Here is a 44,394-nt window from a genome sequence, read left to right on the forward strand (position 1 = left end):
TATGCGAAAACGTCGTATTTTACCGAAGTCATTGTTCCAGATAAAGTGATTCGAGGTATAATGTTTATAATAGAATGCGGGTTCGGTGTTTTTAAAAAATCCGTATGCTTTTAACTGAACCGTGTCTTTAAAAATAGGAAATCGAGTCTGAATTTCTCCTTTGATATCGAGTGATCCCGCTTCCGGGCCGGTAATTCCCAATTTCCCATCGGCATTGTAAGTCAGTATTTTACCTTTTCTTTTCGATACTTGTGCACCTACCCACAACAGGTTTTCGGTATAGTTATGACTGGCGAGAGAAGAATGGAATGAAGCTCCGTTAAGATCGAGTACTGGTATCGAAGGTTGTGCGATATAGTCGGGAGAAACCGGATCTGACATTAATTTAAAATGTCTTACTTCATAAGTCAAATAAGCAGCAAGACCCATTTTTGCATATTTATTGAATCCCTCCAGCAACGAAACACCCAGTGTATTCCGTAACGACCAATAGGAAGTAGAGTCGTTGGTGCCGTTTTTGCTGATATAGGTATTTTTAAAATATTTCTGGTCTTCCTCGGCATTATTATTTACAAATCGACGCATATTATCGTTATATTCGATCGTATGTATAAAGCTCGTAACGGGGACGAATACCTCTGTTTCTGTGGTATCTTTTACTTCGGTTCTGTAAAATCCCAGTTTATATCGTTGTGTTGCGTAATAGTTTTTCCCTTTTACCCGGTTGTATGCGTCGTTTAAATTTATTTGCACACTATGAGAGTCGAGATTTCCTAAAGTGGTTATGTAATCGTCGGGATGGGTTATTTGTCGATCGTCGATCACTCCTCCGTTTTCTTGAATTACAAAATTATAGGTGTTGAATAAAACTTGCAAATCGTAACGGTCGGTAATATAACTTCCGAACAGTTGCCAGTCGAAATCTTTTGTCGCATTATGTTCATAATGCCCTCTCGAGAGTAAATAATCTATTCTGCCGCCCAGCTCGAGTTTTTTATTTATATTTCCAGAAAATATGGCACTCAGGTCTTCTTGTTTACTTTGCTTAGATCCGCCCGAAAAATACGATAGTTGTGTGATAGGAATACGGGAATTATAAAAAGTCATATTCGAGGGAGTCTTTATCCGGTGATGGAAAGGCTCTTTAAATATGAATTGAGGCATATCCGGCCGGTCGAAAAATATTTTTGATAAACCGGGACTGCCGAGATTGCCTAAATAACCGTATGCGACCGAATAGGCGGGAGGCCAGTCGGTATCGTAGAAATTAAGTGTGAGGGTATCCATAGGTACACGATAACGATCTCCGAGCGGTTGTGTAATGCGCCAGGCATAAGGATCGGGCCCCTGTTCTTTCTTTTTGGCTGCAACACCAAGAATACAGAGGAGACCTATGAGTATAAGAATCCCGTTTCTTTTCATACGGCTGCAAAGATAAAACTAAAAAATAAATATCTCATAATCCTGTTTTCTTTATTTCTATAAAACAACTTAGCCTAAAATAAAAGGCGTTAAAGAGTGGGAAATATTCGATGAATCCCCATAATGTCTTAACATATTTTATCGTGTGTAAATAATCAAAATACTTCGTGACATTGTTATACTCGTGGAATTTATAAATTATACTTTACTTAAAAAACATTATTATGGAAGTAACGACATTTAATTTTTGGGGAAAAACAAAATATTGGTGGGTAATGATGATCATAGGGATTCTTCTTGTTCCCTGCGGTATATGGTTACTCTTTCAACCGGTGGTCGGTTATGCGGTCATTTCTATGTTATTCGGTTGGGGACTTATTCTTACCGGTGTTGTACAATTGACAGTTGCGGGAAATGTAACAAAACGTTCTCATGGGTGGGGCTGGTGGCTGGCCGGAGGAATACTTGATATTTTTATCGGTTTTCTTCTGATTGGAAATCTTGCGCTCAGCGAGGTGACGTTACCTTATTTCTTCGCTTTTGTATTCCTTTTTAAAGGGATCAGCAATATTGTATCGTCATTTACCATGACCTCTAATTACAAGTTTTGGTGGGTGTATCTGCTCAACGGTATTTTATTACTCGTGATCTCGTTTTTATTCTTTCTTTCGCCATTCGGAGCTACCTATACGATATTATTTTTATGTGCCTTTGTATTTATATATTGGGGGATATCGCTTATCGTGTTTGCATACGATCTGAAGCCCTCTAAAGATATGCCCTCGAATACCGACGAACAGAAACCGATTAGTCAATTGTAATTTGGTATATTTCTTATTTTCTTTAAATTAAATGAAGGCATCTTTTTTATGGGATGCCTTTATTGCTTTATAGTTAAAAACTCTTGCAAAACAATGTCATATACACAGATTTGTGGTATATTTGTATAAATATGGCAGATGATGTGCAGCGAACCGTACGTATTGATACGTCTTATTTTTTAAATGAGATACGGTACGCTAAAAAAATAAAACAGAGTGCCGGTATTTTAAACTCTCAATTGAGTTTGAAGTCTAAGTAATAAAATAAATAAATATATCGGGAGGACACGATTATGAGAAAAGCAAGATTATCCTCTTTATTGGTTTTTATCGGACTGGGTACGGTTGCTTTGGGGCAACGTTATATCGAAGAAGACGATTTGTATTACCAGCCGGGTGAAAAAAATCCGATTGTAGAGCAAAAGAAAAAAGAGAAGGCAGAAGAGGCCAGAACTCAGCGTACGATTATCATAGAACCTGCTCGGTCGAATACTGCCGATCGGGACATCGATGAATATAACCGGCGTTATACGGGAGGTAATGATTCTTTGTATAACGATCAGAGAGAAGATGAAGCGGTTGTAGACACCCGAGAGCAAGCGAATAATAATGACGACGGTTATTATCTGAACGGATTCAATGGTTCGCAATCGGATTATGAATATGCCGAAAGAATAAGACGTTTTCACGATCCCAAATTCACAATTCATTTAAGTGACCCGGCTTATACCGACATTTATTTTATGAATCCGGGTGACTGGAATATATATATCGATAACAATTCGTATGCCTACGTAACACCTACCTGGACTAATCCCTGGTATTGGAATTATACTTGGGCTCCTTATTCATATACCAGCCTCTCCTGGCGGTGGGGCAATTGGGGGTTCGGCTTCGGTTGGAATACACCCTGGTATGATCCGTGGTATGGTCCCGGTTGGGGCTGGGGCGGTGGTTGGTATCCCAGTTATGGTTGGGGTGGCAGTTGCTGGTATCCCAATTACGGTTGGGGAGGTCATTGGCATCACGGATGGGAATCTCCATATCGCTATTCCTCGATGGGTCGATATGCCGGAGGCCGGAGTAATTCTTATACCGGTCGTACAGGCAACGGGTATTATAATAACGGCCGGTCTTCTGTAAACCGGGGTCGTACCAGTGCTGTAAATCCGGGCCGTACTGGAGTTTCGAACGGAAGAACTGATTATAATTCGGGACGCACAGGTGTTACCACAGGACGAGATTCGTACATTCCCAATCGCGGACGTACCAGTGTTGCTACTCCTGGCCGTGGAAACAATAACAATTCGTATAACAGCGGTACCAGTCGTCCTTCTACCAATTACAATTCCGGCTCTTCAACCAACCGGGGACGTTCTTCATATACTCCTTCCGATAATCGGGGACGTAGTTCGAATAACAGTTCGTATAATAGTGGCCGTAGCAGTTATTCTCCGGCTCCGGCAACCGGCGGTGGCGGTCGTAGTTCGGGTGGCGGCGGAAGAAGTTCCGGCGGCGGCCGTGGTAGATAATTTGTGATAAATTGTATATAATAACGATTGGTAAAACCGGATAATTGAATTAAAATGAAAAAAATATTGATTATAGTCGCCGCTTTATGCGGTACCATAGGTTTACATGCGCAGGGAGAGACCGATGCGTTGAAATTTTCTCAAACAGATCTGAACGGTTCAGCTCGGTTTATGAGTATGGCCGGGGCTTTCGGGGCTTTGGGCGGTGATATTTCGTCATTAACCCAAAATCCGGCCGGTATCGGTGTTTACCGTAGTTCCGAAATCGTTACGACGTTCGGTTTTGCTAATCTGTCGAATAGTGTTTCAGCTTCGGGAGGTACGGTAAAAGATAATCAATTCAGAGGACTTTTTAATAATATCGGTGCCATAGGTACCATTAATACCGGTAATTCAACCGGGCTGGTCAGCTATAATGTCGGTTTTTCGTTCAACCGCCAAAAATCATTTAACCGGGAATATCGGGCCCATTATAACGATTTGAATACTTCCATTACAAATTATGTGGCTAATCGTACCAACGGGATTTCATTGTTCGATCTGACTTATATTCCCGATGGCCCCAACCAGCAAGATCCTTATAACTATCTTCCCTGGCTACCTGTTTTAGGATATGAAGGAAATTTTATCAGTCCCGTAGAAAATCTGGATGGTAATACTAATTATTTCGGTTTGTTCGATCGGGGTCACACTACCGGTTACGGAGATCTTTTTGTGAAAGAAAAAGGGAGACTCGATGAATATTCGATTAATTTAGGTGCGAATGTTTCAGATAGATTTTATCTGGGAATGGCTGTCGGTATTTATGATCTCAGCTACGATTTGCGCACGGGTTATTCCGAGTCGCTTACAAATCCCGTATATAATGACAATAGCGGAAATAATGTGGTACAACAAAACGGGAATATCGGGCTGCGTAATGTTCTCACGACTACGGGGTCGGGAGTGAATTTTAAGATGGGGGCGATTTTTCGTCCTACCAATTTCCTGCGCTTGGGATTTGCTTTCCATACGCCGACTTTCTTTTCGATGAGGGATGAATATTACGCTTCTACCGAGAATACCGCTGTTTTATATAAGGATGGTGACGGAGTGCTTAATCCTATATACCGTAATACCCCGGATGATAAAATATATTATACGAGTTATAAACTGAAAACGCCTTGGCGACTCATTGCCAGTGCCGCGTTTGTTATCGGTAAAAAGGGGATTCTTAGTGCCGATTACGAATATGCGGGATACAATAAAATGAGTTTTTCTAATGATGACGACTATTACAATTCCCAGGATATGTATTCTCAAACGAATGATTATATCAAGCAGGATCTTAAAGCCGGTCATACCTTGCGTATAGGTGGTGAATATCGGGTGACCCCTCAACTGAGTCTGAGAGCCGGATTTTCTCGTCAGTGGACACCCATAAAAACTGAAGTCCTCGATCAGAATATCGAGATTGTGACGGCCGGAACGGCTACACAGTATACCCTCGACAGAGGTACCAATTATTATACCTGTGGTGCGGGTTATCGTTTCGGACAGGTTTTTGTCGATCTGGCATACGTACATAAATACAGGAGTGAAGACGTATTGGCTTTTTCTCCCACTTTTGTCGATAATTTGCAATATCGTCCCGAAGTCGCGAAGCTTTCCGGACATACCAATAGTTTGGTCGTTACTTTGGGATATAAGTTCTGACCTGACATTTTTATAAAAACATATAGCCGGCATTTTCTCTCCAGAGAAAATGCCGGCTATATGTTTATTCCGTAAAATTATAACGTAAACATCTTATCTAAGTTTTGAAGATAGAATATTAAAAAATTGTATCTTTGAAAGAGTATTTCTTATAAATATTAAACGGCTTGAAAATAGATACCGATAATAAAGAATTTCAGGATGCGTTAACTTTGGTAAAGTTTACGTCTCAGTCGGTATTCCTCACCGGAAAGGCAGGTACGGGAAAATCTACGTTTCTGAAATATATTTGTGAAAACACCAAGAAAAAACATATCGTGTTGGCACCTACGGGAGTTGCCGCGATTAATGCCGGCGGCAGTACGATACATTCTTTCTTTAAAATGCCGTTTCGTCCTATTTTACCCGATGATCCCGATTTAAGTCTTACCGACAGCCGTATTTTTAATTTTTTGAAATACCGAAAATCGCATCGGAAACTGATTCGGGAAATAGAATTGGTTATTATCGATGAAATTTCTATGGTAAGGGCCGATATGATCGATTTTATCGACCGTATACTTCGGGTATATTCGGGGAATATGCGTCTTCCGTTCGGAGGAAAACAAATGCTTTTTGTAGGAGATGTATATCAATTGGAACCTGTCGTTACCTCCGATGCCAAAGATATTTTGTCGCGGTTTTATCCCAACGCGTTTTTTTTCTCGGCACGGGTGTTCCGGGAGATCGAACTGGTACCTATCGAACTGAAAAAAGTTTATCGTCAGACCGACAAAGTTTTTGTCGGCTTACTCGACCGGATCAGAAATAATACGGCAGGTACGCAAGATTTGCAATTGCTCAACAGCCGGTATGTTCCTTCTTATCAACCGGCCGGTGACGAGTTTTCAGTTACTTTGGCAACTCGCAGAGACAGTGTCGATTACATCAACGAAAAACATTTGTCCGATCTTCCCGGCGAAGAATTTGTCTTTCGGGGTGAAATAAGAGGTGATTTTCCCGATTCGAGTTTGCCGACGCAAAAAGATCTTGTATTAAAAGAAAAAGCTCAGGTAATTTTTATAAAGAATGATTACGATCGCCGTTGGGTAAACGGTACGATCGGCATGATTTCTTCGATCGGCGAAGAGGGCATATACGTATTGCTCGAGAATGGAGAAGAACATTTGGTCGAGAGAGATTTGTGGAGGAATATACGATATACTTATAACGAAGAAAAAAAATGTATCGAGGAGGAGGAACTGGGGTCTTTTGTGCAATATCCCATGCGGCTTGCCTGGGCGATTACCGTTCATAAAAGCCAGGGATTGACTTTTAATCGGGTCGTTATCGATTTTTCCGGTGGTGCTTTTGCGGGAGGCCAGACGTATGTCGCTTTAAGCCGGTGTACTTCATTGGAAGGCATAATCCTGAAAAACCGCATTTCCCGCAATGATATTTTTATTCGGCCCGAAATAGTATCTTTCAGTAAACAATTCAATAATCGGCAACTGATCGATCAGTCGTTGAAACTGGCGCAGGCCGACCGTTTGTATCGTGACGCCTCCAAGAAATTCGATGAAGGGGATTTCGATTCGTTTCTCTCTCTGTTTTTCGAAGCGATACATCACCGGTATGATATCGAGAAACCCGAGATAAGACGGTTGATCCGGTACAAATTGAGTATAATAAACCGGTTGAAAGAAAAAAATAAGGAACTTGCCGGTCGCCTCAACGACCAGTCGCAAGCAATGAAAAAATACGCTTATGAATATTACCTGTTGGGTAACGAGTGCGTGACTAAGGCTCATGACCACAGAGCGGCTCTTGCCAATTACGATAAAGCGTTGTCTATCGATCCGTTTTTGTTAGATGCCTGGGTAAGGAAAGGCATAACGCTTAGCGACGACGGCGACCAGCATGAGGCTATGCGTTGTCTCAATCAGGCGGTAAAGCTTAGTCCGAGATATTTTAAGGCGTTATATAACCGCGGGCGGGTAAGGTACAAGCTGGGCGATTACGAAGGGGCTATTTCCGATTTTCTTAAGGCTTCGGCCGAAAAGCCCACGCATGCTACGGTGCACGATCGCCTGGGTGATGCCTATTCTAAATCCGGAGAGATAGAAGAGGCGGCACGTCAGTGGGCGATTGCCGAATATATCAGAGAACAGAAAAATAAATAATCCGATAAATCGATGAAGTTATGAATGCACATCTAAAAAAAGGTCTGAAAATTACCGGTATTACCATCGGTGCGATTGTAGTGTTGTTATTGATTTTACCTTTTGCTTTTAAAGGTAAAATACTCGAAGTGGTGAAAACCGAAGCCAATAAGATGCTCGATGCGAAACTCGAGTTCGGAGACCTCGATCTGAGTTTCTTTTCTCATTTTCCGAAAGCGACGGTAGAACTCGAGAATTTTTCGTTAGTCGGCAAGGGTGAATTCGAAGGGGATACGCTTGTTTCTGCCAAAGAAATTGATATTGCTGTAAATATTATGAGTCTGTTCGGAAATAAGGGATATGAAATTAATCATATTATCCTCGATAATCCGGCGATAAAGGCTATTGTTTTGGAGGATGGGAAAGCAAACTGGGATATAATGAAATCCGATACTGCGCAAGTCGCCGAAACCGATACCGCCTCTACCTCATCGTCATTTGCTTTGCAGCTCAAAAAATTAAGGATTAAAAATGGACGGCTTGCCTATATCGACCGGGCCGGTAAAATGCAATTTTATACCGACGCTCTCGACCTTCAACTCAAAGGGGATATGTCCGAGAAAATGACCGATATCGATTGTCGTATGCTCACGCGTAATATGAAATTTATGATGGCCGGAGTTCCTTATCTCAAAGATGCCGAACTCGAGGTGAATATGAAGGTGAACGCCGATTTTGAAAATAATAAATATACGTTCGATAAAAATACGATCCGGCTCAATGCGATCGAAATGAACATCGACGGCTGGTTGGCTATGCTCGGCGATAACATCGATATGGATATAAAGCTCGGAGCGCCGAAGATCGCCTTCAAAGATATACTTTCTCTTATCCCCGGCATTTATCAGCATAACTTCGATGCTTTAAAAGCGTCCGGCAATATCGGGTTCAACGCATGGGCTAAAGGGATAATGGCCGGTGATACGTTGCCTGCGTTCGATCTGGGGCTTACCGTCGATAATGGTGTGGTAAGCTACGAAGGCATGCCTAAATCAGTAGATAATATAAAGATCAAGACCGAAGTAAAAAATCCCGGAGGCATAGCCGATAAAACGACGGTAAACGTCGAAAATCTGAGTTTCAGTATGGCGGGAAATCCGTTTAAACTTACCTTATTTGCTTCTACGCCGGTTTCAGATCTTAATTTCAAAGCGACTGCCGACGGGACGATAAATCTCGGTCATGTAAAAGATATTTACCCGTTGGGAGATTCTGTTTCGTTAAGCGGAGTAGTAACCGCTAAACTCGATTTTTCAGGCCGCATGTCCGATATCGAAAAAGAACGCTATGAAAATATCAAAGGAGAAGGAACGGTAGCGATTACCGGCATGGATCTTACGATGAAGGATATGCCGCAGGTTAGCGTAACGAAAGCCGTAGCGACGGTATCTCCCAAAGTCATGTCGCTCGACGAACTCGATGTGAAAGTAGGAAAGAATGATGTAAGGGCAAAGGGTTCTTTGTCGAACTATATCCCTTATTTTCTGAAAAACGAAACCTTAAAGGGTTCGCTTACGCTGAATTCCGATTATCTGAATTTAAACGATTTTATGACCTCTTCTTCCTCCGGGTCGGAAAGTACGGCCGTAACCGACACTTCCGCTTTGGGAGTAATCGAAGTGCCCGAAAATCTCGATCTTTCGATGAAAGCAAATATGAAACAGGTACTTTTCGATAAAATCGATATCCGTAATATTTCCGGAAATCTTATAGTAAAAGACGGTGCGGTGCGTATGTCTCCTCTTAATTTCGATGCTTTCGGCGGTAAAGTCGCGGCCAACGGTTCTTATAGTACGGCGAAAAATAAAAAACGCCCCGAAGTGAATTTCGACTTGAACATTACGAAAGCGTCGTTCGAGGAAACATTCAAACAGCTCGACATGATACGGCAGATCGTTCCTGTTTTCGCGAAAACGGGTGGCAGTTATTCCGTTAAATTCGATCTTAAAACTCCTCTCGATGAAACGATGAGCCCTGTTTTGAACGAATTATGGGCCAATGGCGTATTGTCGGCGAATGATATACACATTCAGAATCTCGAAACATTCGATAAACTCGCGACTTTACTGAAAAACGATAAATTGCGCAATATCGAAGCAAAAGATATCGAAATACCTTTTACCATTGAAAATGGTTTGGTAAAAACCAAACCTTTCGATATAAAAATGGGAAATATCTCGATGAATCTTTCCGGAACCACCGGTCTCGACCAGTCTATCGATTATACGGCGAAAATAAGTTTGCCCGAAAATACGGCGAATGGATATTTAAGTAATATAACGGCTAAGATCGGGGGTACTTTTACAAAACCGTCGATCTCACTCGATACCAAGAGTCTGGTTTCTTCAGCCGTAGAAAAAGCCATAGGAGATAAATTAACCTCCATTACCGGTAAAGACAATACCGAACGTATCGCCGAGTTACGCCGTAAAGCCGATGAAGCGGCTAAAAAAATTGTTGAGACGGCCCAAACCGAGAGTCAGAAGCTGGTAGATAAGGCATCCAAGCCATTGGAGAAAATCGCGGCAAAAGCGGCTGCGAAAAAATTGGTAGAAGAGGCTCAAAAGCAAGCCGATAAACTGAGAGCGGAAGCCGAGGAGCAGATTAAGAAACTCGAAAAAACAGAATAGGGTTTACCGATATTTTCAGGCAGGGGATGGAAAAAGCTTTCCATCCCCTGCCTGTTTTTTTGCAGATACCGGTATGCGTGTCGTCTGTCGTTTATATTCCATTAAGAAGTCCCGGTTTCGATTTGTATATGTAATGATCTTTTTTTAAATTTGAAAATATTCTTCGATTCACACATTATCTATAGCTAAAAAGCCAAGTATTACACACACACCCTTAAATCATCCGTTTATGAAAAAATCTGTTTTATCCGCCGCTTTTCTTTTTATGATTGCGTTATCTTCTGCACAGGTACGCGATTATAATCCTCAAGTACAACCTACCGAAAGGTTACAATATTTCAAACCTGTAGAAAATCATCTTTTTCCCGGTGATTGCATGCCGTATAACCACAACGGTACTTTTTATCTTTACTGGCTCCTCGACGAAGGGCATCATTCGGGATTGGGTGGCCTGGGCGGGCATCAATGGGCTTTGAGTACCAGCGAAGATCTCGTACACTGGAAACACTATCCCGTGGCTTTGGGAATCGACGAGGAGTGGGAGAAATCCATCTGTACCGGTTCGGTAATAGTAGAAGACGGTAAATTCTATGCATTCTATTCGACTCGGGTGGTCGGGGACGGAAGAGTACAGGAACAATTGAGTTACGCAATCAGTGAAGATGGCGGGAAAACCTATATAAAACAACAGCCCAATCCCTTTTATACGGCTCCGGCAGAATGTGTGAGCCGGGATTTTCGGGATCCGAAAGTTTTTAAAGATAAAGATGGAAAATTTCATTTGTTCGTTTCGGGTTATCGTAAATCTCCCGAAATCAGCGGATTCGGAGGCTATCTGGTTCATTTGGTATCGGACGATCTGAAAAACTGGACCGAAACGGTTCCCGTACTCGACGGTCAGGTCGCTGTTCCCGAGTGTAGCGATTATTTCGAATGGAACGGCTGGTATTATCTCATTTACAGTACCGGAAGCGATACGTATTATGTCATGTCCCGTAAGCCGTATGGTCCCTGGCAATATCCTCCTTCGCAACCTTTTGTAGAGTCGTGGGCCAATGTATATAAAACCGCTTTGGCGAATGACGGCCGGCGTATAGCGGTTGCTTTTATTCCCGGAAAATGGAATAATAAAGACAATGAAGGTGGGGTTTTCGGAGGAAATATCTTGTTCCGGGAAGTGGGGCAGAAGAAAGACGGTACCTTATATACCCGTTTCTTGCCCGAGGTGCTTCCCCGTATGATCGAAGTGAAGAATCCCGTTGTCAGAATGTCCGATAAAAACGGTATTGTCGAAAGTGCGGGAATGGTAAAACTGGATGCTGCCAACGGAACCCAGGCGGCGTTTATGGAAAATCTTCCCGAAAATTACCGCCTGACGATGGATGTCGTTCCTCGGGGAAACTACGATGAAATCGGTTTATTCCTGAGGGCTTCTGTACGAAATAACAATAGAGGATATAAATTCGAACTGAATGCGAATAAAAGGCTGGTTTTATTACAAAATACGCTTATATATGGGGTCGATGGGCTCGATAAACCCGTGAAACTCGATATCATAGTAAAAGGGGACATCATAGACGCTAATATCGATGGCCGTAGATGCATCGTCAACCGGTTACCCGAACAAAAAGGCCGCGATCTTTATTTTTTTACTAAAAACGGGAATTCGGTTTTTAAGAATATTCGCCTGTATAAAATAGAAGAGTGATATTTATATTTTCCTCTTGTGAATATGATATTTCAAGTAACTCTCTTTATACGGTATAGTTATATCGATGCGTTTTTACAGTATGTTTTTTTCTGAAAAATAGATTTCGAAAAGTATCGTATTTCAGAATAATTATTTTTACATTTGCATCGTCAAAAAGGAAAGATGCCGGAGTGGTCGATCGGGACGGTCTCGAAAACCGTTGTACGGGTAACTGTACCGAGGGTTCGAATCCCTCTCTTTCCGCTAATCCCCTGCAAACCATTGGTTTGCAGGGGATTTTATTTTACGGAATTTATCATTTTCCCCTGTTTCCTGAAGCATCGCCTTGTCCTCCTGGACTTATTCTATCCTCCTGATGCCTTGCTTAGTCTTCTTTAACCCTGCCTGTCCTACTTAACGGAGTGAAGGATTTCCCCCGGGTAACGTGAAAAGGGATTTGAGCCGATATAGATGTTATCAGGGGAGCCTTCATAGACAGGAAGACAAAATTCACACTCAGAATTCCCATTTTCAATACTTTACATCCGCATGATTATCTATGTATGTGTGGTTCGTTTGGCTTACAGATGTCTCCGGTTTCAATTGGCTTTCTGAGAAATCGGGTATTCAACTTTATCGCAGGTGAACCTATAATTTAGGGTAAAGTCCATAGTAGCGCCGCCGAAATTGTCTAAGTGTTTGGTGAGTCTTTCAAAAGGCCTTTCTGTCTGTTGCACCGGTTTCCAGACGTTATTTGTTTTATCGAACTCGAATTCCTGTAACAATGTAAAGTCGTTTTCATCCATTTGATCTCCCGTTTTATAGGTCTGATTTTTTACATAGAATTGAGTTTCGATACGAATGCGTGCGTCACTTGGTACCATTAAAAGTGAAATTGATTTATGAATGGGATAAAGGGCTCCAGTATTTTTGGTATTTAAAATTTGGGGTGATTCTATTAATTGTCTATCTTTTTTTTCTCCGTTATTTAAAATGGTTGATACAATGACTTTTTTTAATATCATTGCTGAATAATTCGATATTTTCCTTTTAGATTGTGGTGCGGGCATATATGCTTCAAAAACATCTATAATTACATTATTAATTGGTTTTTCAGGTAAAACTTTTTGAGTAGTTACATTATATTCAAGTGTGTTACTGAGCCGTACGGTACTGTTGTCGAGCAGGTGCGAGAGCATGTAAGAGATGGGTACGCCTATATTGTGTGAGGAAACGACGGCGCCTTCGGTGACGAAATTGCGGAGTTTTTCATAATTTCCGAATACGGTTTCCGAACCGGCGACAGGGTCGCCGCCGATCTGTATCATTGTACATTTAGCTTCGTTAAAGGTTTGTTTCTGGTCTATGGACGTCTCTGCATTTTGTCCCGCAAATGCGGCCCTCACGGCCAGCTCGAGAGCGCGGCGGCTGACGTTCGACTCGTAAAGTATTATATAGGATTCTCCGTAAGAGACCGAACTCACGTAACAGATGGGGTTTCCCGGAGCGGTATCATCTTTCAGGTCTTCGGTGGTGATCTCCTCGGTGAAGACTCCCTTATATCCGGGTTCGGCGGGTTCGTATGTGATAGAGAAATAGATTCGGTCGAGTTTTACCGCTACGTAGTTTTTATTTTTATCCCAGTTTCCGAACTTTTGTCGGAGGGCCGGAGTCCATAATTTCAGGTTTAAACCGAGTTTCAGGGCCATTTCTTCGGGTGAAGTAACCGGCTCTATCGTAAACTCGGTGCGGGCAGGAGAAGAACTTACGTGTTTTTCTATTAATTCTTCTATGGCCAGATCAGTCCGTACACTGCTCATTTGGGTATCTACATACCAATTGTCCATATCCTCCTTATTTTCGGTAAGAGATAGGTAAATGCATCCTTTTTTCCGCTTGCTGTATATGGGAATGCCGTTGGGAATGCCGTCGATTAACGATTTGCCCTGTATGAGGGCGCCGGGCCAGAGAATGTCCCGGGGGTCGAGGGTGACAAACTCCATGAGGTTATCGATAATACTATGATGTTCAGTGGTTATTACAGAATACCCTAGGTATTCGTCTCCACTTAGATCATCTTTAACCCACTCAATCTTATCCGACTTTTTTTCGTCGAGTAATATAACCGTATTTTTTTCGGGTAAAGTCTCTATATGCCCGGCATCTTGTATCAATTTGCCGACTTCGTCTATCATTTCGGTCGGTGGGTTGTTAAACTCTACGTTTTTATCGTCTTTATCGTGACATCCGCAGAGTATTGCCAGGCAGAGAATGGCAGTTGTTATTAATGGGATTTGTTTTTTCATTTTCATTAATTTTTTTCAGGAATGGGGTAGGTAATACCATCACAGTAGAATCGGTAGTTGAGGGTAAAGTCCATAGTAGCGCCTCCGAAATTGTCGATGTGTTTGGAGAGTCTTTCAAAAGGCCGTTCCGTCTGTTGCACCGGTTTCCAGACGTTATTTGTTTTATCGAATTCAAATTCCTGCATCAGCGTAAATTCATCTTCATCTTCCTGCGTACCCGGTCGATAGGTTTTATTTTTTGCATAGAATTGAGCCTTGATGCGGATACGGGATTGTTTGTCAACTTTTTGGAATAAAATTGTACGATATATTGAAAAATCAGCTCCAGTATTGATTGTACTTAATGTGGCTGGTTTAGGAAACAGGTACTTGAAATTATTAATATTTCCGATACTATCGATTTCAGATATATTTACTGCTTTTAAAGTGATGACAGAATAATTCGATATTTTTCTTTTCGATTGAGGAGCAGGCATATAGGCATTAAATATATCGATCATCACATCATTTTTTTGTTTTTGTGGTAAAAAATTTGGGGTAGTAACATTGTATTCAAGGGTGTTGCTGAGTCGTACGGTACTGTTGTCGAGCAGGTGCGAGAGCATGTAAGAGATGGGAACCCCGATATTGTGTGAGGAAACGATGGCGCCTTCGGTGACGAAATTGTGGAGTTTTTCATAATTTCCGAATACGGTCTCGAGGCCGGCGTCAGGGTCGCCGCCGATCTGTACCATTTTGCATTTGGCCTCGTTAAAAGTTTGGGTGCGATCGATACCTCCTACTACTTTATTCCCCGTGAAGGCGGCTTGTACTGCTAATTCAAGGGATTGACGGCTCACATTTGATTCGTAAAGCATAATGTAGGATTCTCCGTAAGAGACCGAGCTCACGTAGCAGATGGGGTTTCCCGGAGCGGTATCATCTTTCAGGTCTTCGGTGGTGATTTTCTCGGTGAAGACTCCCTTATATCCGGGTTCGGCAGGTTCGTATGCGATGGAGAAATATATTCGGTCGAGTTTTACCGCTACGTAGTTTTTATTTTTGTCCCAGTTTCCGAACTTTTGTCGGATGATCGGAGTCCATAATTTCAGGTTTAAACCGAGTTTCAGGGTCATTTCTTCGGGTGAAGTAACCGGCTCTATCGTAAACTCGGTGCGGGCAGGAGAAGGACTTACGTGTTTTTCTATTAATTCTTCTATGGCCAGATCGGTCCGTACACTGCTCATTTGGGTATCTACATACCAATTGTCCATATCCTCCTTATTTTCGGTAAGAGATAGGTAAATGCATCCTTTTTTCCGCTTGCTGTATATGGGAATGCCGTCGGGAATGCCGTCGGTCAACGATTTGCCCTGTATCAGGGCGCCGGGCCAGAAGAAATCCGAAGGAGTAAATGTGACATATTCCTCGAGATTATTGGTTGTGTTGTGGCGTGTTGTGGTTTTATAAGAATACCCTTTATATAGATTTCCGTTTATATCATCTTTAATCCATTCTGCTTTATCCGACTTTTCATCGTCTAGTAATATAACCGTATTTTTTTCGGGTAAAGTCTCTATATGCCCGGCATCTTGTATCAATTTGCCGACTTCGTCTATCATTTCGGTCGGTGGGTTGTTAAACTCTACGTTTTTATCGTCTTTATCGTGACATCCGCAGAGTATTGCCAGGCAGAGAATGGCAGATGTTATTAATGGGATTTGTTTTTTCATTTTCATTAATTTTTTTCAGGAATGGGGTAGGTAATACCATCACAGTAGAATCGATAGTTGAGGGTAAAGTCCATAGTAGCGCCGCCGAAATTTTCGATGTATTTCGTAAGTTTCTCGAAGGCATTAGAGTTTTGTTGCACGGGTCTCCATACGTTTTTATTTTTATCGAATTCAAATTCCTGTATCAGCGTAAATTCATCCTCCTTCTCTTGCGTACTCGGTCGATAGGTTTTATTTATCGCGTAGAATTGAACCTCAATGCGGATACGTGCATCTTTAGGAACATTTTTAGTTATAAAAGTTTTATGTATAGGAATATTAGCACCGGTGTTTTTAGTATTACATGTAATGGGGGATTCAATAAAATCATCTACGACATTTGTACCGCCACTATTTTTTATGATAGTTATATTTACTGCTCTTAAAATCATGGCAGAATAATTAGAAATTTCCCGTTTCGATTGCGGCGGCGACATAATCGCTTCATGAATATCGATAACGACGTCATTGTTTGGTTCTTCCGGTAAGAAGGTTTGGGTAGTGACATCGTACTCGAGGGCATTGCTGAGCCGCACGGTACTGTTATCGAGCAGGTGCGAGAGTTTGTAAGAGATGGGAACCCCGATATTGTGGGCGGAAACGATGGCGCCTTCGGTGACGAATTTATGCAGTTTTTCGTAATCGCCGAAAACGGTCTCGAGGCCGGCGACAGGGTCGCCGCCAAGCTGTACCATTTTGCATTTGGCCTCGTTAAAGGTTTGTTTCCGGTCTATGGACGTTTCTGCATTTTGTCCCGCAAATGCGGCCCTCACGGCCAGCTCGAGAGTGCGGCGGCTGTCGTTCGACTCGTAAAGTATTATATAGGATTCTCCGTAAGAGACCGAACTCACGTAGCAGATGGGGTTTCCCGGAGCGGTATCATCTTTCAGGTCTTCGGTGGCGATCTCTTCGGTGAATACTCCCTTATATCCGGGTTCGGCGGGTTCGTATGCGATGGAGAAATATATTCGGTCGAGTTTTACCGCTACGTAGTTTTTATTTTTGTCCCAGTTTCCGAACTTTTGTCGGATGATTGGAGTCCATAATTTCAGGTTTAAACCGAGTTTCAGGGTCATTTCTTCGGGTGAAGTAACCGGCTCTATCGTAAACTCGGTGCGGGCAGGAGAAGAACTTACGTGTTTTTCTATTAATTCTTCTATGGCCAGATCGGTCCGTACACTGCTCATTTGGGTATCTACATACCATTTATCCATATCTTCTTTGCTTTCCATCAATGACAGACTTAAACGGCCGGGTTTCCGCTTGCTGTATATGGGTATGCCGGCGGGAATGCCGTCGGTCAACGATTTGCCCTGTATGAGGGCGCCGGGCCAGAGAATATCCCAGGGGTCGAGGGTGACGAACTCCATGGGGTTATCTACAATGCTGTGGTGTGTTGTGGTTTTATAGGAATACCCCATATATTTTGATCCTGATGCCTCGTCACGGTACTGTACCAGTTTATCCGACTTTACTTCACTTACCAGCATCGTGGTATTTTTTTCGGGCAAAGCGGCGATACGTCCTGCCTTTTCGATCAGTTCGTCGACAGCGGTCTGCTGCGGGTTCGTGTCCGGATTATTTTTATCGGTATTATCCTTGTCGTTGCAGGCAGAGAATACAGTTATGCAGAGAACAATGCTGATGAGTAAATGTAGTTTAGTTTTCATTTTCATTAATTTTTTTCAGGAATGGGGTAGGTAATACCATCACAGTAGAATCGGTAGTTGAGGGCAAAGTCCATAGTAGCGCCACCGAAATTGTCTAAGTGTTTGGTGAGTTTTTCGAAGGGGTGCGGGGTTTGTTGCACCGGTTTCCACACATTTTTGTTCTTATCGAACTCGAATTCTTGCGTTAGCGTAAATTCCCACTCTTCCATTTCCTTATCCAGTTTATAGGTCTGGTTTTTCACGTAGAACAGAGTTTCTATACTAATACGGGAATCTTTAGGAACGCCTGTAAATGTAAAATTTCTAAATATGGGAATATTTGCGCCGTTATTTTTAGTATTTTGATGAATAGGGGACACAATCATAGTTTTTTTTCTTTCAACATTATCCTCACTTCTTGTACATATATTTACCTCTTTTAAGATCATTTTGGAGTAATTAGAAATTTCCCGTTTCGATTGCGGTGCAGGCATAACTGCGTCATAAATATCGATAGTAACATCATTGCTTGGTATTTCCGGTAAGTAAGTCTGGTTAGTGACTTCGTACTCGAGGGTATTGCTGAGCCACACGGTACTGTTATCGATCAGATGCGAGATTTTGTAAGAGATGGGAACCCCGATATTGTGGGCGGAAACGACGGCGCCTTCGGCGACGAACTTGTTGAGTTTTTCGTAATCGCCGAAAACGGTCTCGAGGCCGGCGACAGCGCCGCCGCCGAGTTGCACCATTTTGCATCCGGCCTCGTTAAAGGTTAGTTTCGGGTCTGAGGATCCGGTTATAATTTGGCCGGCAACTGCGGCTTTCACCGCCATCTCGAGAGTATTCCTGCTGACGCTCGACTCGTAAAGTGTTATATAGGATTCTCCGTAAGAGACCGAACTCACGTAGCAGATGGGGTTTCCCGGAGCGGTATCATCTTTCAGGTCTTCGGTGGTGATTTCCTCGGTGAAGACTCCCTTATACCCGGGTTCAGCGGGTTCGTATGCGATAGAAAAATAGATTCGGTCGAGTTTTACCGCTACGTAGTTTTTATTTTTATCCCAGTTTCCGAACTTTTGTCGGAGGACCGGAGTCCATAATTTCAGGTTTAAACCGAGTTTCAGGGCCATTTCTTCGGGTGAAGTAACCGGCTCTATCGTAAACTCGGTGCGGGCAGGAGAAGGACTTACGTGTTTTTCTATTAATTCTTCTATGGCCAGATCAGTCCGTACACTGCTCATTTGGGTATCTACATACCATTTATCCATATCTTCTTTGTTTTCCATCAATGACAGACTTAAACGGCCGGGTTTGCGCTTGCTGTATATGGGTATGCCGGCGGGAATGCCGTCAGTCAACGATTTTCCCTGTATGAGGGCGCCGGGCCAGAGGATATCCCAGGGATCGAGGGTGACGAACTCCATGGGATTATCTACGATGCTGTGGCGCGTGGTGGTTTTATAAGAATACCCTTTATATGTTAATCCTGAGATATCATCCTGATATTTTTCCAGTTTATCCGACTTTTTTTCGTCGAGTAATATAACCGTATTTTTTTCGGGCAAAGCGGCGATACGTCCTGCCTTTTCGATCAGTTCGCCGACAGCGGTCTGTTGCGGGTTCGTATCCGGATTATTTTTATCGGTATTATCCTTGTCATTGCAGGCTGAGAATACCGTTAAACACATTAATATTCCTAAGAATGAGTATAATTTATATTTCACATTCATGATTCGTTTCAGATATAGGGTAAATAACTTTGTCAAAGGAGAATCGGTAATATAAGGTAAAATCTATGGTCGCCCCGGCGAAATTATCTTTGTGTATCGATATTTTTTCTAAGGGATACGGAAGATTGTTTATCGGTCGCCAAGCGTTTTTATTCCTGTCGTATTCGAAATCCTGTTTCAGACGAATATCGGCTTTCTCGGTGCATTTTGCGGGGTACAGGCACTTTACCTCGACATAGAATTCGATTTCGATGCGGATGAGGGCATCGGGAGGTACTTTCGAGAAAACGACCGACCGCTCGATCGGGAAAAAGGCACCCGTATCGTTTATTCGTAACGTAAGGGGATATTTTATGATCTGTTTCTTGATTTTATAATTCCCGTTTCGGTCTAATTCCGACACGGTAACCGAAAGTAACGTAATCGATCCGTCGTCAATCGGGTGGTTATTTACTTTTCGCAAGGGCACCATATAAGCGTTGAGAACATTCACGATAACATGCTGTCCTTTTTCATCGGGCATATAATAGGGGCTGATATTGTAATTGTTGATAATACGTTTATATACTGCGCTATAATCGACCCATTGGCGAATTTGGGCAGCCGCCCCGGTAGGGGCGGCTGCTCTGTTGTTTCCGGGATTTTCTCTTTGATAGTAATTCATATTTTTTTAATCGGTATTTGTTAGATGTCTCTGGTTTCATTAATTTTTTTCAGGGATGGGATAGATAATGCCATCGCAATAGAAGCGGTAGTTGAGGGTAAAATCCATAGTAGCGCCGCCGAAATTTTCAATGTGTTTGGTGAGTTTCTCGAAAGGGTTCGGGTTTTGTTGCACGGGTCTCCATACGTTTTTATTTTTATCGAACTCGAAATCCTGTATCAGCGTAAACTCGTCTTCTTCCTTTTGCGTACCGGGTTTATAAGTTTGATTTATAGCGTAGAATTGGGCTTCGATACGAATTCTTGAATCATGAGGTACACTTAAATAGTTTAAAGTTTTAAATATAGGAATACTAGCGCCATTATTTTTAGTATTTTGGATATTTGGTTTCTTTACTAAATAATCGTATATTTTAGTTCCATCACTATCTAATTGATATACATTTACTGCTCTTAAAATCATAGCCGAGTAATTAGAAATCTCCCGTTTCGATTGTGGTGGCGGCATAATTACGTCATAAATATCGATAGTGACATTATTTTTGGGCACAGCCGGTAAGAAGGTTTGGGTAGTGACATCGTATTCGAGCGTATTGCTGAGCCGCACGGTACTGTTGTCGAGCAAGTGCGAGAGTTTGTAAGAGATGGGTACGCCTATATTGTGGGCGGAAACGACGGCGCCGTCGGTGACGAACTTGCGGAGTTTTTCGTAATCGCCGAAAACGGTCTCGAGGCCGGCGACAGGGTCGCCGCCGAGCTGTACCATTTTGCATTTGGCCTCGTTAAAGGTTTGTTTTCGGTCTACCGATGCGCTTGCTTCTTGACCGGCAAATGCGGCTTTCACGGCCAGCTCGAGGGTGCGGCGGCTTTCCCTCGACTCGTAGAGCATAATATACGAGCGGCCGTAAGAGACCGAACTCACGTAACAGATGGGATTATCGGGGCCGGTGTAATATTTGAGGTCGAGCGGGGTAATGTCGTCGGTAAAGGTGCCCACTATACCGCCGTCGGGCCCTTCGTAGGCCATGGTAAAAAAGATCTGGTTGAGTTTTACCGCCACGTAGCTTTTGCTGTCGCTCCAGTTGCCGCCGAAATTCTGGTTGAGTTTGCTGCCGAAAAGTTTCAGGTTTACCCCCAATTTCAGCGCCATTTCCTCGACCGAAGTTACGGTTTCTATCTCGAAGGCGGTCCGTGCCGGGTTGGCGTTGAGATGTTTCTCGAGCAGCTCGTTCATCGCCTGGGTAACGAAGGCTCCGCTCAGGGGTACCTCTTTGTACCAGGTATCCATATTCTGGTTACCCGAAACGAGGGAGAGATAGATTCTGCCCGGTTTCCGCTTGCTGAAGATGGGGATGCTGGCGGGGATACCGTCGGTCAACGATTTACCCTGTATCAAGGCGCCGGGCCAGAGAATGTCCCAGGGATCGAGGGTGACGAACTCCATGGGGTTATTCACGATGCTGTGGTGCGTGGTGGTTTTATAGGAATATCCTTTATATTTTAAACCAGATGCTTCATCGGTATAATAATCCAGTTTATCCGACTTTGCTGAATCAACCAGTGTCGTGATATTTTTTTCGGGCAAGGTGGCGATGCGGCCTGCCTTTACGATGAGATCGGCCACGGCCTCCTGATTGGGATTCATGGGCGGTAGCGGTTCCTCTTCCGGGTCTACCGGCTGTTCTTTGATGATAATGGTCTCTTTTTCGTGACAACTAAAAAATGCGGTTATCGTACAAAAAGCGATAAGGGCGGCAATTAAAAAATTCTTGTTCATGATTTTAAAGATATTTAATATTATAATGTTAATTATTGTTTATAAGTTTCGCGGTTTGCGCTGAAGCGGAAACCGAGTTGGAAGTCGATATAACAGAAATTGAAATAATCCCTGAGGTTCATCAGGGTAAAAGAATCTTTCTGGTAAATGTCTTTGTCGCTGATTTTCCAGGTTTGAGTTTTGTCGTCGAAGGCGAATTCGAGCCGTTTACGGTAAATGCGCTGGTCGGCCGAGGTGCCCCCGCCGTAGCGCTCGATGTAATAGTGTACGGTAAACTCGATCGCAACGCGTTTATCGGTATTTTCGCCCAACTCGCCGGTACTTATCCGGTGGTCGTATTTGCGGTAGGTGGCGTTTTCTTTGGTAGGTACCCGTACGATGCCCGTTTTCAGGGGGGGAAGCCTTTTAAAGAGCGACCCGTCGCGGTTGTATACGTTTACCGCGATATCGCCTACGGTAACCCACGAGTGGTTAGAGAGTTGCATATTGCCGCCGGTAAGGTTGAGCTTGTCGGAGAATATGTCTTTGATCTCGATGGTTACGTTATTGGTCTTTTTCTCGGGGATATAGGTGAGTTTCTCGGTAACGACATCGAGTTTTTTATACGTAATCAGGGGGACGGCGTTTTGCAGGTAGCATACCTTGTAACTAATGGGCGCCCCGACGTTGTCTTTCGAGAAAACGGCACCGCCGATGACGAACTCGCGTATTTTGTCGGGATCGGTCGTTATGGTCTCGAGCCCGGCCACCGGATTACCGCCCACCTGTACCATGTATACTTTAGACTTGTGAATGATTTTTTTCTCCTGCGGGGTAAAATCCTCGAGATTCTCGGTGCTATAGGCTTTACGCAGCACGTCGTAGAGTTTGTTTTCGGAGTATTCCGACTCGTACAGCAGAATGAAATACCGGCCGTACGAGACCGACGCGATATAACAGGGCGGATTGTTCTCGGTTATATAGGCTTTCAGGTCGTTGTATTCGATATTTTGCGAAAATACGTTTTCGATACCCCGGTAATCGTACGATATGGTAAAGAATACCTGCCGGAGTTTTATCATCACCTTATTGGTGTATGTGGTCCAGTTGACCGGCTTGAACGCGCCGTTGCTTTTTTCGTTCAGTTCCTCGGGGCGCATATCGAGGTAATAGGACATTTCCTCGATAGAGGAGACCGACGATTGCAGGTACGATACGTCGGCGGGAAATCCGCTCTCGTAGGGCGCCAGCATATCGTTCATGGCTTGTGTAACTCCCGCTCCCGACATGTTTTCGACATGGCGGTAATACATCATGTCTTCTTGTCCGGATACTACGTTGAGTACGATTTCGCCTCCCGCGCGCTTGTCGGCTACGGGTATAGCGGCGAGGTTACCGTCGGCCACCGACTTGCCCTGTATGAGGTTGCCGGGCCAGATGACATCGACCGATTTCATGGGCGGCAGTTCGGCCACTTTTTCGAACGCTTTTTGAGAGAACGTAAAATTCACGGGCGTGTAATACCCGTAGTCTTCGGTTTCTTCGTCGTACCGGTACACTACGTCGTTATCTTTTCTCGATACCAATTCCCGTTTCATAGGGGTAGTTTCTTCGGTAGGTAATGTACCGGCACTGTCGATAAGTTCTTTGATTTTATTTATCTTTTCGATAAATATTTCTTCTGCGGTAGGCAGATGGGGGGTCGGTAACGGGGCCTCTTCTTTATCGGTACAACGGATAAAGATGAATAAAACCATGCAGGCAATGGCGATTGATAAAATTTTGTTCATAGTAAAAATTAATTCACTTACTATAATATTAAGTAATAATCTTGCAAAGAAACGAAAAAATTTAGAATAGTACAATAAATTTAGTCCGTATTAACACTGTATTTGCGATCTTCTGAACTACTTCTGTCTGCCTAAGGCTTTGTCTTGTCATTTTGAACCTTACCTGTTCTCCTTCATTTACCCTCAGGATGACGTGTGGTTAAGCTGGAGAAAAGGGGCGAATGACCGGAAATACGATAATAAAAAACGATTGATAGGCCGGATATTAAATAATATTATTACATTTGTTACAACAGTATTAATTTTATTGAAATCTATTATGAGAAGAATTTGTTTGTTCGGCGTTGCGTTGTTGCTCTTTTTTTCTTCCTGTGAACAGAAAAAGACGGTAACGGGAGAGGTGAAAGGGCTTACTAACGATACGTTGCTGGTGATGAGGGTGGATCTCGATAAATACGGGAAAGATTTGCAGGACAGATTCAGTGATACGATCGTTGCCGTAGATGGGAAATTCGCGTTTGATCCGGCCGCTACGGGGGCTGTGAAATTGTTTATCATTCCGAAAGAGGCTGTCGTTTCCCGTGAAGGCGGCGGCTATATCCCCGGAGCGAAAGTCGCTGAGTTTGTGTTGCTGCCCGGTGAAAAAGTGAAGTTGGAGGGGACGTTGAATGCTACGTGGTTCGATTATAAACTGAGCGGGGCTCCGCTGGCCGAAGAGTTGAGCCGGATCTCTTCGCCCTGGCGGTACGAGCAGCATACGGCCGACTCGATAGAAATGCTGCTGCATGAAGGCCGGGTACCATTCGATTCGGTAGCGGCGCAGCGGCGCGAGGTATATGATAAAATACGGGAGGGGAAACTCGATTATATCCGTACTCACCTCGATAACCTTGCCGCTGGTTATTATCTTGCAGGTATGCCGATGGATACAACGATTAAATATTATGCTTTGTTAAGTGAAGACGTGAAAAATTCTGCGTTGAAACCGATGCTCGATTATTATAATGAACAAATCGAACGTTATCATATGGCGCAGGAAGCTAAAAATCAAGTGACGGAAGGGACAGTTGCTCCCGATTTTACATTAAAGACTGATAAAGGTGAGGACTTTACCCTTTCGTCGCTGAAAGGAAAATATGCCGTGCTCGACTTCTGGGGAAGCTGGTGCGGTTATTGTATCAAAGGAATTCCCGATATGAAGAAGTACTACGACAAATATAAAGGAAAGGTAGAGTTCGTCAGCATCGCTTGCCGTGATAACGACGAGAAATGGAGAGAAGCGCTCGGGAAATATGAGATGCCGTGGATACAGGTTCGCAATAACGATACCGATGCCGCTACCGATTTGAGTATCGTTTACGGTATCGAAGGGTATCCGACGAAATATATTCTCGACGGCAACGGGGTAATCGTATCGAAGATCATCGGAGAAAGGCCCGAATTTTACAAGAAACTGGATGAGTTGTTAGAGAAATAAAAAAACTCTGGCTAACCTCTTGAAAAATACTTTTGTTTACCATGCCTTTCCCCCCCTGTCGAGAGCGGTGCCCTTAACAGGGGGGGGAATGGCATCTGAGCCGGGGGAATGTTATCCGGGAATCCTTCGTTGACACTCAGGATGACAAATAAGCTTTCGTCTTCGGTAAACAGGAGGCATCCAAAGAAAATGACATTCAATAAAAGAATAAAGATGGCATTGCCATCTTTATTCTTTTATCCAGATATTTATAATTTCCCCGATAAATAATTCGGTGTCGTTTTGCGGTTGCACGGCGAGTTTACGGCATTCGATAATAACCGAAGCTCCTTCGGGCGAGATGTTGCCCGATGGCAAAACCGTCTTGTTTATGCTGCCTTCGGTACCGGATACAATCGCTTCGGCAACGTCTTTTTTATCATAGAAAGATAAGGTATAGGTTCCGTTTTCTTTCATCCGGGCATTGATGCCGAGAGTGGGAGAGATGTTACAATAAGTAACAACGGAATTCAGTATTTCCCCTAAACCGCCCCAGTTTCCGGTAACGTATTCGGCCCGATTACTTTCTCCTGTAGAAATGATCATCGCGTCTTCACCCATTTTGCGGGAGATCGCAGCCGGTATATTCCGGGGAGATATCGCTTTGTACCCTTTCAAATCGAGAAGTACCGGCTTTTTATTTACATTCTTTTCTTTTTCTGCGTCTGGTTTTATACCGAGTACGGTTTGTAATTCATTGAAAAGAGAATCTACGAAATCGATGGTTCCTACCCGGAATTTGCCCGGGATAGCCCATAATTTATCTTTCCGGATCGCTTTTTTATCGGTAATCCAGTCTTCTGCTTTATATTTATTCAGCACGTTGGGCTGGTCGTAAATATAGCTGATGTTGGTTATTTCCATTGTACATTGCCCTGGTTTGCAGGTGATGATAGCGAGGTATTTTACCGTAGTGCGGTCGATGTATAGTATTTTTTTGCTGAATACGATATACTCCATCGCTTGGGCGACGATTTTGCCTTCTTGCGGATTGGCGAACTGTATAACCCGTTGTATATTTACATCTTCGTTATTCTCGGGTGTACTGAACCTGTTTTGAGCCCATTTGAGAACTTCGTCATAAATTTGTTTTTCGGTAGCACCCGGTACTTCGAAAGTTTTCGAGAAAACAATCATCCCGTTTTTTACAGGTACCGCTCCGGCCATATACCGGCTCATATCTTTTTCTTGTTTTTGCGCCGCCGCTAAAACCGGAGAAAATGCCAGTAGAAGCAATAGTAATTTGATATACGGCACCGTGCCGTTGTGAGAATTCTTATTTTTCATAGTCATTTTTTATTAATGATATTCTGCGCCTAAAGATAATAAGTTTTGGTTTTGCTTTACAGCCTGACTACTTTCTTTTTCCCTTTTTTACTTTCGTTATGAATACGATCGACAGAGGTTACGATATATACCCAGGAGTCGTTGCCTTTGAGATAGGGTAATTTATAACCGGTATCGCGCGTGATCGCCTGTATATGAGACGGATCGGAGAGGTTTACCGGCTCGTCTTTTCTGAAACGGTATATGCAGTAATATACGGGATATTGTATTTTGTTGCGGCGTCCTCTCGGCCGTTTCCACTCGAGAACGTATCCCTGCGATGTCCAGCGGGCTTTTAACCGGCGTACTTCTTTGGGCGTTTTATCGCTGATACGGGTATAGGCCGGGATAAGTGCCGGTGTCGTAAAATATTTATCTTGAAGATAGGTATCTATGTTTCCATAATTATCGATAAGCTCGGAAGCCGGCCAGAAACAGATTCCCGAAATGTTTTCGAAACTGCGGTTCAGTTGCATTTTCCGTTCGAGCTGCGTACCGCTTTCGCTGTAATCGGGTGCGTTTAGGGTACGTTTTACATCTTGCCCGATGTATAAATGACGACCGTTGGCATGCCGGTTCCACCAATATATCAGTTTTTCCGAACAGGCTGCCTTGTGGCCTATCTCCCAATATAATTGTGGAAGCAGGTAATCGATCCATCCCATACGGGTCCATAACAGTACGTCGGCATACAGATCGTCGTAATTTTGCAGGCCGTTGGTATCGCTGCCGTCCGGATCGCTTTTGGCATTCCGGTAAATACCGAAAGGACTGATGCCGAACCGCACCCAGGGCTTTATGTGTTTTATGCTTTTGTTCAGTTCTTCGATGAGGATGTTTACATTATTTCTTCTCCATGTATTCCGATCTGTTCCTTTCCCGTACTTCGCATAACTGGCGTCGTCGGGGAAAGGCATACCGTTGACGGGGTAGGGATAAAAATAATCGTCCATGTGTATGGCATCTACATCGTACCTTTTTACGATATCTTTAACCACATCGCAGATAAACTCGCGGGGACCGGGTAAACCGGGGTCGAATACCAGTTGTTTGCCATATTGAACAAGCCATTCGGGGTGCTTGTGGGCGATGTGGGTTACGGCCAGCGGCTCTGTCGCCTGACTGGCTACCCGGTAAGGATTCAGCCACGCGTGAAATTCCATATTACGGGCGTGGCATTCGTCGATGAGAAATTTCATCGGATCCCAAAAGGGGGAAGGAGCCTTGCCTTGCTGTCCGGTAAGGAAACGGCTCCAAGGTTCGAGATCTGAAGGGTAAAAAGCGTCGGCCATGGGACGTACCTGAAAAATGACCGCGTTGATTCCCGTTTTCTGCAATTTGTCGAGCATATCGATAAAATAACGTTGCATCCGGTCACGGTCCATTTTCTGATACTGAGGCTGGAAGACCGTTTGTATCCACGCGCCTCGGAATTCTCGTTTGGGAGCCTGTTGGGGGAATACATATGCGTTGAAGCAAAAAATAAGCAGGGTGATAAAAAAGATTGTCCGTTTCATCAGGTAAAAATTTGGAATTGCAGGCAAAAGTAAAAAAACTTATCGTGAAATTTATATCATTCGCTCATTCTCTGATGAATATTTTGTACTTTTGTGTCACTTTTTATAATGCCGTAAGAAATAAATTAGAAAAATACTCTATGGAAGAAATCGCTTCGAAGTATAACCCTGCCGAGGTAGAGGAAAAATGGTATGCCTATTGGCTGAAAAACGGATATTTTAAATCGAAACCCGATGGACGCGAACCTTATACGGTCGTGATACCGCCTCCGAATGTGACCGGAGTTCTGCACATGGGACATATGCTGAACAATACGATACAGGATATTTTGGTGCGTAGGGCCCGCATGACAGGAAAAAATGCGTGCTGGGTACCGGGTACCGACCATGCTTCTATCGCTACCGAGGCGAAAGTGGTGAATAAGCTGGCTTCGGAAGGGATTAAGAAAACAGACCTTACCCGAGACGAATTTTTGAAACATGCTTGGGAGTGGACCGATACCCATGGCGGAATTATTTTGAAACAGTTACGTAAACTGGGCGCTTCCTGCGATTGGGACCGTACCGCTTTTACCATGGACGAGAAACGTTCGGAAAGCGTTTTGAAAGTTTTTGCCGACCTCTATAATAAAGGTATGATTTACCGCGGAGTGCGTATGGTGAACTGGGATCCGAAAGCCTTGACGGCTCTCTCGGACGAAGAAGTCGTATATAAGGAGGAACACAGCAAACTGTATTATCTGCGTTACCGGATAGAAGGCGGGGAGGGGAAATATATCGTTGTGGCTACGACACGTCCCGAAACGATACTCGGGGATAGCGCCGTATGCGTGAATCCGAACGATGAGCGTTACGGTTTTCTGAAAGGTAAAAAAGTAATCGTTCCGCTGGTGAACCGTGCCGTGCCGATTATTATGGACGATTATGTAGATATCGAATTCGGTACGGGCTGTCTTAAAGTAACTCCCGCTCATGATGTAAACGATTATATGCTGGGTGAAAAATATAATCTGCCGACAATCGACGTATTTAACGATAACGGGACGATCAGCGAAGCGGGTGGATTATATGTGGGAATGGATCGCTTCGATGTGCGTAAGCAGATTGCGGAGGATCTCGAAAAGGCCGGACTGATGGAAAAGATCGAGGATTATAACAATAAAGTCGGTTACTCGGAACGAACCAATGTGGTGATCGAACCGAAACTTTCGATGCAGTGGTTCCTGAAAATGAGCGATCTTGCTAAGCCTGCTCTCGAAGCTGTGGTGAACGACGATATACGGTTCTTTCCCGCTAAATATAAGAATACCTATAAATACTGGATGGAAAATATCAAAGACTGGTGTATTTCACGCCAGCTTTGGTGGGGACACCGTATACCGGCTTATTATCTGCCCGGAGGCGGTTACGTCGTGGCGGTAAACGACGAGGATGCTGTGAAAGCCGCTCGGGAAAAGACCGGAAACAAGGATTTGCAGTTAAGCGATTTGCGCCAGGATGAAGATTGCCTCGATACCTGGTTTTCTTCCTGGTTATGGCCTATTTCTTTGTTTGACGGGATAAATAATCCCGGAAATGAAGAGATGCGTTATTATTATCCTACCAGCGACTTGGTAACGGGACCCGATATTATTTTCTTCTGGGTGGCCCGTATGATTATGGCCGGTTATGAATATGAAAAAGATAAGCCGTTTAAAAATGTATATTTTACCGGTATCGTGAGAGATAAACTGGGCCGGAAGATGTCGAAATCGCTGGGTAATTCTCCCGATCCGCTCGAGCTGATCGATAAGTACGGCGCCGATGGCGTGCGTATGGGGATGATGTTGTCGGCTCCTGCCGGTAACGATATTCTTTTTGATGATGCCTTGTGCGAGCAGGGACGTAATTTTAATAATAAAATATGGAACGCTTTCCGCTTGGTAAAAGGTTGGACGGTAGATTCTTCATTGCAGCAACCCGAGTCGGCCGCTACGGCTGTACGCTGGTTCGACGCGATGTTGAGCCGGACAGCGGAAGAGGTGGCCGATCTGTTTGGAAAATATCGTCTTTCTGAGGCTCTGATGGCTGTTTATAAACTTTTTTGGGACGAATTTTCATCTTGGTATCTCGAAATGGTGAAACCGGGGTATCAACAACCGATCGATAAAGAAACGTATGAAGAGACGCTCCGTTTCTTCGATGCCTTATTGAGGCTGTTGCATCCGTTTATGCCTTTTATAACCGAAGAGCTGTGGCAACATATCTCTCCGCGTAAAGAGGGGGAAAGTATCATGGTCGCTCTTGTTCCTGAGGTAAAACCGGTCGATGGGCAATTGATAACGGATTTTGAAAAAACGAAGGAAATTATTTCGGGAGTACGTACTATTCGTTTACAGAAAAATATTCCTAATAAAGAGCCGCTTATTTTACAGGTAGTCGGTAAACATGATAGCGGAAACGATGCTGTAATCGTAAAACTGGCCAATTTGTCGGCGATAGAAACGGTAAGTGAAAAAGAGGCTACTGCAGCTTCGTTTTTGGTAGGAACTACCGAATATGCTGTTCCACTCGGTAACAATATAGATGTAGAAACCGAGTTGAAAAAACTGGAAGACGAACTTAAATATTTACAGGGATTTTTGAAATCGGTAAAAGCCAAACTTGCTAACGAGCGTTTTGTAAATAATGCTCCGGCGCAGGTGGTTGAGAATGAAAGAAAGAAACAGGCGGATGCCGAGAGTAAAATTAAATCACTGGAAGAAGGTATCGCTATTTTGAAGAAATAACGATTGTTTTTTACTTGTTTTGTCCTTTCCTTCTCCTGTTGAGCGAGAGCGAAACAGGAGAAGGAAAGGTGTTTACAGAGCGGGGGTGTTCTCTTTTTTCCGGGCATCAGGAGATCTTTCGTTATCACTCAGGATGACACAGAAGGGATTCAGAAATGACAGGGCATAGCCCCGGGATGACCAAGGAGAGTTTTGATAATGGATAATGATTGTTTATTTCTTTATCAATTCGAATCCGATAAGAACGCCTTCGTAGCTGTTTAAAATTGAGTTTACAGTTTTAACTGTCGTATTTTTACTGGCTAATGAGATCGTATTGATTAATTTTACCAGTTTACCGGCATCGAATAACAATATAATTTTGTTCTGGGATTGAATTACTTTGGCATCGGATTTCCCGATATTTATTAACCCGGCCAACTGATAGTTCATATTTATTGTTTTTTCTTTTTCATCGATGGTAAAAGAACCGTTGAGTTTGCGGGATTTATAGAGGGTACTGAATGTACTGTCATTGGCAAAGGTATAACCGAAGGAAGAAGAGCTTATGCCTGCTTTATCGTAGATTGTCTTCAGTTTGCTCTCTATTTGAGAAGCGATAATTTCCGCCCCGGCTTCTTTCAGTACGTTTTCGCTTTCGAATTCACAAGCGGGATTGGCATACATCCAGGTACCTTCGAGACTTTCGTATGATAAGTTTGTTATTTTGTCGGTGACTTTATTCACTACATTCTCTACAGCATTTCCGAACAAGTTTTTTAACGCCTCTTTTTGATTTTGAGCATAACTGTTGGCCGTAAAGCACGCTATTATGACAAGAATACTGAAAATTTTCTTTTTCATGATCCGATGTGATAATTTAAAATATATATGAGATTATATCTTACCATTGAATTTCTTTTCGATAAAATCTTTTACAAACAGAGCGGTTCCCTCGCATCCGAGGATCGAAGAGTCGATCGACAGATCGTATGAAGCTGCGGCTCCCCATTCTTTATCGGTAAAGAAATTGTAATAGTTTTGTCTCATTTTATTCTTTTTTTCAGCCAGTTCTGCCGCTTCTTCCGGAGTCATGTCCTCTCCCGATCTCGAAATAATACGGTCTATCCGGTTTTTGAGTGGAGCGTGTATGAAAACACTTACACAGGACGGGCAGTTTCTTAAAATATAATCGGCGCATCGGCCTACGATAACGCAAGGTTTCGTATTGGTAATGTTTATGATTACGTCTGACTGATATTTAAAAATGGTTTCGTTATTGAGTGACCCGTCGCTACCGAATGACGACCCGAAAGGAGTCCATACCACTGTGAAAAAATTTCGTAACGACCGGGGAGCTTTTTCATCGGCTTTTTCAAAAAACTCGGGACTCAAACCGCTTTCTTTTGCAGCTTCATTAATCAATTCTTTGTCGAAATAATCTATCCCGAAGAGTTCTGCCAGTCGTTTTCCGACTTCTCGACCACCGCTTCCGAATTGTCGTCCGATCGTGATTACAAGATTCTGTTTCATCTTTTAATAACTAACTATAAATAGTTTTTTTGATATGCAAACTTACAAAGTTTAATCGGAATAAACAGAGAAATGGTTTAAAAATAGAGATAAAATATATCTTTCGAGCACACGAAAATGCGCTGGATTGATAGAATGACAATATGGATATAATATCGATATTTTATTACTAATCATTATATTTGCCATAAAACTATATAATATGAAGATGAAAGATGTTTCTTTTCCGGTGATAAATATTTCGGTGATTAAAGAAAATATGCAAGTAGATTCTTTCAATGATGAATTGTCGGTTTTTGAACAAACTCCTGATAAATATGCTATCGGTCATCCTTTAAAAAATGAGGTAATCATGTTTGTTCTTTGTCTTAAAGGAACATTCGAGATAGAACTGAATCAGTCTCGTTATGTAATTAGTCAAAACGACCTTTTTGTGTTGATGCCCGATACGCTTTGGCAATTCATATATCAATCTCCCGACTTTAAAGCTTGTTTTATTGTTATATCTCGTCGTTTTTTAGATAGTTTTCAGGTAGATATAAAGAAATTGCTGCCGTTGTTTTTCTATATCATGGAAAATCCGCAGATACATCTTAACGATGAAGAAGTGGCTACCCTGACCGAATATTATTCGATGTTGAAGAAAAAAGTAAAGAATCCTAAAAACAGCTCTTCGGAGATCGTGTATTATCTGGCGCAGGCTCTTGCCTTCGAGATAAACGACTGTTACGCCAAACGAAAAGAAGGTTTGCAGATACCTAACAGCCGCCGGGTGGAAATAGCGAGGGAATTTACCCGCCTTGTTATAGAAGAATACGACCGGCACAGAGATGTTTCTTATTATGCCGACCGGTTGTATATTTCTCCAAAACATTTGTCGGTCGTTATGAAAGACGTCAGCGGGGAAACTGCCGGGGAATGGATTACTTCTTATGTAATCTTACAGGCAAAGGTTTTACTTAAAACCTCTAACCTTACGATACAGCAGATATCGCAGAAGCTGAATTTTGCCAACCAGTCATTTTTCGGCAAATATTTTAAACGATATACCGGAATGACTCCTAACGAATACCGTACAGAGTAATTTCACTTTACTTGTTTTTGCGTTTTGGCGGACGTATGAGCAGACGTAACGCTGTTGTATAGGTGAAGTAATACCACATCCAGTTTATAAATGTAAAAATCTTGTTTTTCATTCCCATAAGGGAAATTAAATGCACTCCCATCCAAATCATCCAAGCCGGTCGACCGTAAAAATGCATTTTAGCGATGTCGGCGACAGCCCGGTTTCGGCCTATAGTTGCCATGCTTCCTTTGTCATTGTATCGGAAGGGTTTCGGATCGATTCTTTTGTTGAGGTTAGAGGCGAGGTTGCGAGCTTGTTGTATCGCTACCTGTGCCAGTTGCGGGTGTCCGTGCGGGAATGCCGGTGTCTCCATATAACAAACGTCTCCGATTGCGAATACGTTATCGATATCTTTTATTCGATTGTATTCGTCGGTAATGATGCGACCGGCTTTGTTTACCGATTCTTGAGGAATCCCCGGTGCGGGTTCTCCGGTTACACCGGCTGTCCAGATTACCGTATCGCAAACCAGTTGGTTCCCGTTGTTGAATGTTAATTCGGTTCCGTTATAAGATGAGAGTATGAGGTTGAGTTTGACTTCTACTTCGAGTTGACGGAGATATTGCAGAGATTTTATAGAAGATTCGTTACTCATTGTGCGCAGCAGGCGGTCGCTGCCTTCTACAAGAACAACACGTACTTCGCTTTTGATAATATCGGGATATTCCCGGGCTAAAATGTATTTTTTCATTTCTCCCAGTGCGCCGGCTACTTCTACACCGGTAGGTCCTCCGCCGATAACAACAAAACAAAGCATGTGTTTGCGTTGTTCGGCGTCATTGCACGTGGATGCCCTCTCGAGAGCCCATAAGACCTGATTGCGGATGGCGATGGCGTCGGTGGTTGACTTCAACGTGTACACTTTATCTTCGAGCTGGTTGTTGCCGAAAAAGTTCGATGTAGTGCCTGTGGCTATAATGAGAAAATCGTAACTGATATTACCTGTTGAAGTTTCGACGATTTTGTTGTCGGTATCTACCCGCAGGAATTCGCCCATCCATAGCTGTAGATTTTTCCTTTTACGTAATTCCTGTCTGAAAGGGAAACATACCGACGCCGGCTCGAGTCCGGCAGAAGCTACTTGATAAAATAACGGCGGAAAAGCGTGATAATTATTGCGATCTACAAGAATTATATTATAAATTTCGCTATCGAGATTGCTAATGAGATTCATCCCGGCGAACCCACCGCCGATAATTACGATTCGCTGCTTGTCTTTGCTTATTGTCAACATTTTATTTCCGATTTATATACGTTAAAACATAATTACATATATATAAGTTTGTTTTGCCGTGCTTTCTCAGGGTATTGACAAATAACTTTGTGCAAAAATACATTTAATTGTCCGGAAAAATCGTTTAACAAGAAAGAAAATCTATAAAATATAAATATGGTTTCTGTGAATAATAGATAATTTATATACATTTGTAGGTTAACAAAAAAGAATCCGGATATTTTTACCGAATTGAATTATGTCCAAAAGAATATTATTTATTAATATCTTCGTTTTGTTGTTTACTTGTGGATTGCGGGCACAGATTTATACCGAAAGAGTACTGAACATTGGTCGTAATGCGTTGTATTTCGAAGATTATATATTATCGATACAATATTTTAATCAGGTTATTGATGTAAAACCGTATCTGGCAGAACCTTATTTTTTCAGAGCGGTTGCCAAACTCAGCCTCGAAGATTACAAAGGGGCCGAGGAGGACTGTAATCGGAGTATCGAACGAAACCCTTTTATTACCGGTGCGTATCAGGTAAGAGGCATTGCACGTCAGAATTTAGGAGATTATGCAGGAGCTATAGAGGACTATAATGTGGGTCTGAGATATGCACCCGAAGACCGTACTTTTCTTGGAAATAAAGCGATTGCTCAAGTACAGTTGAAAGACTATGACGATGCTGAAAAGACTTTCGATAAATTGATAAAGCTTTATCCTTCTGATTACAATGCTTATTTGAGCCGGTCGCAATTCTGGCTCGAGAAGAAAGATACGTTAAAGGCTATCTCTGATATAGATAAGGCGATTTCGATAGATAAATACCAGTCGTACGCTTATGCACAAAGGGCGATCATAAAATTTCAATACAAAAAGCAATATGAAGAAGCTCTGGAAGACATGAACTATGCGTTGAAATTAGACCCCAATATGACCTCTTATTATCTTAATCGCGGTATTATACGGTATTATCTCGATGATTTAATGGGGACTATGGCCGATTATAGCCATGTAGTGGAAATTGATCCCGGAAATATAATGGCTCACTATAATCGGGGATTATTACGTATGCAGGTGGGCGATAGGAATAAGGCGATCGATGATTTCTCGTTTGTTTTATCGAGAGAGCCCGATAACTTTTTTGCCCTGTATAACCGGGCGATTCTATATTTTCAGATAGGAAATAATAAAGCGGCTATACGTGATTTCGACAAAGTGCTCGAGCAATATCCCGATTTTGCCGATGGTTATTATGCCCGTTCGGAGGCAAAGCGGAAAATGAAAGATATGGCGGGTGGTGAGAAAGACTTTAAAAAAGCTATGGCGATATACGACCAGCGCAAGAATAGCGATAAACTTGTCGATCCGCTGGGAAATGCCGTATCGGATAAAGTGGATAATGATGATAATGGCGATGATAAAGTGAGGAAAGAGTCGGATAAGAACATCAATAAATTCGACCGTTTGCTTGTTTCCGATGATTTTGAAGTCAAAAGTAAATATAAAAGTGAAATCAGAGGGCGTATACAAGATCGGAATGCCCGTATAGAAATGGAACCCGCTTTCTTATTTACTTATTATGAAAACGATAGCGAATTGCGTCAGAGTTCCCGTTATTCAAAAGAACTCGAAGCATTTAACCGGGCGGGGTTGCTGCCTGAGAAATTATTGATATCGAATGACGACGTATCGATCGATACGATTCAGATAAAGAAACATTTTGCTTCAATAGATGAATATTCTAAGCAGATAGAGGCGAATCCGGAGAATCCGATCCCATATTTCGCCCGGTCTCTCGATTTTATGCTGGTACAGGATTATTCTAACGCGTTAGACGATCTGAACAGAGTCATAAATTTGAATGGTGATTTTATATTCGCTTATTTTAATCGTGCAGCAATCCGGTTCAGGCAAATGGAATATAAACTCTCGGGAGAGAATTCGGATGACGAGACTATGCCGGCCGTGACCGGTGTAAATAGTTCTGCATTTACGTCTCGGAATAAAAATAATGATATTCGTTTCGGTAACTTGCCGAAACCTGATGATCAGGGTTCTCTTGAATATGACATGATTTTACGCGATTACGATAAAGTGATAAGTCTCGATCCTAATTTTGAATATGCTTATTTTAATCGGGGCAACGTGAGATGTACCCAAAAAGATTTTAAAGCGGCATTGAATGATTTTAACGAAGCGATCAGACTTCGTCCTGATTTTGCCGACGCGTATTTTAACCGAGGATTGGTATATGTGTACCTCGGAGATAACGAGAAAGGTATCGCCGACTTGAGTAAGGCGGGAGAATTAGGTGTGGTTTCGGCTTATAGCGTAATAAAAAGGTTAAGCGATTAAAATGTTTCTTTTTGATAAAATCCGGATGTGATATTAAAAAAATTATTACATTTGTACCCCTATAAATGAACCCGAAAAAATAGCAGTGAACGAGTTGCAACAAAAACAATTGTAAATAGTTATCTGTTTTAAAGCAACGCGGTCATGGAAGTATGGAGAATATGAGTATGATTAAAATAACTTTTCCCGATAAATCGGTAAAAGAATTTGACAAAGGAACGACTCCTTTGCAAATTGCTGAAAGTATAAGTCCGCGTTTAGCGCAGGACGTTTTGGCCGCAACGATCGACGGAAAACCCTGGGATCTTACCCGGCCGATTGTCGAAGACGCTGAAATAAAATTATTTAAATGGGACGATCCTGAAGGAAAACATGCGTTTTGGCATTCGTCGGCGCATCTTTTGGCAGAGGCCTTGCAAGAATTGTATCCGGGTGTTAAATTCGGAATCGGACCCGCTATCGAAAACGGGTTTTATTACGATGTAGATTTGGGTGAAACCCCGATTAAAGAAAGCGATTTTGCAGTTATCGAAGCAAAAATGCTGGAACTTGCTTCGAAAAAAGAGGCGATTGTAAGACAGGATATTTCGAAAGCCGATGCTCTGAAAATGTTTGGAGACAGAGGCGAAGAATATAAAGTAGAACTCATTAGCGAGCTCGAGGATGGAACGATTTCTACCTATACGCAAGGTAATTTCACCGATCTTTGCCGGGGGCCGCATTTACCCACGACAGCTCCTATTAAAGCCGCTAAAGTATTGTCGCTTGCGGGGGCTTATTGGAGAGGCGATGAAAAACGTCATCAGTTGACACGGGTATATGCTATTACATTCCCCAAGAAAAAAATGCTCGATGAGTATCTCGCTTTGCTCGAAGAAGCCAAGAAACGCGATCATCGGAAAATAGGTAAAGAACTGGAATTGTTTACTTTTTCGCATGCCGTAGGACAGGGACTTCCGTTATGGTTACCTAAGGGGGCGATGCTGCGTGACCGCTTAGAGAATTTTTTACGTCGTATTCAGAAACGATTCGGATACCAGCAGGTTATAACACCGCATATCGGTAATAAGATATTATATGTCACTTCTGGCCATTATGCCAAATATGGGAAAGATTCGTTTCAGCCGATACATACTCCCGAAGAAGGAGAAGAATTTTTGTTGAAACCGATGAATTGTCCTCACCACTGTGAAATATATAAGGCTTTTCCCCGGTCGTATAAAGATTTGCCTTTGCGATTTGCCGAATTCGGTACCGTTTATCGATACGAACAAAGCGGCGAATTGCACGGTCTTACCAGAGTTAGAGGTTTTACTCAAGATGATGCTCATATTTTCTGTCGTCCCGATCAAGTGAAAGACGAATTCCTGAAAGTAATGGATATTATTTTTATTATTTTCGGTGCACTCGATTTTAAAAATTTCGAAGCTCAGATTTCGTTGCGCGACCCTAACAATCGAGAAAAGTATATCGGGTCGGATGAAAATTGGGAAAAAGCAGAACGAGCAATTGTAGAAGCTTGTCAGGAAAAAGGGTTGAATGCCCGTATTGAGTTGGGCGAGGCTGCTTTTTACGGACCAAAACTCGACTTTATGGTGAAAGATGCTATCGGTCGCCGTTGGCAGTTGGGAACTATACAAGTAGATTATAATCTTCCTGAACGGTTTGAATTGGAATATACCGGAAGTGATAATCAAAAGCATCGTCCGGTAATGATACATCGTGCACCTTTCGGGTCGATGGAACGGTTTGTCGCTGTACTGATTGAACATACTGCCGGGAAATTCCCCTTGTGGCTTACCCCCGAACAGGTAGTTGTTATGCCAATCAGTGAAAAATATAATGATTACGCTCATGAGGTTGCTCGTGAACTCGAAATGAGAGATATTCGTACGATCGTAGATGACCGAAACGAAAAAATCGGACGTAAAATTAGGGATAATGAACTGAAAAGAATCCCATATTTACTCATCGTAGGAGAAAAAGAAGCAGAAAATGGTGAAGTTTCTGTAAGAAAACAGGGCGAAGGTGATAAAGGTTCTATGAAAATTGCTACCTTTGCCGGGATTTTAACCGAGGAAGTAGAAAAAATGATAACCCAATGGTAATTTGAATGGAGAAAAAAGAAACTTTAGGAGTTAAAAGGAATTTCCCCGTAAAGAAAAATGAAGGGGCGAAAGAAATGTACCGTATTAATGAGAGAATCAGAGTAAAAGAGGTACGTCTTGTGGGCGATAATGTAGAGCAGGGGATATATCCTATTCAGGATGCTTTGCGTATAGCTGAAGAGATGGAACTCGATTTGGTAGAAATCTCTCCGAATGCCGCTCCTCCGGTTTGCCGGATTACCGATTATCAAAAATTCCTCTATCAACAGAAAAAAAGGCTGAAAGAACAAAAAGCGAAGTCATCTAAGGTCGTTGTTAAAGAGATACGTTTCGGACCTCAAACCGATGATCATGACTATAATTTTAAATTGAAACATGCCAAAGGCTTTCTCGAGGAAGGGGCAAAGGTAAAAGCTTATGTGTTTTTTAAAGGCCGTTCGATTCTGTTTAAAGAACAAGGGGAGGTATTATTACTTCGCTTTGCAAATGATCTCGAAGATTATGGTAAAGTAGAACAACTTCCCGTTCTCGAAGGAAAGCGCATGATTATTATGCTTTCGCCGAAAAAGAAATAAATATGATCGGGGACATCCCGATTAATTAAATACATAATTAAAATTTAGTAAAATGCCAAAGATGAAAACTAATTCCGGTGCCAAAAAGAGGTTCGCCCTTACCGGATCAGGAAAAATCAAAAGAAAACATGCTTTTAAAAGTCACATTTTGACGAAAAAAACTAAAAAGCAAAAACGCAATCTTACGCATTTCACGATCGTATCATCTGCCGATGTGAAGAACGTGAAAGAATTATTGTGCATGAGATAATTGCCGTTTATTTAAAATCACAAAAAGCGAGTTTAAATTTTTATTAACCGAATGTTTTAGCCTGAAGATCATCGCGAAGACGATGACGCTAACATTCAAAACAAGAAAAACTATGCCAAGATCAGTAAATCATGTTGCTTCGAGAGCAAGAAGAAAGAAAATTTTAAAATTAACTAAAGGCTACTTTGGTGCGAGAAAAAATGTTTGGACAGTAGCTAAAAATACTTGGGAAAAAGGTCTTACTTATGCTTATCGCGACCGTAAAGCTAAAAAACGTAACTTCAGAGCCTTGTGGATACAGCGTATTAATGCAGCCGCACGTCTCGAAGGAATGTCTTATTCTAAGTTGATGGGTGCGTTACATAAATCGGGTATTGAAATTAATCGTAAGGTTTTAGCCGATTTGGCAATGAATAATCCTGAAGCCTTTCAGGCAATTGTTGCTAAAGTGAAAAATGCATAAGATTTGTAGTTAAAATAATGTTTAAAATGAGGTTTTACAAAATGTAAAACCTCATTTTTTTGATGAAATATTTGACTTTTATATATTAATTCCTTATATTTGTAATAAGGAAATGAGAAAAGCAAAAAGTCGCATCGCAGTTGATCGGGAAACTCATCAATTAATATGAAATACCGAGACAAGCTTTCTCTTCCAATGGCGGGCCACGACCTTCGGGTTGCAAATATGCACAGTGGATTACAAAGGAGGGGGGCACTCAAATCCTGTTATTCGGAGTTTCATCACATCCTCCGATGCGACTTTCTTTAAAATACTTTAAAAACCGGATAGAGAGTAATCTTTATCCGGTTTTTTGCTGTTATAAGTGCGTTATTCGTATGTTGCTTAAGTGGGTGAATACCTGCGGGCAGCTGGGGTTTTCACATTAAAAACTAACAGATAGATAGTATGAAAAAGTTATTGTATTTATTTATTGCTTTGTTTATCTGCTCTTGCGCAGGTAAATCTGCCGATAAAAAGGCGAGTTCCGAAGAAATGACCGTTAATGGAAAATCGGTATCGATGGGCGATACAGCAAATTCGAATAAGAAATCCTATGAGGGTATACTTCCGGCTGCTGATGCTGAAGGCATTCGTTACGAACTTGATTTGTATACTCCTAAACAAGGTACTGGTGATAGTATTTATCATCTGACGATGACTTATATCGGCGCCGGAGAAAATGGTCAGGACGAAACTTTTGTTCAACAGGGGCAGTGGGGAATTGTAAACGGTCCGGTTATCGATGCTGGTGGGACGATTTATCAGCTTAGAGGGGATTCGATAGATGAAATTAATTTCCTTGCTGTTAACGATAGTCTTGTCATGTTAGGGCAAGATATGAAGAAACCGCAATCGAAATTAAATTATACACTTAAAGAAAAGAAATAAGAATCAGTTTCGTGCTGTATTTTTAAGAACAAAGAGGGTTGTCATCACGACAACCCTCTTTGTTCTTTTTTAATTAACCTAAACCTTAATTCCATGAAAATCTGTTTCAAATATAAGAATCACTTTTAAATCGATCGAATATTTAATGAAAAAAATGCGCTGTTATTAACATGATTTGTTAAATGAAGAGTTTGTGTTAACTATTTAAAGTGTAAAAATTAACATTTTAAGTAGGGATGTTTTTTTCTGTAACATGATGATCTTTTTATTGTTTGTTTTTTGCTTTTTAGAGAAACAGTAATATTTTATTACTTGAAAGTAGGGAGAGTGCATATATGATATTTGTTTGGAATAAATTTCAAAAAAAGTATTGTCAATGAAAAATAAGTATTATATATTTGCACCGTAAAAAGTATATGGCGGTTTAGTGTAGTGGCCTAGCACGCATCTCTCTCACGGATGAGACTCGGGTTCGATTCCCGAATCCGCTACAAGTTGAAGGTTCGAAGTTTCGAGCCTTTTTTTTGACTTTTTTTCTTATTCATAAGAAGAATAAGATTGTGAGGGTATATTTTATAAAACTACTAATAAAAAAGATTTGTGTATTTCTATTCTGCTTGAAAGAAGTTCTTTTTGTATCTTTACACCGAAAATATTATTATTTTTTATCACATATAATGCTTATAAAATGAAAAATACAAAACGTTTCGGAATTTTATTTCTTGCGGGGGTTTTTGCATGCCCTTTTGCTTCGGCTGTACCGGTTGGCGGTATCGATGTTTTGGGTGGTCGTAATCGTTTAGTAGTTCGTATCGATCCTTCGTTTGAACCTTCTTCACAGTTCGAACTTAAAGTAGACCGGAAAAAGTATGTATTCGATATAAACGAAACTCAAAAAAGAAATACAGGTAATGAATTTACTATAGATAATTTAAAAGAAAAAGATCATAAAGTGACCTTGTCTTTTAAAGATAACAACGGGAAACCTGTAAAATATACCCGGGAAGTGACAGTTTATGGAGATAATTATGAAAAAACGCTTCCGGTTAGAGATCTAAAATCGGCAATATATAACAAAGAAATTAATGAACTTACTCTTAATTGGGGAAATCCGGTTTCAGATTATGCAGGGGCTGTTATTTCTTACACTAATATGAGAGGACGTAAGGCTGTTCTGAGCTTACCCTATGATCGTACAACCATCGCAACTCGGGTAAACGCTCTCGAGGTACGGTCGGCTTATTGTCCCGATGCATGTGTAGATACTTTTTATTCGGTTGCGAAAGTTTTAAAAGATGTGCCCGTGGCGACTCCTAAAGATATATGGGGGGGCGTGTATGTTCCTACTGTCGTATACGAAGTAATGGATACGGCAAAGAATACCGAAGGGGAAACGATATATCGTAAATTGATTAAAGACGATCCTACTTCTTTCTTTGCCAATGTGGTATATCGGGTTTTGAACGCTTTGTATGAAACGCCTCAGGATTCTTTCCCCAAAGTATATACGATGAGAAATATCCTTGGTCCGGTTATTCCGGCGAAAGAATATAATTTCCCGGCTTCGACTCCGGCATATATGGGTAGTGACGGTTCGGGAAATTGTACGATGAAAATAAATGTAACGCATATCGAAAAATTTATGAAAGATCATCCGGGAGAATACCAAAAGCTCGAAGATGAGATTATCGGTATATTCCTGCATGAATTTACCCATTCTTATCAATTCCGATGCCGTGCAAATAATAGAGAAGAAGGTGCTTTTACTGAAGGTATGGCCGATGCCGTACGTTTTATGACCGGCGGTTTTACCGAAGAGGATCGGGTAAGAGCCGGATTAGCCGGAGAAAAGAGCGATTTAAAATGGTTCTCGAGATATCGTATTACCGGATGTTTCTTGATGTGGCTGCGTAATTTCGATGGAGATTTTGTACACAAATTCAACCGCACTGGTGTCGACCTCAAAAATTGGTCTTTCAGTAAAGCTGTAAAATCGATTCTCGGTGAACAGTATGAAGTTCAGGACCTATGGGATCAATATATACGTGAAGTGAAAGAAGAAGCTCTTGAAATGGGAATAAATTAAAGACAGGTAGTAAATTTCTCATCTATTTGTTCAATAATGAAGAAACCGACAAAAACAGAAGTATTCAGGGAGATTAAAGACTATGTCATGGTGACTGTGGGGCTTATCTCCTATGCCATAGGATGGACGGTCTTTTTACTACCTAACGGTATTACAACCGGGGGAGTGCCGGGCATAGCAGCCATTGTGTATTATGCGACAGGCATAGAAATGCAGGTTACCTATTTAATTATAAATGCTATTTTAATGGTATTCGCAATTCGTTTTTTGGGTTGGAAATTCTGTATGAAGACGATATATGCGATCGCGATGCTGTCTACATTACTTTGGTGGTTTCAGCGTATTGTAGGTGGTGTGTCGGTGGTAGGAGACGAGCCTTTTATGGCGTGTGTACTTGGTGCCGGACTGTGTGGTATCGGATTGGGAATCGCTTTTGCGCATAATGGCAGTACCGGAGGAACCGATATTATTGCGGCGATCGTTAATAAATACGCTAATGTATCTTTTGGCCGTATGATTATGATGTGTGATATTCTGATCATATCTTCTTGTTATTTTGTTTTTCATGATTGGGGACGGGTCGTATTCGGATTTTCCACATTAGTGATTATCAGTTATGTATTGGATATGATTGTAAACAGTGCACGTCAGTCGGTACAATTTACCATTATATCTAAAAAACATGATGAAATTGCCGAACGCATTGCGCTCGATGTGCATCGCGGGGTTACTTATCTTAATGGTGAAGGCTGGTATACCGGAAATAATTTAAAAGTTATCATGGTGTTAGCCAATAAAAGAGACTCTGTTGCGATTTTTCGCCTGATTAAAGATATAGATCCTAACGCGTTTATATCACAGGTATCGGTAATAGGTGTTTACGGAAATGGTTTCAGAATGTTGAAGTAAAAAACATAGGATTAAAAAATAAGAATTTGTCTGATGAATGAAGAAAACCCTAAAAGTTTTATAAAACTTTTAGGGTTTTCTTCATTCA

At 42.1% G+C, this 44,394-nt stretch carries 29 protein-coding genes, 2 tRNA genes and 1 pseudogene (1 of these 32 cut by a window edge); 19 read left to right on the top strand and 13 right to left on the bottom strand.

What is annotated here, in order from left to right; translation table 11 throughout:
- On the bottom strand, nucleotides 1-1,422 hold the 5' portion of the coding sequence (locus tag NMU02_RS04785; protein ID WP_255026146.1) for a putative porin. Its footprint begins 561 nt before the window's first position; only the first 1,422 of its 1,983 coding nucleotides appear in the window; the start codon lies at nucleotides 1,420-1,422; the stop codon falls past the left edge of the window.
- Nucleotides 1,423-1,646: 224 nt separating this feature from the next.
- Here NMU02_RS04785 and NMU02_RS04790 point away from each other — a divergent pair, with 224 nt between their 5' ends.
- The 7 genes from NMU02_RS04790 to NMU02_RS04820 all read left to right on the top strand — a co-directional run bounded on the left by NMU02_RS04790 (nucleotide 1,647) and on the right by NMU02_RS04820 (nucleotide 12,255).
- The gene (locus tag NMU02_RS04790) at nucleotides 1,647-2,243 is read left to right on the top strand and encodes an HdeD family acid-resistance protein (protein ID WP_255026148.1); all 597 of its coding nucleotides are present in this window, start codon (nucleotides 1,647-1,649) and stop codon (nucleotides 2,241-2,243) included.
- A 293-nt stretch (nucleotides 2,244-2,536) separates the two neighbouring features.
- The gene (locus NMU02_RS04795; protein ID WP_255026149.1) at nucleotides 2,537-3,775 is read left to right on the top strand and encodes a hypothetical protein; all 1,239 of its coding nucleotides are present in this window, start codon (nucleotides 2,537-2,539) and stop codon (nucleotides 3,773-3,775) included.
- 54 nt (nucleotides 3,776-3,829) lie between these two features.
- Complete coding sequence (locus NMU02_RS04800) at nucleotides 3,830-5,470, top strand: OmpP1/FadL family transporter (RefSeq protein ID WP_255026150.1); 1,641 nt, start codon at nucleotides 3,830-3,832, stop codon at nucleotides 5,468-5,470.
- 167 nt (nucleotides 5,471-5,637) lie between these two features.
- The gene (locus NMU02_RS04805) at nucleotides 5,638-7,632 is read left to right on the top strand and encodes a tetratricopeptide repeat protein (protein ID WP_255026154.1); all 1,995 of its coding nucleotides are present in this window, start codon (nucleotides 5,638-5,640) and stop codon (nucleotides 7,630-7,632) included.
- A gap of 20 nt (nucleotides 7,633-7,652) precedes the next feature.
- The gene (locus NMU02_RS04810) at nucleotides 7,653-10,301 is read left to right on the top strand and encodes an AsmA family protein (protein WP_255026156.1); all 2,649 of its coding nucleotides are present in this window, start codon (nucleotides 7,653-7,655) and stop codon (nucleotides 10,299-10,301) included.
- 229 nt (nucleotides 10,302-10,530) lie between these two features.
- Nucleotides 10,531-12,009, top strand: coding sequence for a family 43 glycosylhydrolase (locus NMU02_RS04815; RefSeq protein WP_255026157.1), 1,479 nt, complete (start codon nucleotides 10,531-10,533; stop codon nucleotides 12,007-12,009).
- Nucleotides 12,010-12,168: 159 nt separating this feature from the next.
- A tRNA-Ser gene (locus NMU02_RS04820) sits at nucleotides 12,169-12,255 on the top strand.
- 335 nt (nucleotides 12,256-12,590) lie between these two features.
- Here the strand turns inward: NMU02_RS04820 and NMU02_RS04825 are convergent.
- Genes NMU02_RS04825 through NMU02_RS04855 form a run of 7 tightly spaced genes read right to left on the bottom strand, consistent with a single transcriptional unit; the run spans nucleotide 12,591 to nucleotide 23,639 of the window.
- Nucleotides 12,591-14,297 (bottom strand): thiol-activated cytolysin family protein, encoded by a 1,707-nt coding sequence (locus NMU02_RS04825; RefSeq protein WP_255026158.1) that lies wholly within the window; start codon nucleotides 14,295-14,297, stop codon nucleotides 12,591-12,593.
- Between the two features lie 5 nt (nucleotides 14,298-14,302).
- Complete coding sequence (locus NMU02_RS04830; protein WP_255026160.1) at nucleotides 14,303-16,009, bottom strand: thiol-activated cytolysin family protein; 1,707 nt, start codon at nucleotides 16,007-16,009, stop codon at nucleotides 14,303-14,305.
- A 5-nt stretch (nucleotides 16,010-16,014) separates the two neighbouring features.
- Nucleotides 16,015-17,718, bottom strand: coding sequence for a thiol-activated cytolysin family protein (locus NMU02_RS04835; protein ID WP_255026161.1), 1,704 nt, complete (start codon nucleotides 17,716-17,718; stop codon nucleotides 16,015-16,017).
- Nucleotides 17,719-17,723: 5 nt separating this feature from the next.
- A complete protein-coding gene (locus tag NMU02_RS04840) occupies nucleotides 17,724-19,424 on the bottom strand; it encodes a thiol-activated cytolysin family protein (protein ID WP_255026162.1) in 1,701 nt (566 codons plus the stop codon).
- On the bottom strand, nucleotides 19,414-20,094 hold the full coding sequence (locus NMU02_RS04845) for a hypothetical protein (RefSeq protein WP_255026164.1): 681 nt from the start codon (nucleotides 20,092-20,094) through the stop codon (nucleotides 19,414-19,416). Before NMU02_RS04845 ends, NMU02_RS04840 begins: the two co-directional genes overlap by 11 nt.
- Before the next feature lie 39 nt (nucleotides 20,095-20,133).
- Entirely contained in the window at nucleotides 20,134-21,870 is a 1,737-nt protein-coding gene (locus tag NMU02_RS04850) for a thiol-activated cytolysin family protein (RefSeq protein WP_255026165.1), read from the bottom strand.
- Nucleotides 21,871-21,902: 32 nt separating this feature from the next.
- On the bottom strand, nucleotides 21,903-23,639 hold the full coding sequence (locus tag NMU02_RS04855) for a thiol-activated cytolysin family protein (RefSeq protein ID WP_255026166.1): 1,737 nt from the start codon (nucleotides 23,637-23,639) through the stop codon (nucleotides 21,903-21,905).
- Between the two features lie 319 nt (nucleotides 23,640-23,958).
- Between NMU02_RS04855 and NMU02_RS04860 the strand changes: the two genes are divergently transcribed.
- Nucleotides 23,959-25,116 (top strand): TlpA disulfide reductase family protein, encoded by a 1,158-nt coding sequence (locus NMU02_RS04860; RefSeq protein WP_255026168.1) that lies wholly within the window; start codon nucleotides 23,959-23,961, stop codon nucleotides 25,114-25,116.
- Nucleotides 25,117-25,344: 228 nt separating this feature from the next.
- On the opposite strand, the gene NMU02_RS04865 is transcribed toward NMU02_RS04860, so the two are convergent.
- Both NMU02_RS04865 and NMU02_RS04870 read right to left on the bottom strand, forming a co-directional pair.
- Entirely contained in the window at nucleotides 25,345-26,442 is a 1,098-nt protein-coding gene (locus tag NMU02_RS04865; RefSeq protein WP_255026169.1) for a DUF4468 domain-containing protein, read from the bottom strand.
- A gap of 56 nt (nucleotides 26,443-26,498) precedes the next feature.
- Nucleotides 26,499-27,998, bottom strand: a complete 1,500-nt coding sequence (locus NMU02_RS04870) for a glycoside hydrolase family 10-like protein (RefSeq protein WP_255026171.1) — start codon at nucleotides 27,996-27,998, stop codon at nucleotides 26,499-26,501.
- Between the two features lie 140 nt (nucleotides 27,999-28,138).
- Between NMU02_RS04870 and NMU02_RS04875 the strand changes: the two genes are divergently transcribed.
- Complete coding sequence (locus NMU02_RS04875; RefSeq protein ID WP_255026215.1) at nucleotides 28,139-30,766, top strand: valine--tRNA ligase; 2,628 nt, start codon at nucleotides 28,139-28,141, stop codon at nucleotides 30,764-30,766.
- A 213-nt stretch (nucleotides 30,767-30,979) separates the two neighbouring features.
- On the opposite strand, the gene NMU02_RS04880 is transcribed toward NMU02_RS04875, so the two are convergent.
- Both NMU02_RS04880 and NMU02_RS04885 read right to left on the bottom strand, forming a co-directional pair.
- A complete protein-coding gene (locus NMU02_RS04880; protein WP_255026173.1) occupies nucleotides 30,980-31,609 on the bottom strand; it encodes a DUF4923 family protein in 630 nt (209 codons plus the stop codon).
- 33 nt (nucleotides 31,610-31,642) lie between these two features.
- A complete protein-coding gene (locus NMU02_RS04885) occupies nucleotides 31,643-32,278 on the bottom strand; it encodes a cytidylate kinase-like family protein (protein ID WP_255026175.1) in 636 nt (211 codons plus the stop codon).
- Nucleotides 32,279-32,480: 202 nt separating this feature from the next.
- On the opposite strand from NMU02_RS04885, the gene NMU02_RS04890 reads away from it, so the two are divergent.
- On the top strand, nucleotides 32,481-33,362 hold the full coding sequence (locus NMU02_RS04890; protein ID WP_255026176.1) for an AraC family transcriptional regulator: 882 nt from the start codon (nucleotides 32,481-32,483) through the stop codon (nucleotides 33,360-33,362).
- Nucleotides 33,363-33,369: 7 nt separating this feature from the next.
- On the opposite strand, the gene NMU02_RS04895 is transcribed toward NMU02_RS04890, so the two are convergent.
- Nucleotides 33,370-34,638 (bottom strand): NAD(P)/FAD-dependent oxidoreductase, encoded by a 1,269-nt coding sequence (locus NMU02_RS04895; RefSeq protein ID WP_255026182.1) that lies wholly within the window; start codon nucleotides 34,636-34,638, stop codon nucleotides 33,370-33,372.
- A 238-nt stretch (nucleotides 34,639-34,876) separates the two neighbouring features.
- Here NMU02_RS04895 and NMU02_RS04900 point away from each other — a divergent pair, with 238 nt between their 5' ends.
- From NMU02_RS04900 to NMU02_RS04940, 9 genes and pseudogenes are all read left to right on the top strand, one after another.
- Nucleotides 34,877-36,985, top strand: a complete 2,109-nt coding sequence (locus NMU02_RS04900; protein WP_255026183.1) for a tetratricopeptide repeat protein — start codon at nucleotides 34,877-34,879, stop codon at nucleotides 36,983-36,985.
- Nucleotides 36,986-37,152: 167 nt separating this feature from the next.
- Nucleotides 37,153-39,093 (top strand): threonine--tRNA ligase, encoded by a 1,941-nt coding sequence (gene thrS, locus NMU02_RS04905; protein ID WP_255026217.1) that lies wholly within the window; start codon nucleotides 37,153-37,155, stop codon nucleotides 39,091-39,093.
- A gap of 74 nt (nucleotides 39,094-39,167) precedes the next feature.
- Nucleotides 39,168-39,665 (top strand): annotated as a pseudogene (infC, locus tag NMU02_RS04910) (translation initiation factor IF-3); the annotation flags it as partial.
- A 55-nt stretch (nucleotides 39,666-39,720) separates the two neighbouring features.
- Nucleotides 39,721-39,918 (top strand): 50S ribosomal protein L35, encoded by a 198-nt coding sequence (rpmI, locus tag NMU02_RS04915; RefSeq protein WP_255026192.1) that lies wholly within the window; start codon nucleotides 39,721-39,723, stop codon nucleotides 39,916-39,918.
- Nucleotides 39,919-40,030: 112 nt separating this feature from the next.
- The gene (gene rplT / locus NMU02_RS04920) at nucleotides 40,031-40,381 is read left to right on the top strand and encodes a 50S ribosomal protein L20 (protein ID WP_255026195.1); all 351 of its coding nucleotides are present in this window, start codon (nucleotides 40,031-40,033) and stop codon (nucleotides 40,379-40,381) included.
- Between the two features lie 447 nt (nucleotides 40,382-40,828).
- On the top strand, nucleotides 40,829-41,311 hold the full coding sequence (locus NMU02_RS04925; RefSeq protein ID WP_255026196.1) for a copper resistance protein NlpE: 483 nt from the start codon (nucleotides 40,829-40,831) through the stop codon (nucleotides 41,309-41,311).
- A gap of 418 nt (nucleotides 41,312-41,729) precedes the next feature.
- Nucleotides 41,730-41,802, top strand: a tRNA-Glu gene (locus NMU02_RS04930).
- Nucleotides 41,803-41,999: 197 nt separating this feature from the next.
- Nucleotides 42,000-43,397 (top strand): basic secretory protein-like protein, encoded by a 1,398-nt coding sequence (locus tag NMU02_RS04935; protein ID WP_255026197.1) that lies wholly within the window; start codon nucleotides 42,000-42,002, stop codon nucleotides 43,395-43,397.
- Nucleotides 43,398-43,433: 36 nt separating this feature from the next.
- Entirely contained in the window at nucleotides 43,434-44,306 is an 873-nt protein-coding gene (locus NMU02_RS04940; protein ID WP_255026198.1) for a YitT family protein, read from the top strand.
- The last annotated feature ends 88 nt before the right edge of the window (nucleotides 44,307-44,394 follow it).

The organism is Coprobacter tertius (assembly GCF_024330105.1).
In the GTDB taxonomy this organism is placed as follows: domain Bacteria; phylum Bacteroidota; class Bacteroidia; order Bacteroidales; family Coprobacteraceae; genus Coprobacter; species Coprobacter tertius.

Bases quoted from the DNA above. Each gene is read 5' to 3' on its own strand.
- NMU02_RS04940 (WP_255026198.1), top strand. From the start codon at position 43,434: ATGAAGAAACCGACAAAAACAGAAGTATTCAGGGAGATTAAAGACTAT.
- NMU02_RS04935 (WP_255026197.1), top strand. From the start codon at position 42,000: ATGAAAAATACAAAACGTTTCGGAATTTTATTTCTTGCGGGGGTTTTT.
- NMU02_RS04850 (WP_255026165.1), bottom strand. From the start codon at position 21,870: ATGAACAAGAATTTTTTAATTGCCGCCCTTATCGCTTTTTGTACGATA.
- NMU02_RS04855 (WP_255026166.1), bottom strand. From the start codon at position 23,639: ATGAACAAAATTTTATCAATCGCCATTGCCTGCATGGTTTTATTCATC.
- NMU02_RS04825 (WP_255026158.1), bottom strand. From the start codon at position 14,297: ATGAAAAAACAAATCCCATTAATAACAACTGCCATTCTCTGCCTGGCA.
- NMU02_RS04865 (WP_255026169.1), bottom strand. From the start codon at position 26,442: ATGAAAAATAAGAATTCTCACAACGGCACGGTGCCGTATATCAAATTA.
- NMU02_RS04890 (WP_255026176.1), top strand. From the start codon at position 32,481: ATGAAGATGAAAGATGTTTCTTTTCCGGTGATAAATATTTCGGTGATT.
- thrS (WP_255026217.1), top strand. From the start codon at position 37,153: ATGATTAAAATAACTTTTCCCGATAAATCGGTAAAAGAATTTGACAAA.
- NMU02_RS04835 (WP_255026161.1), bottom strand. From the start codon at position 17,718: ATGAAAACTAAACTACATTTACTCATCAGCATTGTTCTCTGCATAACT.
- NMU02_RS04885 (WP_255026175.1), bottom strand. From the start codon at position 32,278: ATGAAACAGAATCTTGTAATCACGATCGGACGACAATTCGGAAGCGGT.
- NMU02_RS04830 (WP_255026160.1), bottom strand. From the start codon at position 16,009: ATGAAAAAACAAATCCCATTAATAACATCTGCCATTCTCTGCCTGGCA.
- NMU02_RS04795 (WP_255026149.1), top strand. From the start codon at position 2,537: ATGAGAAAAGCAAGATTATCCTCTTTATTGGTTTTTATCGGACTGGGT.
- rpmI (WP_255026192.1), top strand. From the start codon at position 39,721: ATGCCAAAGATGAAAACTAATTCCGGTGCCAAAAAGAGGTTCGCCCTT.
- NMU02_RS04800 (WP_255026150.1), top strand. From the start codon at position 3,830: ATGAAAAAAATATTGATTATAGTCGCCGCTTTATGCGGTACCATAGGT.
- NMU02_RS04895 (WP_255026182.1), bottom strand. From the start codon at position 34,638: ATGTTGACAATAAGCAAAGACAAGCAGCGAATCGTAATTATCGGCGGT.
- NMU02_RS04845 (WP_255026164.1), bottom strand. From the start codon at position 20,094: ATGAATTACTATCAAAGAGAAAATCCCGGAAACAACAGAGCAGCCGCC.
- NMU02_RS04860 (WP_255026168.1), top strand. From the start codon at position 23,959: ATGAGAAGAATTTGTTTGTTCGGCGTTGCGTTGTTGCTCTTTTTTTCT.
- rplT (WP_255026195.1), top strand. From the start codon at position 40,031: ATGCCAAGATCAGTAAATCATGTTGCTTCGAGAGCAAGAAGAAAGAAA.
- NMU02_RS04790 (WP_255026148.1), top strand. From the start codon at position 1,647: ATGGAAGTAACGACATTTAATTTTTGGGGAAAAACAAAATATTGGTGG.
- NMU02_RS04875 (WP_255026215.1), top strand. From the start codon at position 28,139: ATGGAAGAAATCGCTTCGAAGTATAACCCTGCCGAGGTAGAGGAAAAA.
- NMU02_RS04870 (WP_255026171.1), bottom strand. From the start codon at position 27,998: ATGAAACGGACAATCTTTTTTATCACCCTGCTTATTTTTTGCTTCAAC.
- NMU02_RS04810 (WP_255026156.1), top strand. From the start codon at position 7,653: ATGAATGCACATCTAAAAAAAGGTCTGAAAATTACCGGTATTACCATC.
- NMU02_RS04880 (WP_255026173.1), bottom strand. From the start codon at position 31,609: ATGAAAAAGAAAATTTTCAGTATTCTTGTCATAATAGCGTGCTTTACG.
- NMU02_RS04925 (WP_255026196.1), top strand. From the start codon at position 40,829: ATGAAAAAGTTATTGTATTTATTTATTGCTTTGTTTATCTGCTCTTGC.
- NMU02_RS04900 (WP_255026183.1), top strand. From the start codon at position 34,877: ATGTCCAAAAGAATATTATTTATTAATATCTTCGTTTTGTTGTTTACT.
- NMU02_RS04815 (WP_255026157.1), top strand. From the start codon at position 10,531: ATGAAAAAATCTGTTTTATCCGCCGCTTTTCTTTTTATGATTGCGTTA.